The 56,148-nt window shown below is 37.6% G+C and carries 61 protein-coding genes and 3 tRNA genes (2 of these 64 only partly in view); 31 read left to right on the forward strand and 33 right to left on the reverse strand.

Annotated elements, in window-relative coordinates; translation table 11 throughout:
* Together mgtE and B9N66_RS03880 are read right to left on the reverse strand one after the other, a co-directional pair.
* Positions 1-762, reverse strand: partial view of a magnesium transporter gene (mgtE, locus tag B9N66_RS03875; protein ID WP_087579969.1) — the 5' portion only. Its footprint begins 606 nt before the window's first position; the window shows 762 of its 1,368 coding nt (coding positions 1-762); it begins with the start codon at positions 760-762; its stop codon lies beyond the left edge, outside the window.
* Positions 763-771: 9 nt separating this feature from the next.
* Entirely contained in the window at positions 772-1,941 is a 1,170-nt protein-coding gene (locus B9N66_RS03880) for a peptidoglycan DD-metalloendopeptidase family protein (RefSeq protein WP_087579970.1), read from the reverse strand.
* Positions 1,942-2,054: 113 nt separating this feature from the next.
* Here B9N66_RS03880 and B9N66_RS03885 point away from each other — a divergent pair, with 113 nt between their 5' ends.
* Positions 2,055-2,777, forward strand: a complete 723-nt coding sequence (locus B9N66_RS03885; RefSeq protein ID WP_021090557.1) for a plasminogen-binding N-terminal domain-containing protein — start codon at positions 2,055-2,057, stop codon at positions 2,775-2,777.
* Between the two features lie 3 nt (positions 2,778-2,780).
* Positions 2,781-3,602, forward strand: coding sequence for a YihY family inner membrane protein (locus tag B9N66_RS03890; RefSeq protein ID WP_087579971.1), 822 nt, complete (start codon positions 2,781-2,783; stop codon positions 3,600-3,602).
* A 90-nt stretch (positions 3,603-3,692) separates the two neighbouring features.
* Here B9N66_RS03890 and B9N66_RS03895 read toward each other — a convergent pair whose 3' ends face one another.
* From B9N66_RS03895 to B9N66_RS03945, 11 genes are all read right to left on the reverse strand, one after another.
* Positions 3,693-4,718, reverse strand: coding sequence for a hypothetical protein (locus B9N66_RS03895; RefSeq protein WP_087579972.1), 1,026 nt, complete (start codon positions 4,716-4,718; stop codon positions 3,693-3,695).
* A gap of 2 nt (positions 4,719-4,720) precedes the next feature.
* Complete coding sequence (locus B9N66_RS03900) at positions 4,721-5,422, reverse strand: metallophosphoesterase (RefSeq protein ID WP_087579973.1); 702 nt, start codon at positions 5,420-5,422, stop codon at positions 4,721-4,723.
* Between the two features lie 178 nt (positions 5,423-5,600).
* Positions 5,601-7,076 carry an aldehyde dehydrogenase family protein gene (locus B9N66_RS03905; RefSeq protein ID WP_087579974.1) on the reverse strand — a complete coding sequence of 492 codons (1,476 nt, stop codon included), beginning with the start codon at positions 7,074-7,076 and terminating at the stop codon, positions 5,601-5,603.
* Positions 7,077-7,203: 127 nt separating this feature from the next.
* Entirely contained in the window at positions 7,204-8,373 is a 1,170-nt protein-coding gene (locus B9N66_RS03910; RefSeq protein WP_087579975.1) for a sensor histidine kinase, read from the reverse strand.
* A complete protein-coding gene (locus B9N66_RS03915) occupies positions 8,366-9,028 on the reverse strand; it encodes a response regulator transcription factor (protein WP_084041439.1) in 663 nt (220 codons plus the stop codon). The genes B9N66_RS03910 and B9N66_RS03915 overlap by 8 nt, the downstream gene beginning before the upstream one ends.
* 9 nt (positions 9,029-9,037) lie before the next feature.
* The gene (locus tag B9N66_RS03920) at positions 9,038-9,292 is read right to left on the reverse strand and encodes a pyruvate kinase (RefSeq protein WP_054196512.1); all 255 of its coding nucleotides are present in this window, start codon (positions 9,290-9,292) and stop codon (positions 9,038-9,040) included.
* Between the two features lie 62 nt (positions 9,293-9,354).
* Positions 9,355-10,260, reverse strand: a complete 906-nt coding sequence (locus tag B9N66_RS03925; RefSeq protein WP_087579976.1) for an AEC family transporter — start codon at positions 10,258-10,260, stop codon at positions 9,355-9,357.
* 97 nt (positions 10,261-10,357) lie between these two features.
* On the reverse strand, positions 10,358-12,127 hold the full coding sequence (locus tag B9N66_RS03930) for a response regulator (protein WP_087579977.1): 1,770 nt from the start codon (positions 12,125-12,127) through the stop codon (positions 10,358-10,360).
* A 66-nt stretch (positions 12,128-12,193) separates the two neighbouring features.
* A tRNA-Leu gene (locus B9N66_RS03935) sits at positions 12,194-12,280 on the reverse strand.
* Positions 12,281-12,349: 69 nt separating this feature from the next.
* The gene (locus B9N66_RS03940) at positions 12,350-12,652 is read right to left on the reverse strand and encodes an HU family DNA-binding protein (RefSeq protein ID WP_012001719.1); all 303 of its coding nucleotides are present in this window, start codon (positions 12,650-12,652) and stop codon (positions 12,350-12,352) included.
* A gap of 123 nt (positions 12,653-12,775) precedes the next feature.
* Positions 12,776-13,522: a YaaA family protein gene (locus tag B9N66_RS03945; protein ID WP_087579978.1), complete on the reverse strand. Its 747-nt coding sequence runs from the start codon at positions 13,520-13,522 to the stop codon at positions 12,776-12,778.
* 140 nt (positions 13,523-13,662) lie between these two features.
* On the opposite strand from B9N66_RS03945, the gene flgL reads away from it, so the two are divergent.
* The 4 genes from flgL to B9N66_RS03965 all read left to right on the forward strand — a co-directional run bounded on the left by flgL (position 13,663) and on the right by B9N66_RS03965 (position 18,484).
* The gene (gene flgL, locus B9N66_RS03950; RefSeq protein ID WP_087579979.1) at positions 13,663-15,978 is read left to right on the forward strand and encodes a flagellar hook-associated protein FlgL; all 2,316 of its coding nucleotides are present in this window, start codon (positions 13,663-13,665) and stop codon (positions 15,976-15,978) included.
* Positions 15,979-16,122: 144 nt separating this feature from the next.
* Positions 16,123-18,201 carry an FtsK/SpoIIIE family DNA translocase gene (locus B9N66_RS03955; RefSeq protein ID WP_374057420.1) on the forward strand — a complete coding sequence of 693 codons (2,079 nt, stop codon included), beginning with the start codon at positions 16,123-16,125 and terminating at the stop codon, positions 18,199-18,201.
* A 107-nt stretch (positions 18,202-18,308) separates the two neighbouring features.
* Positions 18,309-18,383 (forward strand) — tRNA-Gln (locus tag B9N66_RS03960).
* Positions 18,384-18,409: 26 nt separating this feature from the next.
* Positions 18,410-18,484 (forward strand) — tRNA-Met (locus tag B9N66_RS03965).
* Between the two features lie 28 nt (positions 18,485-18,512).
* Here the strand turns inward: B9N66_RS03965 and B9N66_RS03970 are convergent.
* Both B9N66_RS03970 and B9N66_RS03975 read right to left on the reverse strand, forming a co-directional pair.
* A complete protein-coding gene (locus B9N66_RS03970) occupies positions 18,513-18,836 on the reverse strand; it encodes a tyrosine-type recombinase/integrase (RefSeq protein ID WP_141083431.1) in 324 nt (107 codons plus the stop codon).
* Positions 18,837-19,089: 253 nt separating this feature from the next.
* Complete coding sequence (locus B9N66_RS03975) at positions 19,090-19,392, reverse strand: c-type cytochrome (protein WP_072594134.1); 303 nt, start codon at positions 19,390-19,392, stop codon at positions 19,090-19,092.
* 91 nt (positions 19,393-19,483) lie between these two features.
* On the opposite strand from B9N66_RS03975, the gene gmhB reads away from it, so the two are divergent.
* From gmhB to B9N66_RS04045, 14 genes are all read left to right on the forward strand, one after another.
* The gene (gmhB, locus tag B9N66_RS03980; protein ID WP_087579982.1) at positions 19,484-19,999 is read left to right on the forward strand and encodes a D-glycero-beta-D-manno-heptose 1,7-bisphosphate 7-phosphatase; all 516 of its coding nucleotides are present in this window, start codon (positions 19,484-19,486) and stop codon (positions 19,997-19,999) included.
* A complete protein-coding gene (gene rfaD, locus B9N66_RS03985) occupies positions 19,996-20,985 on the forward strand; it encodes an ADP-glyceromanno-heptose 6-epimerase (RefSeq protein WP_087579983.1) in 990 nt (329 codons plus the stop codon). Before gmhB ends, rfaD begins: the two co-directional genes overlap by 4 nt.
* Positions 20,978-22,396 carry a D-glycero-beta-D-manno-heptose-7-phosphate kinase gene (rfaE1, locus tag B9N66_RS03990; RefSeq protein ID WP_087579984.1) on the forward strand — a complete coding sequence of 473 codons (1,419 nt, stop codon included), beginning with the start codon at positions 20,978-20,980 and terminating at the stop codon, positions 22,394-22,396. Before rfaD ends, rfaE1 begins: the two co-directional genes overlap by 8 nt.
* Positions 22,371-22,940, forward strand: coding sequence for a D-sedoheptulose 7-phosphate isomerase (gmhA, locus tag B9N66_RS03995; RefSeq protein WP_087579985.1), 570 nt, complete (start codon positions 22,371-22,373; stop codon positions 22,938-22,940). Before rfaE1 ends, gmhA begins: the two co-directional genes overlap by 26 nt.
* A gap of 1 nt (position 22,941) precedes the next feature.
* Positions 22,942-23,337, forward strand: coding sequence for an SseB family protein (locus B9N66_RS04000; RefSeq protein WP_087579986.1), 396 nt, complete (start codon positions 22,942-22,944; stop codon positions 23,335-23,337).
* A 98-nt stretch (positions 23,338-23,435) separates the two neighbouring features.
* A complete protein-coding gene (gene gyrA / locus B9N66_RS04005) occupies positions 23,436-26,057 on the forward strand; it encodes a DNA gyrase subunit A (protein ID WP_087579987.1) in 2,622 nt (873 codons plus the stop codon).
* Between the two features lie 44 nt (positions 26,058-26,101).
* Complete coding sequence (locus B9N66_RS04010; protein ID WP_087579988.1) at positions 26,102-26,602, forward strand: LPP20 family lipoprotein; 501 nt, start codon at positions 26,102-26,104, stop codon at positions 26,600-26,602.
* The gene (locus B9N66_RS04015; RefSeq protein ID WP_087579989.1) at positions 26,578-26,970 is read left to right on the forward strand and encodes a hypothetical protein; all 393 of its coding nucleotides are present in this window, start codon (positions 26,578-26,580) and stop codon (positions 26,968-26,970) included. Before B9N66_RS04010 ends, B9N66_RS04015 begins: the two co-directional genes overlap by 25 nt.
* Positions 26,971-26,981: 11 nt before the next feature.
* Positions 26,982-28,136 (forward strand): sigma-54-dependent transcriptional regulator, encoded by a 1,155-nt coding sequence (locus tag B9N66_RS04020; protein WP_087579990.1) that lies wholly within the window; start codon positions 26,982-26,984, stop codon positions 28,134-28,136.
* Positions 28,137-28,185: 49 nt separating this feature from the next.
* Positions 28,186-29,211 carry an aspartate-semialdehyde dehydrogenase gene (locus B9N66_RS04025; RefSeq protein ID WP_087579991.1) on the forward strand — a complete coding sequence of 342 codons (1,026 nt, stop codon included), beginning with the start codon at positions 28,186-28,188 and terminating at the stop codon, positions 29,209-29,211.
* Positions 29,190-29,735, forward strand: coding sequence for a YqhA family protein (locus tag B9N66_RS04030; RefSeq protein WP_257639765.1), 546 nt, complete (start codon positions 29,190-29,192; stop codon positions 29,733-29,735). Before B9N66_RS04025 ends, B9N66_RS04030 begins: the two co-directional genes overlap by 22 nt.
* Positions 29,736-29,827: 92 nt before the next feature.
* Positions 29,828-30,850: a uroporphyrinogen decarboxylase gene (gene hemE, locus B9N66_RS04035; protein WP_087579992.1), complete on the forward strand. Its 1,023-nt coding sequence runs from the start codon at positions 29,828-29,830 to the stop codon at positions 30,848-30,850.
* Positions 30,851-30,896: 46 nt separating this feature from the next.
* Positions 30,897-31,763, forward strand: coding sequence for a radical SAM protein (locus B9N66_RS04040; protein ID WP_087580188.1), 867 nt, complete (start codon positions 30,897-30,899; stop codon positions 31,761-31,763).
* Entirely contained in the window at positions 31,764-32,588 is an 825-nt protein-coding gene (locus tag B9N66_RS04045) for a pyridoxamine kinase (protein ID WP_087579993.1), read from the forward strand. It abuts the gene before it with no gap.
* A gap of 9 nt (positions 32,589-32,597) precedes the next feature.
* Here B9N66_RS04045 and B9N66_RS04050 read toward each other — a convergent pair whose 3' ends face one another.
* The gene (locus B9N66_RS04050; RefSeq protein WP_087579994.1) at positions 32,598-32,957 is read right to left on the reverse strand and encodes a DUF488 domain-containing protein; all 360 of its coding nucleotides are present in this window, start codon (positions 32,955-32,957) and stop codon (positions 32,598-32,600) included.
* A 140-nt stretch (positions 32,958-33,097) separates the two neighbouring features.
* On the opposite strand from B9N66_RS04050, the gene B9N66_RS04055 reads away from it, so the two are divergent.
* Entirely contained in the window at positions 33,098-33,505 is a 408-nt protein-coding gene (locus B9N66_RS04055) for a hypothetical protein (RefSeq protein WP_087579995.1), read from the forward strand.
* Positions 33,506-33,600: 95 nt separating this feature from the next.
* Positions 33,601-34,527, forward strand: a complete 927-nt coding sequence (locus B9N66_RS04060; RefSeq protein WP_072594149.1) for a ribose-phosphate pyrophosphokinase — start codon at positions 33,601-33,603, stop codon at positions 34,525-34,527.
* Between the two features lie 76 nt (positions 34,528-34,603).
* Here the strand turns inward: B9N66_RS04060 and tilS are convergent, their stop codons facing one another.
* Genes tilS through panC form a run of 3 tightly spaced genes read right to left on the reverse strand, consistent with a single transcriptional unit; the run spans position 34,604 to position 37,715 of the window.
* Positions 34,604-35,584, reverse strand: a complete 981-nt coding sequence (tilS, locus tag B9N66_RS04065) for a tRNA lysidine(34) synthetase TilS (protein ID WP_087579996.1) — start codon at positions 35,582-35,584, stop codon at positions 34,604-34,606.
* Positions 35,581-36,891 (reverse strand): 30S ribosomal protein S12 methylthiotransferase RimO, encoded by a 1,311-nt coding sequence (gene rimO, locus B9N66_RS04070; RefSeq protein WP_087579997.1) that lies wholly within the window; start codon positions 36,889-36,891, stop codon positions 35,581-35,583. The genes tilS and rimO overlap by 4 nt, the downstream gene beginning before the upstream one ends.
* A 2-nt stretch (positions 36,892-36,893) precedes the next feature.
* Entirely contained in the window at positions 36,894-37,715 is an 822-nt protein-coding gene (gene panC / locus B9N66_RS04075) for a pantoate--beta-alanine ligase (RefSeq protein WP_087579998.1), read from the reverse strand.
* 120 nt (positions 37,716-37,835) lie between these two features.
* Between panC and prfB the strand changes: the two genes are divergently transcribed.
* Positions 37,836-38,936 (forward strand): peptide chain release factor 2, encoded by a 1,101-nt coding sequence (prfB, locus tag B9N66_RS04080; protein ID WP_087579999.1) that lies wholly within the window; start codon positions 37,836-37,838, stop codon positions 38,934-38,936.
* Between the two features lie 24 nt (positions 38,937-38,960).
* Here prfB and B9N66_RS04085 read toward each other — a convergent pair whose 3' ends face one another.
* Positions 38,961-39,512 carry a tetratricopeptide repeat protein gene (locus B9N66_RS04085; RefSeq protein ID WP_087580000.1) on the reverse strand — a complete coding sequence of 184 codons (552 nt, stop codon included), beginning with the start codon at positions 39,510-39,512 and terminating at the stop codon, positions 38,961-38,963.
* A gap of 77 nt (positions 39,513-39,589) precedes the next feature.
* Here B9N66_RS04085 and B9N66_RS04095 point away from each other — a divergent pair, with 77 nt between their 5' ends.
* From B9N66_RS04095 to B9N66_RS04110, 4 genes are read left to right on the forward strand one after another with little or no spacing between them, the layout of a single operon-like run.
* A complete protein-coding gene (locus B9N66_RS04095) occupies positions 39,590-39,910 on the forward strand; it encodes a hypothetical protein (protein WP_021090811.1) in 321 nt (106 codons plus the stop codon).
* A gap of 2 nt (positions 39,911-39,912) precedes the next feature.
* Entirely contained in the window at positions 39,913-41,253 is a 1,341-nt protein-coding gene (locus B9N66_RS04100) for a dihydrolipoyl dehydrogenase family protein (protein ID WP_087580001.1), read from the forward strand.
* 10 nt (positions 41,254-41,263) lie between these two features.
* Complete coding sequence (locus B9N66_RS04105; protein ID WP_087580002.1) at positions 41,264-41,917, forward strand: tetratricopeptide repeat protein; 654 nt, start codon at positions 41,264-41,266, stop codon at positions 41,915-41,917.
* Complete coding sequence (locus B9N66_RS04110) at positions 41,918-42,541, forward strand: tetratricopeptide repeat protein (protein WP_087580003.1); 624 nt, start codon at positions 41,918-41,920, stop codon at positions 42,539-42,541.
* Between the two features lie 146 nt (positions 42,542-42,687).
* Here the strand turns inward: B9N66_RS04110 and B9N66_RS04115 are convergent, their stop codons facing one another.
* From B9N66_RS04115 to B9N66_RS04150, 8 genes are all read right to left on the reverse strand, one after another.
* Positions 42,688-42,927, reverse strand: coding sequence for a 2-hydroxyacyl-CoA dehydratase family protein (locus B9N66_RS04115; RefSeq protein WP_141083432.1), 240 nt, complete (start codon positions 42,925-42,927; stop codon positions 42,688-42,690).
* 347 nt (positions 42,928-43,274) lie between these two features.
* Positions 43,275-43,811, reverse strand: a complete 537-nt coding sequence (locus B9N66_RS04120; RefSeq protein ID WP_087580004.1) for a hypothetical protein — start codon at positions 43,809-43,811, stop codon at positions 43,275-43,277.
* A complete protein-coding gene (locus tag B9N66_RS04125; RefSeq protein WP_087580005.1) occupies positions 43,804-44,325 on the reverse strand; it encodes a hypothetical protein in 522 nt (173 codons plus the stop codon). The genes B9N66_RS04120 and B9N66_RS04125 overlap by 8 nt, the downstream gene beginning before the upstream one ends.
* Positions 44,322-45,326 carry a hypothetical protein gene (locus B9N66_RS04130; RefSeq protein WP_087580006.1) on the reverse strand — a complete coding sequence of 335 codons (1,005 nt, stop codon included), beginning with the start codon at positions 45,324-45,326 and terminating at the stop codon, positions 44,322-44,324. The genes B9N66_RS04125 and B9N66_RS04130 overlap by 4 nt, the downstream gene beginning before the upstream one ends.
* A gap of 60 nt (positions 45,327-45,386) precedes the next feature.
* A complete protein-coding gene (locus B9N66_RS04135) occupies positions 45,387-45,833 on the reverse strand; it encodes a hypothetical protein (RefSeq protein ID WP_087580007.1) in 447 nt (148 codons plus the stop codon).
* Positions 45,823-46,602, reverse strand: a complete 780-nt coding sequence (locus B9N66_RS04140; RefSeq protein ID WP_087580008.1) for a lysophospholipid acyltransferase family protein — start codon at positions 46,600-46,602, stop codon at positions 45,823-45,825. The genes B9N66_RS04135 and B9N66_RS04140 overlap by 11 nt, the downstream gene beginning before the upstream one ends.
* Positions 46,583-47,884: a tRNA (N6-isopentenyl adenosine(37)-C2)-methylthiotransferase MiaB gene (gene miaB / locus B9N66_RS04145; protein WP_087580009.1), complete on the reverse strand. Its 1,302-nt coding sequence runs from the start codon at positions 47,882-47,884 to the stop codon at positions 46,583-46,585. The genes B9N66_RS04140 and miaB overlap by 20 nt, the downstream gene beginning before the upstream one ends.
* Positions 47,884-48,126, reverse strand: coding sequence for an HP0268 family nuclease (locus B9N66_RS04150; RefSeq protein WP_002941786.1), 243 nt, complete (start codon positions 48,124-48,126; stop codon positions 47,884-47,886). The genes miaB and B9N66_RS04150 overlap by 1 nt, the downstream gene beginning before the upstream one ends.
* Positions 48,127-48,298: 172 nt before the next feature.
* Here B9N66_RS04150 and nusA point away from each other — a divergent pair, with 172 nt between their 5' ends.
* Together nusA and B9N66_RS04160 are read left to right on the forward strand one after the other, a co-directional pair.
* Positions 48,299-49,402 carry a transcription termination factor NusA gene (gene nusA, locus B9N66_RS04155; protein ID WP_087580010.1) on the forward strand — a complete coding sequence of 368 codons (1,104 nt, stop codon included), beginning with the start codon at positions 48,299-48,301 and terminating at the stop codon, positions 49,400-49,402.
* Positions 49,402-49,881, forward strand: a complete 480-nt coding sequence (locus B9N66_RS04160) for a GNAT family N-acetyltransferase (protein ID WP_087580011.1) — start codon at positions 49,402-49,404, stop codon at positions 49,879-49,881. Before nusA ends, B9N66_RS04160 begins: the two co-directional genes overlap by 1 nt.
* Before the next feature lie 54 nt (positions 49,882-49,935).
* Here the strand turns inward: B9N66_RS04160 and B9N66_RS09870 are convergent, their stop codons facing one another.
* The 4 genes from B9N66_RS09870 to rho all read right to left on the reverse strand — a co-directional run bounded on the left by B9N66_RS09870 (position 49,936) and on the right by rho (position 52,443).
* Complete coding sequence (locus tag B9N66_RS09870; protein WP_257639766.1) at positions 49,936-50,103, reverse strand: hypothetical protein; 168 nt, start codon at positions 50,101-50,103, stop codon at positions 49,936-49,938.
* Positions 50,097-50,390 (reverse strand): hypothetical protein, encoded by a 294-nt coding sequence (locus tag B9N66_RS09875; RefSeq protein WP_257639767.1) that lies wholly within the window; start codon positions 50,388-50,390, stop codon positions 50,097-50,099. The genes B9N66_RS09870 and B9N66_RS09875 overlap by 7 nt, the downstream gene beginning before the upstream one ends.
* 89 nt (positions 50,391-50,479) lie before the next feature.
* A complete protein-coding gene (locus B9N66_RS04170) occupies positions 50,480-50,662 on the reverse strand; it encodes a hypothetical protein (RefSeq protein ID WP_141083433.1) in 183 nt (60 codons plus the stop codon).
* Positions 50,663-51,102: 440 nt separating this feature from the next.
* A complete protein-coding gene (rho, locus tag B9N66_RS04175) occupies positions 51,103-52,443 on the reverse strand; it encodes a transcription termination factor Rho (RefSeq protein WP_021090510.1) in 1,341 nt (446 codons plus the stop codon).
* 301 nt (positions 52,444-52,744) lie between these two features.
* On the opposite strand from rho, the gene B9N66_RS04180 reads away from it, so the two are divergent.
* Positions 52,745-55,126 carry a heavy metal translocating P-type ATPase gene (locus B9N66_RS04180; RefSeq protein WP_087580013.1) on the forward strand — a complete coding sequence of 794 codons (2,382 nt, stop codon included), beginning with the start codon at positions 52,745-52,747 and terminating at the stop codon, positions 55,124-55,126.
* Complete coding sequence (ccoS, locus tag B9N66_RS04185; protein WP_087580014.1) at positions 55,126-55,356, forward strand: cbb3-type cytochrome oxidase assembly protein CcoS; 231 nt, start codon at positions 55,126-55,128, stop codon at positions 55,354-55,356. Before B9N66_RS04180 ends, ccoS begins: the two co-directional genes overlap by 1 nt.
* Here the strand turns inward: ccoS and B9N66_RS04190 are convergent.
* A protein-coding gene (locus B9N66_RS04190; RefSeq protein ID WP_087580015.1) for a DNA polymerase III subunit gamma/tau crosses the window boundary here: on the reverse strand, positions 55,353-56,148 show its 3' portion. It continues 842 nt past the right edge of the window; the window shows 796 of its 1,638 coding nt (coding positions 843-1,638); its start codon lies beyond the right edge, outside the window — the gene reads right to left on this strand; the stop codon is at positions 55,353-55,355. The genes ccoS and B9N66_RS04190 overlap by 4 nt on opposite strands.

Below are 56,148 nucleotides of genomic sequence, written 5' to 3' on the forward strand. Positions count from 1 at the left end.
ATCAGACGTGATACGACCAAGCAAAATTCCAGTGCTACTTGTAACTGCAATAACGTTTAAATCGTACTCTTGAAACATATCAGCGACATTTTGCATAAGGTCCATATCATTTGCAACATGTGGCTTGTAGTGATCGATCTGTGCTGACTCGATATTTTGCTTTAGCGTCTTTGTAAAATCAAAAAGTATAAGATCTTCAAGTGGGATAGCGTATTGTAAAACGCCATTTTTATCGATGATAAAAAGCTGTGAGATATTTTCTAGCTTGCCTTCTTGCTTTTCTCGTCTAAGTCTTGCTACTGCATTGCCAAGCTTTTCTTCAAGGTGAGCCGAAAAAAGCTCTGTTTGCATGTGAGCACCAGCTCTATCTTCTTCGTAGCTTCTAAGTCTTAAAATTTCATTTTGATTTTCTCTATCAAGCTCGTTAAAAAGCTCTCTAGCTTTATCCTCGTCAATGTCCTCGATGTATTGAAGCAAGTCAGTCGCATCATCACTCTCTAGCTCTTCAAGTGCCTCTACTATCTTTTCAGCTGGGAGTTGTTCGATCACATCTTTTAGCATGTGATCAGGTAACTCGATAGCAACATCACCTAAAATTTCAGGGTCTAGCTTTTCAAGATAGTGAGCAAAAAGCTCCTCGTCGTGCTTTTTAAGTGTTTTTAGGTGTTGGGCTAGCTCATAAGGTGAGAGTTCGTTATCTTCTAAATTTTCATCTAAATGCTGATCTATCAGCTCTTTTGCTTCTTCTAGTTCTTGGCTCAAGTTTTACCTTTAAAATTCTATTACATTAGGGAAAAATTCCACTTTGTGATACTCTTTTTCGTTGCTTAAAGCATTTTTTATTAGCTCGTCATTTTTGCTAACAACTGCCTTAAATTTAGCTGATTCTTTCTTATCCTCTAGGCTTTTAACGACTTTTATTGCACTTTCTGGATTTATAGGTTTATTGTCTCTATAAAGACCAAAATGAAGGTGTGGCCCTGTGCTCATACCGCTTGTACCAACGTAAGCTATAAGCGTACCTTGCTTGACTTTTATACCGCCTTTTATGCCTTTAGCAAAGCCATTTAGATGAGCATAAAGCGTTTCATAACCACCAGCATGAGAGATGATGACGGTTCTGCCATATCCGCTTTTTTGTCCGACAAATTTAACCGTACCATCGCCTGCAGCTTTAATCGGTGTACCTTTTGGAGCGCCGTAGTCAACGCCAAGGTGTGCTCTATATCTTTGAAGAATAGGGTGCCATCTTTTTAGGGTAAAAGCTGATGTGATTCTAGCGTTTGCAAGAGGGCGGACTAGTAAAAATTTATCATTTTTCTTGCCGTTTTTATCATAAAATTTATCTTCAAATTTATACATGACATATCGTTTATTTTTTGTTTCTATCATGGCAGCATAAATTTCTGGAGTGCCAAAAGAGCGGCCCATGCGTATTTTTTGATTATAAACGATAGCGATCGTATCGCCTTTGTTTATCTTTTTAAAATCAATGCCACTTCCTTTAAAAATTTCTTTAAAGCCAAGAGCTAGCGTACCAGAGCCAGTGTAGTCAAAAATGTCTTCAGAGACTGATTTATCGACCTTTAAAGCTAAAAATTTATCCTCGCTTTGATAAGAGATGGGAAGAAATTCTAATTTAAATTTATCATTGTCATCTCTAAAAATATGCATTTGAAGCTCGTCACTAACAGGGATTAGTACTTGTTTGGTGTTGCCGTTGTCGTCTTTATAAATTTGATACTTTGTGCCAGCGATGATCTCTTCTGTTAGTTCTTGATCTTCGGTTGCTAAGTTATAGTAAAGTGAAAGTGGGATTTTGTTTGTCTCTAAGAAATTTAAGAAGTTACTTCCATTTGGCCAGCTAAGCTCGTCGACACTTGGCTTTATAGCGTATAAATTTATAGATAATATTGCAAAAATTATAAAAATACGAGGCATTAATGTCCTTTTAAAAAGCTGGTGGGATTTTAACTAAAACTTGCTTTAATTTTGCAAAAGATAAAGCATTTTAGGCTATAATCGCTCTAAAAATTTAAACTTAGGAGATATTTTTGAAACGTATATTTGTGATTTTATCGCTAGTTTTTGGCTTTGCTTTTGGGGCTGATTTTTCTTTAAATGAGTATAGAACTCCTATAATTAGCGTCGATAGTGATGGCACAGCGACGATAGTTGATAGCCCAGAAATTTTAATCGGCTCAAGCGGTGTTGTGCTTCATAAATTTGACACTGATAGCTCTATCATCGCGAGAGTTAGCGTTATCTCAAAAAATTCTGGCTTTGCTAAGATTAGATTTGAGGTGTTTGATCTACTTGAACAAAAGGCGCTCCCGCTTCCAGGCATTGCACCTGCAAATGGTGATATGGTCGTGCTAAACTATCTTTATAACCGCTCATTAATCATCGTGCCAAATAAAGAAATTTATGAAGAGATCACATCTGCGTTTCCAAATATGATATTTATCCACCCAGATATTATAGGGGCGTATCTAAGCTACGAATACAAGCCAAATCCAAGCAGAGATGACTTTAGAAAAATGTGTGCTCAAAGTGCAGCTGGTCTAATTTTCGTAGCGATGGATGGCAGAAGCGTTTTTGCTGATTGCCAAAGCTTTAAAGTACTAAAAGAATTTAAAAGTGGCGAGGTTGAGTACTATCAGCTGCCATTTTATACAAGAGTTAGCGATATAGACACTGTGTTTTGGAAGCTAAATAGTGAGCACATCAACAACTACGATGCTCACTATGAAAAACTTTTTGAAGAAGACAACTGATAAATGAGCCGTTTGTCCTTAAGTAAGCAAAATTTAAAGGAGTTTTTAAATTTACTCCCAACGCTTAAGGACAAAGAGCTCTTTCACTATGCCTCAAGCCTTAGTTTTCATACGATTTTATCGATCATTCCAATACTTCTTATATCGTTTTCTATCTTTACAAAACTGCCTAGCTTTGAGGAATATTACGCCAAGATTCAAGATTTTATATTTTCAGCTCTTTTGCCAAGCAACCAAGAGATCATCTCAAACTACTTGCAAAATTTCTTACAAAATAGTGGAAATTTAGGTTTGGTAGGCTTTGTAGCGATGATATTTACATCGGCTATGTTTTTTAGTGACTACGAGTATGTAGTTTTGAAAGTGACACGTGCAAATAAGGCTAGAGGTTTTTGGTCGGCACTTAGCTCGTATTGGACGCTTATCACGCTTGCGCCACTTGGTCTTGCTGGTAGTTTTTATCTCTCAAGTCTCATTCAAGAGATGCTAAACTCAAACGTGATCACAAGCTCGATAAATTTCTTAAGTATCTTTCCATACCTCATCATCTGGGCGATATTTTGTGTCACATATCTCATCTCAGTAAATGACGAGATAAAATTTAAGAGCGCATTTTTTAGCTCATTTGCCGCTTCGCTTGTTTGGTATCTTGGCAAGTCAGCCTTTGTCTACTACGTCCTTTATAACAAAACCTATCTAAGCGTTTATGGCTCGTTTTCAGCAGTGCTTTTCTTCTTTGTCTGGATCTATATATCGTGGATCATCTTTTTATATGGGCTAAAGCTTTGTGCTTATCTCTCAAACAGCTCAAAATTTAAAGGATAAATTTAATAGTTGGTACCAGCTGACAATATATTTTTATAAATTTACCAGCTAGTGTGATTTGTATTATTTTATGTAAAATCTTATGTAAAATCAGCGTTTAAACTCGCAAATTTCTATCTTTATGCCAAGCTCTTTACTAAATTCTTTAGCTTTTTTCTCTAGCTCGTCTTTGTCAAAGCAGATAAGATCTATGTAAGATCGCATCTCACCATTTGCTTCACCTATGATCTCACAAATTTCACTCTCTTTTAGCGCATCTGAAATTTTGTTTTTACTATCAACGCCAAACTGTATGTCGCCACCGTGAGATATGGCTAAAAAGCAAAAATTTATGCCAAGCTCAAAAGCTTCGTTATAGGTATCGCTTGCACCGTCGTAGTACTCATTTAGTAACTCGCTAAGAGATGTAAATCCTGTGAAAACGTCGTCACGTAGCTTGTTTGAACGAGGCTCTAGCTCATAGACCATAAAATTCTTAAGCGGCTCTTTTGAGGCTTCTTTACCAAATTTATCATCTATAAGATCGGCAAAGTCGATCAGTGGTACGCCTTTTTCTCTTGGCTCGTCTATTATCTCAAACTCCCCAAGCATATTTATCATGATCATCTCGCCAACTACGTTGTCACAAAGTATAAGCGATAATGTATATGCCTTATTTTCATCTTCGCTTTTAAGTTTGCTTAGAGTCTCGTTATATAGGTACATATCTACGCTTTTGTCGTTGAAATTTGCATAGACCATGACCTCATTTGCATCAACGCTTACGCCATACATCTGTATAGTAGCGACGTTTCGCGGTGCACGTGGCTTGCCAAGTGTGCAAGTAAGCTTTGCTTCATACTCTTTTGGCATGCGCAATTTTATAAATTTAAGCCACAAAAGCCTATGTTTAAGTCCTTCTGGAGTGAGTACTAGATCGATCTTTCCATCAATAAGCCCTATCATAAAAGTTGGATCAACTAAACATAAATTTAGTGTCTCTTCGGTCATCTTGCTTGCAGCTTCAAAATTTTTATCTTCTAAATTTTGTTTGATGGCGTCTAAATTTTTGCCAAACTCGCTCCAAAATTTATCAACTCTGCTTGCAAAGCTAGAGCTCTTTTTAGAAAACCACATTTTTATCCTTGTTTGTTAAAATTTTCAACATTTTTTTGCGTATAAATTTTCATCGATGGAAATTCTAAGGCACTTAGTTTGTCATATTCTTCTTCATTAAAAACACATCCCGTATCGATATTGGCGCTGTTTGAGTAAAATTTAGCTTCATAAACTGGGGTATGACCGTATACATTAAAGATGCCCTCTACTTGCATCGTATCGCCTCTACCTGAGAGTATGTGTTTTTTAAATTCCTCTTTTAAACTATCATCGTTTCTCTTATCCCAAAACTTGCCAACTGCCGAGTGTGAAACGACCAAATGCTCGCCGTTTTGGTTTTTGTGGTCTTTAAACTCTAAATATACTGGAATACTCTCTAAAAATTCTATGTGTTTTTCTCTGAAGTTTATGCTTTGAATTAGATATGATCTGTATGTTTCTTCGCCACCATTATTGTAAAACCAACTTGTATCAAATGGTATTTTGTTTTTTAAAAAGAAATCTTTGTTGCTTAGCAGCCTTCGCTCATGATTTCCCATTACCATTTTATAGTTATTTTGTATGATAAGCTCGACTGTCTCGCAACTATAAGGCCCTCTATCTATCACGTCTCCTACAAAGCAAATTTGAGATTTTTCTTTGTTTGGAAACTGGTCAATAAGCTTTAAGAGTGTATTAAAACAGCCGTGCACATCGCCTATGATATAAATTTGCTCGCTCAATTTTTCTCCTTTGTGTCAAATTTTAGTCTATTAAGCTTAAAAATGTAGTGTTAAGAAAACACTTTTGTATAGCTGTACTATATTGGCGTAATGCTAGCGATATATAAAGTTAAAACCTAGTAAAAGATATTTAAAATTTAAGGAATTTAAAGTAGAAGGGAGCCTAAGCTCCCTAAAATCATTGTGCGTAAAAGCCGCTAACCTTACCGGTTAGGTCAATCATGATGTTTTTCATCTGAGTGTAGTGCTCAAGGATTATCTTGTGAGTTTCGCGGCCGATACCTGAGTTTTTATAACCGCCAAATGGGCTTCCTGCTGGGATTTGGTTATAGGTGTTGATCCAGACTCTACCAGTCTCCATAGACCTTGCCACGCGAAGTGCCTTTGTGATGTCTTGCGTGAAAATTCCGCCACCTAGGCCATATTCACTATCATTTACCATTTTGATAAGCTCGGCTTCATCTTTAAATTTGATGACAACGCCAACTGGTCCAAAAATTTCTTCTTGAGCCACTCTCATATCATTTGTCACATCAACTAGCAACGTTGGCTCTACAAATGCGCCCTTGTCGCAACCATTTGCGGTGTAGGCTTTACCACCAACTGCCACTTTTGCACCTTCTTTTTTGCCGATCTCGACGTAGTTTAGAATTTGCTCAGCTTGTTTTTTATTGATTTGTGAGCCCATTTGAGTACTAGGATCTAGCGGATCGCCAACTTTTATAGTGCTAAATTTCTTCACCGCAGCCTCTATAAATTTGTCGTAAAAGCTCTCTTCTACGAAAATTCTTGATCCTGCGCAGCAAACTTGACCTTGGTTAAACAAAATTCCAAGCTGAAGGCCGTCAAGCGCTTTGTCTAAATTTGCGTCGCTAAAGAAGATATTTGCGCTCTTGCCACCAAGCTCAAGTGTAGCTGGGATGATACGGCGAGCCGCTGCTATGGCGATATCTCGGCCGATCTCGGTTGAGCCAGTAAATGCTAGCTTGTCAAGGCCTGGGTGGTTTTTGATCCACTCGCCGCTCTTGCTACCTTTTCCAGTTATTATGTTGATAAGACCTTTTGGCAAAATTTTATCTATCAGCCTAAATAGCTCAAGCACGCTTAGACTTGTCTCGCTTGAAGGCTTAAACACGCTTGCATCGCCTGCTGCGATCACTGGAGCTAGCTTCCAAGCTGCCATTAAAAATGGAAAATTCCAAGGTACGATCTGACCCACAACACCTATTGGCTCGCGTAAAACGATAGAGAGTTGCTTCTCATCAAGTACATTTGCGCTGCCTTCTTCGCCCATGATAACGCCAGCAAAGTACCTAAAATGCTCTGCTGCAAAAGGAATATCAACATTTAGCGTCTCGCGGATCGGCTTGCCGTTATCCATGCTCTCGACTTTTGCCAAGTGCTCTTTGTGCTCATCGATGATATCAGCGATCTTATTTAAAAGCTTTGCACGCTCGCTAATTGTGGTGTGTTTAAATTTCTTAAAAGCCTCACGTGCAGCACGAACTGCGTCATTTACATCTTCTTCGGTAGCATCAGCGATCTTTGCAAGGTGCTCGCCGTTTGCTGGATTTTTTGCATCAAGTGTAGCGCCGTCTTTTGCGTCGCGCCACTCACCATTTATGAAAAGCCCATATTTTTCTAGTAGTTTCATACTTTTCTCCTTGATTAAGATTTTGTAAAAGGATTATAATATTAATAAAATTTATCAAAAATAAATTTTGGACATAAATTATCTTTTTTAATAAATTTTATTATTTAAAGTAGGATTATTTTAAAATTTAACTCTGCCAAGAGAGCAAAAACGTAGTCTCGCCATCAAGTTCGCTTTGGCATTTTACGACGATATCATTTTTCTTACAGCACTCTTTAACTAAATTTAGCCCTATGCCAAAGCCGCCTTGATCGTCGTTAAATCTCGTGTAACGATCAAAAATTTGAAGTTGCTGCTCTTTGCTGATGCCTCGACCGGTGTTACTTATGCTAAAGAAATTTGGCTCTAAAGTGATGCGTACTTTTGAATTTGGCGCTGCATATTTGGAGGCGTTGCTAAGAAGGTTGTCTAAAATTTTGCTCACATCCCCAAGATCTGCATTTATAAGGCTTTGCTTTAGGCTAGTATCTATCTCAAGTCCGCGTTTGGCAAAAAATGGCGAGAAATAGTTCAGTCTTTGTGTGGTTAGCAAATTTAGATCTATGAGCTCTTTTTTGCTAGGCTTGTCTAGGTTAAAGCTTAGATGAACGAGCGCGTCATAAATGTTATTTAGGCTCTTTGCGGCAAGGCTGATATTATTAAAACGCTTTAAATTTCGCTCATTTAGGTTGTCAAGATCGGCTGTTTCTATACTCATCGAGATGACGCTTAGAGGCGTGTTTATCTCGTGTGTTGAGTCTTTTATAAAGCGGTTTAGCGTATCTATCTTTTCATAAAGCGGTCTTAGGCTCAGTTTTGCGAGGTAAAAGGCGACAAAGAGTAGGGCAAAAAAGAAAAAGAGTGCCTTTAGTATGGTTGAAATTTGTAAAGATAAAATTTCAGCCTTGATATCTTTGCCAACTAGAAAAATATCTGCGTACGAGAGCTCGTCTGTAGTGTTGTCGTCCATGTACTGGATCTTTTCAAATATCGCGACCTTGCCGCTAATCAAATTTACATTTTTGCTTTTATCGATCTTTTGACAGTCAAAGTCTTTATAAATTTTCTCGCCATTTTTTAGCACGATGCAAGCATGCACGCCTTTTTCTTTTGTTAGACTTGAAATTGAGTCAAGTCCATTCATTCTAGCTTTCATGTAAATGCCCATCTTTATCTCTTTTAGCATTTTGACCTCGTTTAAGATGAGCGCATTTTTTTTATTTTTGTAGTCGTTTATGAAAAAATAGCCCAGAAAGAGCACGGAGCTAACAAGATAGAGGGATAAAATTTTAAATAAAATTTGCGTCTTTTCAGACATAGATGTAACCATCTCCACGCCTGTTTAAAATGGCATCTTTGCCTAAAATCTGGCGTAGATTTTTGATATAGACACGGAGGCTAAGCTCGCTTGGCTCCTCGTCAAATTTCCAAATTTTATTAAAAATTTCATCTTTGGTTAAAATTTTGCCTTTGTTTTGCAAAAATAGGGCGAGTAGGTCGCTCTCTTTACTAGAGATATTTACATTTTTACCATCTTTGCTTAGTGTTTTGCTCTGTGGATGAAAGCTAAATTCGCTTGAAATTTTGATCGCATCTCCACTGTGATGTGAGAAATTTCTCTTTAGAAGTGCTTGTATACGTATGAGTAGTTCTTTTAGCTCAAATGGCTTTTTTAGATAGTCGTCGCAGCCACTTTTGTAGCCTTTTTCAAGATCGTCTATGGTGTTTAGCGAGGTGGTAAAGATGCTAGGTGCGCTAACACCTAGCTCTCTTAAGGAAGAAAGAAGTGAAAAGCCATCTCCTTGTGGGAGTTTGACGTCAAGTATAAGCAGGTCGAAATTTTGCTCGTAGGCGAGATCAAGTGCTTCTTTGGCATTATCTGAAGTAGTTACCTCATAGCCATTTTCGCTTAGATACTCACTGATGAGATCAAGTAAAATTTCATCATCTTCAACGAGCAAAATTCTAACCATTAAGCACCTTTACATGCCTTTTTTCATTTCGTCTTTTTTCATACCCATGTCGTCTTTTTTCATTTCGTCTTTCATGCCCATGTCATCTTTTTTCATTTCATCTTTTTTTATCATGGGTTTTTTGCCCATGTCATCTTTCATCATCTGCTCTTTCTTCATCATCTCGTCTTTGCCCATGTCATCTTTTTTCATCATTTCAGTAGCATTTGCAAGACCACCAAGCATAAACATAGCACCAAGTGCAACTAGTAGTAATTTCTTCATAACGTCTCCTTTAAATGAAATATGATGAAATACTATCTCTTTAGTGTTAAGTGAGTGTGAATTTACGCAAATACAAAATATATAACTGGAAGCGTGATAAATGAAAAAAGCACGCCTATGGCCACTGATGAGATGGCTAGCGAGCTATCAAGCCCAGCTTTTATGACCATCGCACTTGCAAGAGCTGATGTTGGCATCGCACATTGAAAGAGACCAACGACCCAAGTTTTGCTCATCTGGATACCTGAAAATTTTAATATGATGAAAAATACGATAGCTGGCAAGATCATCTTACACAAAAGCACGACACTAACGCCTTTATATGAGCTTGTGATGCTGCTAAAGTTAAGACCAACACCAATCGCAAAGAGTGCCACCGGAGTAACGCTACCTTCAAACATCCTAAGTGGAGCAAAGATAAACTCAGGCAAAGGGACTTCTTTTAAGATAAGAGCCATAATAAGTGCGATAAATGGTGGAAATTTTAAAATTTTCATCGTATTTTGAAATAGAGAAACCTTCTCTGGCGCAGCAAAAGAGAGAATAAGTGGCCCAAGGATCGAAAGCGGGATACCAGTGGCTATTTGATCGTAAAAGATGACTTCATTTACCATCGCATCGCCAAAGAAGCCTTGAATGACAGGCATACCGACAAATAGGGTATTACCAAAAAGGCTTAGCATGACCATACTAACAGTTGTTACTTTGGTAAATTTAAAGATCTTACCAAGCACCAATGCCATGACAGCACTGATAGCTGTTGAGCCAAAACCAATTAAAATTGTATTTATAAGCGAAACATCGACGTTTACGTGGTAAATTTTGTCAAAGATTAGCGCAGGCATTGCAAAACAAAGGACAAAATCCACAAATGGGATCGAGTGCTTTTGCTCAACAATGCCGACTTTTTTAGCAAAAAAACCAGTTGCGATTATGAAAAAAATTGCAAAAAGTGGAGTGAAATTCATAGCATTCTCTTTTAAATCTAAATTTTTACGGAAAATTGATTATAGGACCCATAAGATTAAATTACAATAAACCTTTTTTAAAATTTGCTCTCAAAATTTATGCCTTAATATCAACCTTTTTATAAAATTTATCTCTCTCATCTATTTTTTCTTTGCTCTTTAAATCATTCTCAAGATAGCTGATATTATAAATTTCTCTTGTAGATATGCTTTTGCCATTATTTAGACTGATTAAAAATTTACTCTCAAATTTATTAGATAGATTGGCAATAGCGATCGCTCCAGCATCTTTTAGGCTTACGATTTTATCACCTTGCATGAAGCCAATATCTTTAAAATCCAAGCTATTTAGCTGCACATTATTCATCTCTTTTGCCTCTAAATTTATGCTAGTTTTTAACTCACTTGATGTATTTAGCTTGCCAGTATCGTTATAAAGCTCTTTTACGTCTATCTCTCTACCACTATCAAATTTTAGCCTTATGGTGCCATCTTTGTTTAGCTTCATAGCTATGACGCTATCGCTATCTTGCAAAGATGCGGCAGCTGTGGCTTCATTTGTTATAAAAGCCTTTTTTACTTTTTTTAAATTCGAGATACTAAACTCAAGTCCAGTTGCTTGTTTAAATTTATTTTCCATCGCGATCATTTTGGCTGATTTTGTCTTCTCAAGCTTTGATATATAAGCGTCTGCATTTTCTTCAAATTTCTTTAAATTATTGCCAAGATTTTCTATCATCTTGTTATATGCGTCAAACTCAGCGTTATAATCTTTGTAAAATTTCATAAAACTATCTTTTTGAAATTTTGTATATGAGAAATTTTCATCTTTTTTGTAATCTTTGCTCGGCTCAATGATCGGATTAAACTCACTTAGTCTTGCAGTATCATCAAAACCCACTTTAAGATAGGCAAAATTTTTAAAAGAGCTATCTTTGCCAAAGATATTATTGTGTCTTAGATCGACCCAGCCGTCATTTTGGGCATATTTTTTAAAGAAATTATTTATATCATTTTTCTCTATCTTTTCATATCTGTTTTCTGCAGCGAACAAAGTATTTGGATCTGAGGCATAGTAAGAGTGTCTATAATCAATATCTTTTGTATCCACATAAAGATTGGGATTATTTGTGATCGTTGCTTTACGATTTAGCTCTTCTCTTTCTATTTGATTGTGATTTATGATGTTTGTACTGATAAACTGCCTAAGATCAACCCTTGGCATCACATCGCTTAAATTTGCTATTTTTTCATTTCCGTCTTTGTCATAACCTCTTACTTTTAGCTTATCAAAGAGTATATCTTTTTGATCTAACACGCCGTCATTGTTGCTATCAAAGCTAAAAAGATAGCTATTATTTTCTAATTTTGTAGTGCCAAGTTCATCGTTATCGCCGTAAATATCTAAAAATACTTCTACTTCGCCATATTTTGTTTTTAGAGTGTTTGAATAAGCGTAATCGTTTAAATTTTTAAATTTTGTATTTTCTAAGTATCCACTTTTTAGTGTAGATAGCATGCTGCTACTATCTGAAGCTTTTATATTTTTAAAGTAGGCATTTTCACTAAAATGATAGCCTTTAGAAAGCTCATCGGAGTGGATTTTATTGTTACTGTAGATGAGATTTTTTGAGTAGTTATTTAAAATTTCTTCTACTTTTTGTAGGATTTTATGTCTATTTTGCTCTTTGATCTCGGAATCAGTGATATTTATAACTTTGCTTGCTTTTATACTTTCTTTTAAATTTGAAATTTGTTCGTTATTTATCTCTAAACCTTGTTTATCCTTAAAGGCATGGAGCATATCTGTAGGATTTTTTAAATCTTTTAAATTTATAAAGTTATGTTTTAACGATGTAATATTCATCTAAAATCCTTTTTAAAGATGTTGCAGATAATATCGGATAAATTTAGAAAGTATTTAGGTTTATAATGGTGCCCGAGGTCGGACTCGAACCGACACAAGGTTGCCCTTACCAGATTTTGAGTCTGGCGCGTCTACCAGTTTCACCACTCGGGCTAAAGTTAAGATTGAAAATTAATTTTTGTATGAGAGGAAAAAGGGGAGAGTTGCTCCCCAAAAAAGAAATTATTTCTTTTTACCTTTTTTAGCAGCACCAGCAGCAACTGCTTCTTTAAGTTTTTTGCCAACTTTGAATTTAACTGCTTTGCTAGCAGGAACGTCGATAACTTTTTTAGTTCCAGGAACTCTAGCTTTTCTTGCAGCTCTGTCAGCAGTACCGAAAGTACCAAAGCCTATAAAGCTAATTGTATCGCCTTTTTCAAGAACTGCTTGGATTGTCTCCAAAGTAGCATCAACAACTTTTAGAGTATCTTTTTTTGAAAGACCAGCCTTATCGGCAACAGCTTGAATAAATTCAGCTTTTTTCATGAACCATCCTTTTAAGAAGTTATATGACTATATTACACTCTTTTAAAAAAAAATACAATACTTTTTCCCCAAATTTAGCTCTTTTTTTATATTTTTTTAACAAAAAAGCTAATTTTTAAACCTTTACTCGCAAATTTCAAACATAAGCTCGGTCTTTAGCCCAATCTTTTTCATATCAATAAGCTTTAAATTTTTAAAATTTAAGCTCATTAGTTCATCTTTATTTTTTATAAGCTTATTTGCTATCTGGCGTAAGACTTCACCTCTATATGCTTTTGCGTGATGACTCACTATTTTTTTATTTTTTACAAAACAAAAAGTTATGTATTCTTTTTTTATAGTGTAAAATTTTTCATAAAATTTAGCCCTAAGATCCAAAATATCAGCATCTTTTAAAAACTCATCGATAGATTGACTAAAATTTTTTTCATAAAATTTTGAAATTTCAAAGCCATCTAGCTTTTCGCCTTGCTTTAGTTTGTATTCTGGTATCTCATCTTTTGCTAAGATAGGCCCAAATAAATTTGAAAATATTAAAACATTATTATCTATATATTTTTGCGCCTCATTGTCTAAACCACGATAGTTTAGATGTTTATAAGCTACGCCATCATATCTTAAGATGGCTTTTATGCTGCCTTTTTGAGATAGGCTTTCTCGCAACTGCTTGCTCTCTTCAAGCTCTTTTAGCCCAAAAAGCTTTTTTATATCGTCTAAATTTGCGTTTTTTAAAAACTCATCGTATCTGTTTAAAATTTCAACTCTTTTGTCAAAAAGTTCTGGAAATATCAAATCCCTACCATTAAATTTATTATTCGTATTTAGAGAAATTTTACTTTCGCTTGGAGAAAAGAGAATTTTTAATGCCATTGTTCTTACCTATTTTTATATGTAAATTTTTGTTGGATTATACAATAAACTTTTTATGCTAAAAAAAATCAAATTTCTACCGATATAAAAACAAGCGGAATCATTTTTGCTTAGAGTGAATAAAAATTTAGGAAAAAATTATGAGAATAACAAACCAACTACGTTTTAGTCAGACTTTGCATGACTACCAAAAAAATATGACCGGTGTAAATAAAAGCTATAAGCAGCTCTCAAATGGTTTGAAAATTCAAGATCCATACGATGGTGCTGCGACTTATAATGATGCGATGAGGCTTGATTATGAAGCGACTACTCTCACTCAAGTAGTTGATGCCACTGGTAAATCTGTAAATTTCTCAAAAAATACAGATAATGCATTGCAAGAGTTTGAAAAACAGCTTGAAAATTTTAAGACAAAAGTAGTCCAAGCAGCTAGCAGCGTGCATAGTAAGACATCGCTAGAGGCTTTAGCAAATGATCTTCAAGGTATAAAAAATCACCTTGTGAATATTGCAAACACTTCGGTTAATGGGCAGTTTTTGTTTTCTGGAAGCGCTGTTGATACAAAGCCAATAGATGGTGCAGGAAAGTATCAAGGTAACCGTGATTATATGAAAACATCAGCTGGCGCTCAGGTTGAGCTTCCTTACAATATCCCAGGATATGATCTATTTTTAGGAAAAGATGGTGATTACAGTAAAATTTTGACTACAAATGTTCGTTTGGCTGATCAAACTAGAACCGACATCTCTTATGCGCCAAAATTTCTAAACGATAACAGCAAGATAAAAAATATGATCGGGCTAAATTACGCTAGTGATTCAGTGGTTAGAAGTGATGGCTCTTACAATGGCACAATAAATCCAGATTATGATTTTTTAGATAATTCAAATGTAAATTTTCCGGACACGTATTTTTTTATGCAAGGCAAAAAGCCAGATGGCACGACATTTACTAGTAAATTTAAGATGAGTGCAAATACAACAATGGCTGGACTTATGGAAAAAATCGGTATGGAATTTGGCAATACAAAAACAACAAAGGTTGTTGATGTAAGCATAAATAACGATGGACAATTTAATATAAAAGATCTTACTAAAGGTAATCAAACTATTGACTTTCATATGGTTGCAGCCACATCAGTAGCACCAAATCGCGGTGCAATCGCTCAAAACAACGCGCTTGATGCAGTAAATTCCCTTGAAGATCTTGAAACAATGGCAAATAACGTTCCAAAAACGGTTCATATCACTGAGTTTGTAAAGAGCAAATATACAGATAAAGATGGAAATGCGACAAATGCATTTGACTATGATAAGGTTAGATTTGAGAGAAAAGATAATGAGCTAATCGCAAATTTACCTCAAGTAGCTAGAAGAACGGGCGAATATGCAACAGATCAGACAAAGCTAAGCGAAGTTTCTGGTACAAAAGAGAGCTACGATAGAAATTTATATCCAAAAGATGTTGATGCTAGAAAGAGAGAACTTTTTAATATCGACGACCAAGAGATAAATTTACAAGTAAAGTCAATCACCGGTACAAAATATGACATAAAGGTAAAAATGGGCACAGCAGGAGGCACAAATACTCCAGTGCAATTTGAAATAACATCTACACCACCAGGTGGCACGCCTTCTGCAACTAGAACTTTAACAGTCTATAACTCAGATGAGTTTGGAAGTTACAGAACTTATGCTAGCGATTTTACTTATAGGCAGCTCATGGATATCGTTGCTATGGCAGCAAGTGATAATATCCCAAACCCTCCACATGCAGAAAACGCAAATTTTGATACAGATATAGAAAAGGTAAAAAGAGATCAAAACTATAATGCCTATAAAGAGGCTTTATCAAAAACGAAGGGTGCGGTAGAGACAACTTTAGATGATAAAGGCAGAATGGTTTTAACTGATAAGACAAAATCAGTAACAAACATAGAAGTAACTATGCATGATGCAAAAAATAGCGATAAATTTGATGGCGATAGCACTGGTAGAGATACAGCTGGTAATGCTGGCCACCCTCAAGGAAAAGGTTCTGTCTTTAGCTTTAATGAAAATAATGCCTTAACTATTGATGAGCCAAGTACGAGCGTTTTTCAAGACCTTGATAATATGATCGAAGCTGTTAGAAAGGGATATTATAGAGCTGATGCAAATAGCAATGACCCACGAAATACCGGCATGCAAGGCGCATTACAAAGGCTTGATCATTTAATAGATCATGCAAATAAAGAGCTTACAAAGATCGGCTCTCAATCAAAACTTTTAACAGCCACAAAAGAGCGAGCCGAAGTAATGAAAGTGAATGTGCAAACTGTTAAAAATGATGTAATTGATGCGGACTATGCAGAGTCATATCTGAAATTTACGCAGCTTTCACTATCTTATCAAGCAACCCTACAAGCAAGTGCAAAGATAAATCAACTAAGCTTGCTAAATTATTTAAATTAAAATTTAAATCAGCAGGCCGCGCCTAGCTTGCTGATTTTTTAAAATTAAACTCAAGCGTGCTATAATAAGCCTTTTTATAAAGGATCTAAAATTTTACGACATATTTTATTTACAATTTTTGTTTGCATTTTTATATATTTTGGTATCGCTACAGCTGCTCCAACTGCTGATTTTGTTGGCTCGCTTGGACAAAGCCTTGGTATTTTAAATATCAAATATTTTGGACTTATTGCATATGTTTATCCATTTTTATTGATCATTTTGGGCTATTTTGTCTATAAAAATTTTAAGAAATTTGACTTTGATTTTGCTCAGTTTTTGGTAGGAATTTTTCTCTTTTTTATAGCTTTTTTGATGTTTCAAGCCTTGAGTGCTTCAAGTGTAAATGGCGGTATAATTGGAAATTTTATAGTTAGTGCCTTAAAAGAGGTGATCGGTTCTATCGGCACTGCGGTTGCTATACTTATGATGTTTATTATCTCACTTGGGCTTGCTTTTAGGGAAAATTTTATCATTGTTTTAAGAAAGGCGTTTGTGGATAAAGAGATAAAAGTCCATGAAGAGAGAAATTTAAAAGAGATAAAACAAAAACAACTTCCAAAAATCGAACGCAAAAGACAAAAGAATAATGATATAAAAGAAGAAGAGCTTATAGAAGCTCAGGTGCTAAATGATGATGAACAGAATTTAGATGAAGAGCTAGAGCCTGAGCCAGAAATAGAGAGTAGGGCCTCAACTATAAACGGAGTTGAAATTTTAAATGAAGTGGCTGAGAATAAGAAGCTGCTTGATCAAATAGAACGAGGCAATGTTGAAAAGCCAAAGAATTTTGTCTTACCACCGCTTAAATTTTTAAACGATCCGCCAAAACGCTCGCATAGTGTCAATGAAACGGAAATCGATCAGCAAATTTCTAATTTGCTTGATAAACTCCGTAAGTTTAAAATAGACGGCGATGTGGTTAGAACTTATACTGGGCCTATCGTCACGACATTTGAGTTTCGTCCAGCTCCACATATCAAGGTAAGTAAAATTTTGACCCTACAAGATGACCTAGCGATGGCATTAAAGGCTCAAACGATCCGTATCCAAGCACCAATCCCTGGCAAAGATGTCGTAGGCATTGAGGTGCCAAATCAAAATTTAGAAACTATATATCTAAAAGAAATTTTAGAGAGCGAGATATTTAAAAACGCTAGTAGCCCGCTAACCATGGCGCTTGGCAAGGATATCGTTGGTGCTCCTTTTGTGACAGACCTTAAAAAGCTCCCTCATTTGCTAATCGCCGGAACTACAGGATCTGGCAAAAGTGTGGGTATAAACGCGATGCTTTTAAGCTTGCTTTATAGAAATAGCCCGCAAACTTTGCGTCTAATGATGATCGATCCAAAAATGCTTGAATTTAGCATATATAACGATATTCCGCACCTTTTGACACCGGTCATTACAGAGGCTAAAAAAGCGATCACTGCACTTGCCAATATGGTCGCTGAGATGGAGCGAAGATATAAGATAATGAGCCAAACTCGTACTAAAAATATAGAGAGCTACAATGAAAAGATGAAAGAGGAGGGCGGCGAGCAGTTCCCATACATCGTTGTGATCATTGATGAGCTTGCTGATCTCATGATGACTAGTGGCAAGGATGTGGAGCTTTATATCGGCCGCCTAGCACAGATGGCAAGGGCTAGTGGCATACACTTGATAGTGGCAACCCAGCGCCCAAGTGTTGATGTCGTGACTGGCCTTATAAAGGCAAATTTACCAAGCAGGATAAGCTATAGAGTAGGGCAGAGGATCGATAGCAAGGTCATCCTTGATCAAATGGGAGCTGAGAGCTTGCTCGGACGCGGAGATATGTTATTTACACCTCCTGGAAGTCCTGGTGTGATCAGACTTCATGCACCATTTGCTAGCGAGAAAGAGATAGAAACGGTTGTAAATTTCTTAAAAGAGCAACAAGATGTAGTTTATGATGAGAAATTTTTAATAGAAGAAGGCACAAGCGGAAGTGTGGCCGCTGGTACTTTAGGAGAAGATGAGCTTGACGAGCTTTACGAAGAGGCTAAAGAGATCATTTTAAGTGAGCAAAAAACGTCAATAAGCTATCTGCAAAGACGTTTAAAAATAGGTTACAACAAAGCTGCAAACATAATAGAGCAAATGGAAAAAATGGGTGTTTTAAGTCCAGTGAATGCAAAAGGACAAAGAGAAATTTTATAGCTAAAGTCATAAATTATTTTAATTTTAGAATTTTAATTTTTATTAAAATTCTAAAAAGTCTTGACAAAGCACATTAAAATCTATATAATTACAACTCTTAAAAACATTGGGGTATCGCCAAGCGGTAAGGCAACTGGTTTTGGTCCAGTCATTCAGAGGTTCGAATCCTCTTACCCCATCCACTTTTTAAATCCAAAATAATACTTATCGCGGAGTAGAGCAGTGGTAGCTCGTCGGGCTCATAACCCGAAGGTCGGCGGTTCAAATCCGTCCTCCGCAACCAAATGCCCATTACTTTTACCGTCTTTTAACTAAGCACCAACTCCCACACCATCACGTATATCATCGACATTGAGATGAACGTAGTGTAAGCTACTCTTAATATCCGTATGACCCATAAAAGCCATCAGTTTATGAGCATTAAATCCCTTCAAACTCACTAACCTAGAAGCTACTGTATGGCGTAATACGTATAGTCCGTGAGTGTTATTTTCTCCCTTATATCCTAGATGGTTTCTTACAGCCCACCACATACGATTTGCTGTATCGTGATTTAGATGAGTTATGGGGCACTTGTTTAAGGGTAGGTCTTTGCAGTTATCATAAGCACCTTGAGATACCCAGTAGTAAGCCATACGAAGCACTTGGTCGTCTTTTGTTTTAGTAAAGAGTTTGCGTGCCTCTATTTTACTTACGCTTTTAGCTATTTCTAAGCGCTGTTTTATGACTTTGAAGACTAGAATAGTTTTGTTTTAATATGTAAAAAGAAAGATTAGTAAAAATAGGTTTCATAACTTTTAAATATAAAAAGAGAAATTCTCACCTAGTATTATTTTATGGATTATTAGTATAAATTTAAAATGTAGGAGGGGCTAATGCCCCTAATTATTATTTTAAAGTTTGGATGTATTCAGCTACTGCTTTTGCATCTTCGTCGCTCATTGGAGTAGCGATTGGTTTCATCATAGCGCCAAGACCAAATTTATTTGCTCCTGTTTTATAACCCTTTAGTGCCTCTTCGATAGCTGCTGCATCAAGAGATGTTAAAGCTGGAACTTTATTATTAAACATTTTTTCAGCTTTTGCACCATGACAGGCGATGCATTTTTTGTATATAGCAGCACCATCTGCAGCAAAGGCAGCAGTTGAAAGTAGAGCCGCAACGCTAGAAACAATTAGTAATTTTTTCATTTTTCATCCTTTGTAAAAAAGTTTGTGCATTATAGTACAAAAAGGTAAATTCGCAAGAAGCTAGTTAAATTATTTTGGCTATAATCACCAAATGAATAAAAATGAGCCTATTAAAGCACTTTTTCTAGATCGAGACGGCGTAATAAATGAAGATGCTGGATATGTTTACGAGATAAAAGATTTTAAATTTATCGATGGCATTTTTGATGCGTTAAGAGAATTTACTGGTGCTGGCTACAAGCTCTTTGTCGTGACAAATCAATCAGGTATCGGAAGAGGCTACTACACGCAGGAGCAGTTTGATGCTCTAAACAAATTTATGCTAGAAATTTTCAAAAAAGAGCAAATTCTTATCACCAAAGTCTATTTTTGCCCGCACGCTCCAGAGGTGGATTGCGCTTGTAGAAAACCAAATCCAAAAATGATACTTGATGCTTGCAAAGAGTTTAACATAGACCTTAAAAACTCGCTAATGATAGGAGATAAACCAAGCGATGTCGAAGCTGGCAAAAGAGCAGGTGTTGGTAGAAATTTCTTGCTTGATGGCATAAATTTTAAAGATGTAAAAGATGTTTTAAATAAGCTAAAAAAGGAAAAATCACTATGAATTTAAACGGAAAAAAGATAGTTATAACTGGCGGCGCTGGCTTTATCGGCTCAGCTTTGGCACATTATTTTGATGAAAATTACAAAGACGCTCATGTGCTTGTCGTGGATAAATTTAGAAACGACGAGACATTTAGTAATGGCAACTTAAAGAGCTTTGGCCATTTTAAAAATTTACTTGGATTTAAGGGTGAAATTTATGCTGGCGACATTAATGATGAGAGTACGCTTGAGAAGATAAAAAACTTTCGCCCAGACGTCATCTATCACGAAGCAGCGATCTCTGACACCACTGTAAAAGAGCAAGACGAGCTAATAAAAACAAATGTAAATGCCTTTGTAAATTTGCTTGATATCTGCGAGAGTTTGGGCGCAAAGATGATCTACGCTAGCTCAGGGGCGACTTATGGCAACGCAAAGAGCCCACAAACCGTTGGTGAGTGCGAGGCGCCAAATAACGTCTATGGCTTTAGCAAACTAAGCATGGATAATATCAATAAAATTTATGCAAAGCGCGGCGTGAGCGTGGTTGGACTGAGGTATTTTAACGTCTTTGGCAAGGGCGAGTTTTTCAAAAACAAAACCGCCTCGATGGTGCTTCAGTTTGGCCTACAAATTTTAGCTGGCAAGACCCCAAGACTCTTTGAGGGCAGCGATCAGATCAAAAGAGATTTCGTCTATATAAAAGATATCATTGACGCAAACATAAAAGCACTTGATGCACCAAGTGGCGTCTATAACGCAGCTACTGGCAAGGCAAGGAGCTTTCAAGATATCGCTGACATTTTGCAGCGCGAGATTGGCGTAAATTTAGGCAACGAATACATAAAAAACCCATTTATTGGCTCATATCAGTTTCACACAGAGGCCGATGTCGCCCCAGCTCGCGAGGCATTTGGCTTTAGCGCTACTTGGAGCTTGGAAGATGCGATAAAAGACTACTTACCAGAGATAAAGAGAATTTATAAGGAAGAGATAAATGGCTAAGAGAGTTAAAATTTTAGTCGTTGGCGATCTCATGTTGGACCACTATATCTGGGGTAGCTGCGACCGTATCTCGCCAGAAGCGCCAGTGCAAGTTGTAAAGATAAATAACGAAAGCTACACGCTTGGTGGCGCTGGCAACGTGGTAAGAAATTTACTCTCCCTTGGCGCAAATGTGAGCGTGGCTAGCGTCTTAGGCGATGATGAAGCTGGCAAAAAGATAAAAGAGAAGCTTGCTGAGCTAAATGTAAAAGATGAGCTGATCCTTACTGAAAAAGAACGTGAAAGCTCGATAAAAAGCCGTATCATGGCATCGCACCAGCAAGTTGTCAGGATTGATAAAGAGAGCGTTGTCAAGATAAATTTAGAAGATGATCTCGTCTCAAAAGTCAAAGAAAATCTTGCAAATTTCAAGGCTGTCTTGCTAAGTGACTACGGCAAGGGCGTGCTTAGCGAGAAGGTCTGCCAAGAGATCATAAACGAGTGCGTGAGGCTAAAGATCCCAGTGCTCATAGACCCAAAAGGCAGCGACTACTCAAAGTATAAAAACGCGACCCTTCTAACGCCAAATAAAAAAGAGGCGAGCGAGGCTACAAATTTAAAGATAAAAGACAAGGCTGAGCTTGAAAAGGCGATAAAACAGCTAAAAGACGAGCTAAATTTGACCTATTCGCTCATCACGATCTCGGAAGAGGGCATCGCGCTATATGATGACAGGTTGCATATCTTTGCTGCCAAAGCAAAAGAGGTATTTGATGTCACTGGTGCTGGAGATACGGTACTGGCTACACTTGGCTACATGCTAGCAAACGGGGCTGATATAAAAGAGGCGATAAAGATAGCAAACCTTGCAGCAGCCGTCGTCGTGGCAAAGATAGGCAGCGCAACAGCTAGTTTTAGCGAGATCGAGCAGCTACTAAATAGCTCATTTGGGGCAAATTTCGAGCACAAGCTTAAAAGCGTTGAGGAGCTAGAAGAAATTTTGAGCCAAAAGGGCAAGAAAAAGGTCGTTTTCACAAATGGCTGCTTTGATATCTTGCACGCTGGGCACGTAAAATACCTAGCCCGTGCAAGAGAGCTTGGCGATCTTTTGGTTGTCGGGCTAAATTCTGACGCTTCAGTTAAGAGGCTAAAAGGCGAGGCAAGACCTATAAACTCACAAGATGATAGAGCCTGCGTGCTAAGTGGGCTTGGGTTTGTCGATTATGTCGTGATATTTGACGAGGATACGCCATTAAATTTGATAACAAAGATAAAGCCTGACGTGCTTGTAAAAGGGGCTGATTACAAAGGCAAAGAGGTTGTTGGCAGCGAGATCGTAAAAGAGGTCAGGCTGATTGACTTTGTCGAGGGCAAAAGCACAACAGGGATAATAAAAAGGATAAAAGATGCTAAAAACAGTGATAAAAAATGAGCTCGAGGCTCACCAAAAGACCTTTAGCGAGCATGTAAATTTACTTGATAGCCTAGAGCGCGCTTGCCGGATGGTAGCTGATACGCTAAAAAATGGCAAAAAGGTGCTGATATGTGGCAATGGTGGCTCTGCGGCGGATGCTCAGCACTTTGCGGCTGAGCTAACTGGTAGATATAAAAGTGAGCGTCAAGCACTCCTAGGCATCGCGCTAACTACCGACACTTCGGCACTTACGGCCATTGGCAATGACTACGGCTTTGACTATGTCTTTTCACGTCAGTTTGAGGCCTTAGCTCAGTCTGGCGACTTACTGGTGGCGATCTCAACAAGCGGCAACAGCAAAAATGTCCTTGAAGCTATAAAAAGTGCCAAGAAAATGGGCGTATCAGTGCTTGGGCTTAGCGGCAAAGGAGGTGGCGCTATGAATGAGGATTGTGATCTAAATTTAGTCGTTAGCTCAAGCGATACCGCAAGAATCCAAGAGTCGCACATCTTTTTCATTCACACAATTTGCCAGGCTGTAGATGAGGCTTTTAGGGGCTAAAATGCAAGAAGCGATGGATAAATTTTTAAAAGAGCCTAACCAACAAAATGAGATAAATTTGATAGTGGCTTTAAAAAAGGCTAGCTTTTTTGCTCCGGTGCTTTTAAACCAAGCGCTAGCAAAGCCTGATGGCGGCGTTGTTTATGAAGAAGAAGGCTCAAATATCAAATTTATTCTGCTTGAAGATGAGGGTGAGAAGCTTAGCTATTTTCCAGCATTTACTAGCAAAGAGGCGATGAAGCTTTGGCGAAACGACAGCGAGCAAGAGAGCATTGAGATAGGCCTAAAAGAGTATCTTGCGATGCTAAAAGAGAGTAGCTACGCTGGTGTCGTGATAGATGCTTTTAGCTATGATTTTATTCTTAAAAAAGAGCAGATAGTAAGAATTTTAGACTAAAATTTTCATCGCACTATTGCCAAAGTCGCTGATTTGCTATTTAGCAAGTTTTTATTAATTTTAAGCTAAAATCAACCAAGCTAAATTTAAGGAAAAAAATGAAAGACAATCTACTTGAATTAACCCAAGATATCGCGTCTGTTGATATCGAAGAGTCTATAAAAACTAGCTATCTTGACTACTCCATGAGCGTCATCGTCGGACGTGCCTTACCTGACGCTAGAGACGGATTAAAGCCAGTACATAGAAGAATTTTATACGCTATGGATAATCTTGGCGTTGGTAGCAGAAGTGCCTATATGAAGTCAGCTCGTATCGTCGGTGAAGTCATCGGTAAGTACCACCCACACGGTGACACAGCGGTTTATGATGCACTTGTTCGTATGGCTCAGAAATTTTCTATGCGTTATCCAGTCGTTGATGGACAAGGAAACTTTGGCTCGATTGACGGCGACAGCGCAGCTGCGATGCGTTATACAGAAGCTAGAATGACCATGCTTACTGAAGAGCTTTTAAAAGATATTGACAAAGACACGGTTGATTTTGTGCCAAACTACGATGATAGAGAGGTTGAACCAGATGTACTTCCAAGCCGTGTGCCAAATTTATTATTAAACGGCTCAAGCGGTATCGCGGTTGGTATGGCGACAAATATCCCGCCACACAGCCTTGATGAGCTAATAGACGGTCTTTTACTACTTCTTGAAAACAAAGAGGCGACACTTGAAGAGGTAATGGAATTTATAAAAGGTCCAGACTTCCCAACTGGCGGTATCATCTTTGGTAAAAAAGGCATCATAGAGGCCTACCGCACAGGTCGTGGTAGGGTCAAACTAAGAGCCAAAACTCACATAGAAAAAAAGCCAAATAAAGATGTCATAGTAATCGACGAGCTACCATATCAAACAAATAAAGCAAGGCTTATTGAGCAAATCGCTGAGCTTGTAAAAGATAAGCAGATAGAGGGCATTAGCGAGGTTAGAGATGAGTCTGATAAAGACGGCATTCGCGTAGTTATCGAGCTAAAACGCGACGCTATGAGCGACATCGTGCTAAACAATCTCTTTAAATCAACCACGATGGAGAGCACTTTTGGCGTTATTATGCTTGCTATTAATAACAAAGAGCCAAAGGTATTTAATCTTATCGAGCTACTTAAGCTATTTTTAAATCACAGAAAAACAGTTATCATTAGAAGGACGATATTTGAGCTTGAAAAAGCGCGCGCAAGAGCCCACATCTTAGAGGGCCTAAAGATCGCACTTGATAACATCGATGAGGTGATCGAGCTTATTAGAAATAGTGCCGATACAGCCGTTGCTAGAGAAGGCTTGATGAGTAAATTTAACCTCTCAGAGCTTCAGGCAAACGCTATCCTTGATATGCGCCTAAGTAAGCTTACAGGCCTAGAGAGAGAAAAACTAGAGGCTGAGCTGGCTGAGCTTATGGCTGAGATCGCAAGACTTGATGAAATTTTAAAGAGCGAGACATTGCTTGAAAATTTGATCAAAGAAGAGCTTTTAGAGATCAAAAATAAATTTAAAGTACCAAGAGTTACTGAGATCGTTGATGACTACGATGATATCGATATCGAAGACCTCATACCAAATGAAAATATGGTAGTAACCATAACTCACCGTGGCTACATCAAGCGTGTGCCAAGCAAGCAGTACGAGAAGCAAAAACGCGGTGGCAAGGGTAAAGTAGCGGTCACGACATACGACGATGACTTTATAGAGAGCTTCTTTACTTCAAATACTCACGATACGCTTATGTTTGTGACAGATCGCGGACAGCTTTACTGGTTAAAGGTCTACAAAATCCCAGAGGGAAGCCGCACGGCAAAGGGCAAAGCAGTTGTAAATTTGATCCAGTTGCAGCCTGACGAGAAGATCAAAGCGATCATTCCAACGACTGACTTTGACGAGAGTAAATCGTTAGCGTTCTTTACTAAAAATGGCATCGTGAAACGCACAAATTTAAGCGAGTTTAAAAATATCCGCTCAGTTGGTGTAAGAGCGATCAGTCTTGATGAGAATGACGAGCTGGTAACTGCGCTCATCGCTCAAACATACGATGATATACCTGTTACTGACCCTGAAAATGAGCTAAGCGTTGAGACCGAAGTACTTGAGATAGAAGAGATACAAAACGAGATCGATGAAGATAATGTAAATGCCGAGGAGGACGCAAACTTAAGTGATGAGACAATGCTATTTGTCGTTACTAAAAAGGGTATGTGCCTTAAATTTAAGATCAGCAAGGTTCGTCAAATGGGAAGAACTGCACGCGGCGTAACTGGTATTAAATTTAAAGAGCTAGGCGATGAGGTCGTAGGCGCAGCAGTCATCGAAAGCAATGACCAAGAAATTTTAAGCATATCTCAAAAAGGTATCGGCAAGCGCACAACTGCTGATGAGTACCGCTTGACAAATCGTGGCGGCAAAGGCGTCATCTGCATGAAACTAACAAGCAGAACAGGCGATCTAGTGGGCGTTGTGATGGTTGATGAAGAGCAAGATCTAATGGCTCTAACATCAAGCGGCAAGATGATAAGAGTTGATATGCAAAGCATCCGCAAAGCAGGACGTAATACAAGCGGCGTGATCGTCGTAAACGTAGATGGCGATGATGTTGTAAGTATCGCAAGATGCCCTAAGGCAGATGATGGCGAGGACGAGGACGAAGCACCAAGCGAAGATATGGGGCTTTTGGAATAAATTTTGCTATTAGATTTTAAATAAAAGCATAAAAAAGGTTGTTTATGAAGGTTAAAATTTTATCTTTTGTTTTGATGATTGCTATTTTTGACGGTTGCTCATTTAACGGCTTTATGGGCGAGCCAACTAGCACATCAAACCGTAATGTAGTCATCCAAAAGGTCGATAAAGACGATCTTAGAGAGGTGATGAAAAAAGAGAAGATGATATATGATAGCGCTCCAAGAGAGACCACTTTTAGAGCCACAGGCGAGGGCATAGCTCCGCTAAATTCGCTCTCGTACGCTCAGTCGGTCACTCTTGCAAAAAGAGCGGCGATGGCTGATGCTTATTCTCAGCTTGCTGGTAAGCTTTATGGCGTAAAGATCAACGCTGAAGACACCGTAAGAGACGCGATGCTAAATGACTCATCTATCACTTCAAAGGTTCAAGGCCTTGTCAAAAACGCAAGGATCGTGAATGAAAATTTCAAAGATGGGCTTTATAAGGTAAATATGGAGCTTAAGATAGACGAAGATAAGTGGCGAGAAGTCTTTTCTTACTAACAATACTTTTAAATTTCGCCTTTTGCCTGGAGGAGTTTATCTTCTGGGCGAAGGTTGATACGAAAAATCAAATAGTTGCCTTTGAAGAAATTTCATTTTCTAAGGCGATGACTCTCTCGCCAAATCCAAAACCAAAATTTCTTTGCCAGATAGATGCTTTTAAAGATGAAAACACCACAACTCTTGGCTTTTTAAATTTACACAAAGATGAAATTTTTGACTGCTTTGCTTTAAAAAAAGTAATGATAAAAAATGAGCTAAATATCAAAAATGCACAGATCTCAAATACCTCAAATTTGAAAATTTTGCCAGTTAGATTTATGGTGGAATTTAAGCCAAAATCCGCTATCATCGGCACACTTCAATAAAAAGAGATCAAATGAATATCGTCATAGTAGAAGATGACATCAATATGCGAAAGTCGCTTGAGATCGCACTTGGCGAGTATGAAGAGCTAAACATCAAAAGCTATAAGAGCGCAGTTGAGGCTCTAAAAAAGCTAAGCGACGACACTGATCTAATCATCACCGACATAAACATGCCAAAGATGGATGGACTTGAGTTTATTAAAGAGCTAAACGGCAAATTTGACGTCATCATAATGACAGGAAATGCGACGCTTAATAAGGCGATCGAGAGCGTGAGGCTCGGCGTAAAAGACTTTTTAACCAAGCCATTTGACGTCTCAACGCTTTACGAGGCGATAAAAAGGGTCGAGCTTCTTAAGCAAAAAACTCCAAAAATCATAAAAAAAATAGAAACAAAAAGCGAAAATAACGGCTTTTTAGCCACTTCAAAGGCACTTGAAGCGACGCTAAATATCGCGCTAAAAGCCGCAAGGACTGACGCTTCAATAATGCTTAGTGGCGAAAGCGGCGTTGGTAAGGAGGTCTTTGCTAAATTTATCCATGCAAACTCACCTAGAAAAGATGCGGCATTTATCGCTTTAAATATGGCTGCGATCCCTGAAAATTTGATAGAAAGTGAGCTTTTTGGCTTTGAAAAGGGCGCCTTTACTGACGCTGCGACTACCAAAAAAGGGCAGTTTGAGCTGGCAAATGGCGGAACGCTATTTTTAGATGAGATCGGCGAGATGCCTATAAATTTACAACCAAAGCTGCTTCGTGCACTTCAAGAGCGCGAGATAACAAGACTTGGTGCTACAAAGAGCGAAAAGATAGATGTTCGCATCATCTGCGCTACAAACGCAAACTTAGAGCTTTCGATGAGGGAGGGCAGATTTAGAGAGGATCTTTTCTACCGCCTAAACACGATCCCGCTTTTCATCCCGCCACTTCGCGAGCGAAAAGACGAAATTTTACCTATCGCGCAGGATACTTTGGAAAAATGTTGCAAAGAGTATGGCTTTGAGGCTAAAAATTTCTCAAAAGCGGCAAAAGAGGAGCTTTTAAGCTATGACTATCCAGGCAACATAAGAGAGCTCATTTCAGTCGTGCAAAGAGCGGCGATACTAAGCGAGGGTGATGAAATTTTGCCAAATGATCTATTTTTACAAGCCAGAAGCAAAAAATAGCTATAAATTTAAGTAAAATTACGAAAATTAAAAAAGATAAGGAGAGCAGATGAGAAAATTTAACGTAGCTGTAGTTGGTGCTACTGGAGCGGTCGGCGAAGAGCTTTTTAGAGTGATGGAAGAGGTTGAGTTTCCAGTTGGAGAGCTTTTGCCGCTTGCTAGCGCAAAAAGTGCTGGTAGCGAGATCGAATTTAATGGCAAATATTACAAGGTAAAAGAGCTAACCGAAAAAGTTTTTAGCGAGCACGAGATTGATATCGCTTTTTTTAGTGCGGGCGGTTCAGTCTCAGAGAAATTTGCCAAATTTGCAGCTGATAGTGGCGCAGTAGTCATCGATAACACCAGCCATTTTAGGATGGATAAAGATATCCCGCTAGTTGTGCCGGAGTGTAATCCAAGCGACATTGCTATGTGGAAAAACCGCGGCATTATCGCAAATCCAAACTGCTCAACCATCCAAATGGTGCAAATTTTAAAACCACTAAACGACGCTTTTAGTATCAATAGAGTCGATGTTTCTACATACCAAGCGGCAAGCGGTGCTGGCAAAGAGGGCATGGAAGAGCTTGTTGTTCAGATGCAAAAATTCTTTGAGTTTAAGCTTGATGAGTGCGAGCCAAAGGTATTTGCGCACCGCCTAGCGCTAAATGTGATCCCACACATCGATGTCTTTTTGGACAATGACTACACAAAAGAAGAGATGAAAATGGTCAATGAAACGCAAAAAATTCTTCACAAAGATATAGAAGTTAGCGCTACCTGTGTGCGCGTACCAGTACTTAGAAGTCACTCAGAGGCTATCACTATCCACTTTGACAAAGATGTAAGTGCGGATGCAGCAAAAGAAATTTTAAGCAAAGCTCCAAGCGTCGTTGTAGTGGATAATCCAGCAAATAAAGAGTATCCGATGCCTATCATTTCAAGCGATACAAATGAGACTTATGTCGGTAGGATCAGAGTTGATAATTACAGACCTAATGTGCTTCATCTTTGGTGTAGTGCTGATCAGATCCGCGTAGGAGCTGCTACAAATGCTGTCAGGATCGCACAAAAATGGATCGCGATGCAAGAGTAAATAAAAAAGGATTTTTATTGCGTAAGATATTTGAAAAAATTTTGCTTGCTAGCAACAGCTTTACACTTTTTCCAGTAGTTTTTGGACTTTTAGGTGCGATCGTGCTTTTTATCATCGCAAGTTACGACGTCGGCAAGGTACTTTTAGAGGTTTATAAATATTTCTTTGCTGCGGATTTTCACGTTGAAAATTTCCACTCAGAGGTCGTTGGCGAGATAGTTGGAGCGATCGATCTTTACTTGATGGCGCTTGTTCTTTATATATTTAGCTTCGGAATTTACGAGCTTTTCATCTCAGAGATCACACAGCTAAAGCAGTCAAAGCAGAGCAAGGTGCTTGAAGTGCATTCGCTTGATGAGCTAAAAGACAAGCTTGGCAAAGTGATCGTCATGGTCTTGATCGTAAATTTCTTCCAAAGAGTGCTTCACGCAAACTTCACAACACCGCTTGAGATGGCTTATCTTGCAGCTTCTATCCTAGCGCTTTGCCTTGGACTTTACTTCCTTCACAAGGGAGATCACTAAAATTTTAAGCGTTTTTACGCTTAAAATTTCTCCTACATCTTTTCTTTAGCTATTTTTAGGTAATATCCCTTTAAAAATTTAAAGGAAATTTAATGATTTTTATAGACGCTTGTCTTAAAAAACCTACCCCTTATACGCCTGTTTGGATGATGCGCCAAGCTGGTAGATATTTGCCAGAGTATATGCGAGTACGCGCGCAAGCAGGAGATTTTTTATCGCTTTGCAAAGACTACAAAAAGGCTAGCGAAGTCACGCTTCAACCAGTTGAAATCCTAGGCGTTGATGCGGCGATTTTATTTAGCGACATCCTTGTTGTGCCTCTTGAAATGGGCATGGATCTACGTTTTGAAAAGGGCGAGGGTCCAGTTTTTACAGAGCCTTTGCGTGATAAAGCTGCACTTGACGTGCTAAGTATCGAAAAATCGACTAAAAATTTAGCATACGTCTATGACACGATCAAGCTCACAAGAGAAAATTTAGCCAAAGATAAGGCGCTCATTGGCTTTTGCGGCGCACCTTGGACGATAGCTACATACATGATCGAGGGTGGTGGCAGTAAAACTTATGCAGTTTGCAAAAAAATGCTCTATCAAAATCCAGAATTTTTACATCAAATTTTAGAAAAAGTGACGCAAGCTCTCATTTTTTACGTCAAAGAGCAAATAAGAGCAGGCGTAAATGCGGTGCAAATTTTTGACAGCTGGGCGGCTGCGCTTGAAGAGCAGGCTTATTTTGAGTTTGGATTTAACTACATAAACAAGATAGTTGATAGTGTTAAGGCTGAATTTCCAGAAATTCCGGTCATCGTTTTCCCAAAAGGAATAAGTGGCTATTTGGATAAAATTTCAGGCAAATTTGATGTTTTTGGTGTCGACTGGAGCACGCCAATCGAGCTAGCCAAAGAAAAACTTAGCCCAAGATATGTCCTTCAAGGAAACATGGAACCAACTAGACTTTATAGCAAAAAGGCGATAGATGAAGGTGTGGATAAAATTTTAAGCACGATGAAAGGCGTGCCACATATTTTCAACCTTGGGCATGGAATTTTGCCTGATGTGCCAGTTGAGAATGCAAAATATTTTATAAAACAGGTACAGACAAAAAGTGCAAGGTAACAAGCCTTGCATCGTCTTTGGACCGATAAATTCTCGCCGTTTTGGCATGAGCCTAGGCATAGATCTAAGCCCAAAGCAAAAATCATGTAATTTTGACTGTGTTTATTGTGAGTTAAGTGGCGCGAAGACTGTTGAAACAATAGAAAATCCGCCAAGTGTTGACGAGATCATAAGTGCTTTAAAAGAGGCTTTAAAAACTCATCAAAATATCGACGTCATCACGCTTACAGCAAATGGTGAACCAACTCTTTACCCGTACTTAAAAGAGCTGATAGCAAAAGTAAATGAGCTAAAAGGTAGCGCAAAAACACTTATTTTGAGTAATGGCTCAGGCGTGTGTGACCCAAAAATTTGTGAAGCCTTGCAAGGGTTTGATATAGTGAAATTTAGCCTTGATAGCGCGATGCAAAGCACTTTTAAAAAGATAGACCGCAATAAAAGTGGTATAGAAGTAAATGAACTTATAAAAGCAATGGCTAAATTTTGCAAGGAATTTAAAGGCGAACTTGTGCTTGAAATTTTGGTTGTGGCTGGATTTAACGACAAAGAAGAGGAATTTATAGCTCTAAATGCAGCGATAAATGAGATAGCTCCGCACCGAGTGGATATTGGCACGATAGATCGCCCACCAGCTTATAATGTAAAGGGTGTAGACGCCAAAAAACTAGAGGAGCTAGCCAAGCAGATAAGTGGCGTACCGGTTAATATAGCTAAAGCTCACAAAATAGAGCAAAAGTATAACTTTAGTGAAGATGAAATTCTAGAAATGCTAAGGCGTCGTCCGCAAACTATTGCAAATGTTGAAGAAAATTTCTCAGAGTACTCAAAGCAAATTTTAAACAAGCTCTTGCAACAAGATGTGGTTTATCTAGCCGATGTTGCTGGAGTAAAATTTTATAAACTAAGAGCATAAATGAAAAGAATCCTTACAATACAAGACATCTCGTGCGTTGGCAAATGCTCCCTTACTGTCGCACTTCCCATAATCAGCGCTCAAGGTATTGAGGCGTGCATATTGCCTACTGCGCTACTTTCGACTCATACTGGCTTTAAAAATTTCACATTTTGTGATCTGACTGATGAATTTGATGCAATAACACGAGTATGGCACAAAGAAAATATCGCATTTGATGGAATTTATACCGGATTTTTAGGTAGCTTTAGTCAGCTTGAGCTGATAGAGAAAATTTTTAATGAGTTTAATGACTCTACTTCACTAATACTTGTAGATCCTTGCATGGGTGACAATGGCAAGCTCTATCACGGATTTGATGAAAAATTTGTTATGAAAATGCGTGAACTTTGCACAAAGGCTCACGTCATCACGCCAAACATAACTGAAGCAAGCTTTATGTGTGGGATGCCGTTTTTAGGCAGTGACTATACGCAAGATTATATTTTAGAGTTGCTTGAAGGTTTGGCTAGCTTTGGAGCTAGAAAGATTGTGCTAAAGGGCATTAGATACAAGCAAAATGAATGTGGCATCATAGCTTACGATGCAAAGACAAAAGAGAAAGTGGAGTATTTTCACGAATTTTTGCCATTTCACACGAGTGGGACTGGAGATATATTTGCTTCTGTGCTTTTTGGTTCACTCATAAATGGCGAAAGCATGCAAAATTCTATCAAAAAGGCAGCAAAATTTGTGCTTAGTAGTATTAAAGTCACGCTAAAAGATAAGAGCCGCACATGGTATGGTGTGCAGTTTGAAAAGATGCTTGGCACTCTTGCGAAATAGGCGGGCAAACTACTTATTTAAAATTTTTAATAACACAACGATATGGCAAAGATTTATATCTTTACTAGCTGTTAGAAGTGCTATATCACCATGCTCTTTTTCTAGTTTTTTTAGCATTTTAAAGCAAGATTGCGCTTTTTCATTATCAAGCTCAAGCTCAAATTTTTCACAAAACTCATCAAATCTAGCTTCTCTATCTTCATGAAACCACTCTCTTAAAGCAGTGCTTGGTGTGATATCTTTTAACCAAAGAAAATTTGAAAATATCTCTTTTCTTATGCCTCTTGGATAGAGTCTATCAACAAAAGCCGCCTTCATATCCAAACTATCATCTTTGATAAAATCATAAATTCTATAAGCTTTAAACATGTTGTGATTGTAGTCCTATAATGTTTATAAATAAAAAAATATTCTTAGTTATCTTATATTTTTTATACTTATTTAATTTACCTTGCGTTTTCTTTAAATTTAAAATAGAATAATGCAAGAATTTATTTTAAGGAGGTTAAATGAAAATTTCAAATTTGATAGTTTTTTGCACTATCTTAGCTTTATTTTCTGGTTGCATGGCACCACAATTTACACCAAAGCCATTATCGCCAAACTCAAAAGGTATAGCTATGGTAAATTCTACACCTTATAGTTGCAAAGTTTTAGGCGAGGCAGAAGGAAGCGATGAGGTAAATGGTAGAATGAACCCAACTATTGAAGGACTTAGACAAGGTGCGATAAATGATCTAAAAAATGAAGCAGTTGAAATAGTAGGACTTCATAAAAGAGTTGTACTTTATATTATAAAAGAAGAGGCGCTTTGCTACTGGCTTTTTGAAGGTATTAAAACCTGCCCAGATGGAAGCTCGTCTGCACTTGGTTATAGAGTAAGAGCTCAAATTTTTGATTGCGGCGATAAGAATTAAACTAGGGCTAGAAAATAGTCCTAAAAAGAATAAATTTAAATTAAAGCTCGTTTTGATAAAATCCCAACATAAAAATCACTAAAAAGGTTATCATTATGAGAGGCTATAAAATTTTCTCAGGAACAGCTAATATTGAGCTTTCAAAGAAAATTTCGCAATATCTTTCACTTCCTCTTAGCGAGGCAAGTATAAAAAGATTTAGCGATGGAGAGATCAGCGTGCAAATCGGTGAGAGCGTGCGCGGAAAAGATGTTTTTGTCATTCAGCCAACATGTGCACCGACAAATACAAATTTAATGGAACTACTTATTTTAACTGACGCTTTAAGACGCAGTAGTGCAAGCTCTATAACAGCGATCGTGCCGTATTTTGGCTACGCTAGACAAGACAGAAAAGCAGCTCCTAGAGTGCCGATCACTGCAAAACTAGTGGCAAACATGATGCAAACAGCAGGTATCGATAGAGTCGTTACCATGGATCTTCACGCAGGGCAAATTCAAGGATTTTTTGATATTCCGGTTGATAACCTTTATGGAAGCATCATTTTTAATGACTATGTAAGAGCTAAAAATTTACCAAATCCAATCGTTGCAAGTCCTGATGTAGGCGGCGTAGCTCGTGCTAGAGCCTTGGCTAAAAATCTAAATCTTGACATGGTTATCGTAGATAAACGCCGCGAAAAAGCAAATGAAAGCGAAGTGATGAATATAATCGGTGACGTAAATGGTAAAGATGTGATTTTAGTCGATGATATGATTGATACCGCTGGTACGATCGTAAAGGCAGCTGAAATTTTTAAAGAGCGTGGTGCAACTAGCGTTATGGCATTTTGTACGCATCCAGTCCTTAGTGGACCAGCTTACGATAGGCTAAGACTAGGCTTTTTAGATGAGCTAGTGGTAACAGATACGATCCCTCTAGCTGAGGAGCTTCCTTGTATAAAAGTGCTAAGTGCAGCTTCTTTATTTGGCGAAGTGATACGCCGTGTATATCACAATGAAAGCGTAAATAGCTTATTTTAATTAATCTTGGCTTTTGTTTTGAGTGTTTCAGGCAAAAGCCAAATCTTCTTTATCTATTGTTTTTAGAATTACTTGATTAAAATTTTAACTCTGATAAATCAAAATTTATAGCAAAAAGATAGCCTCTATTTATAGCTGGAATTTTTAAAATTCTAGCCTTCTCCTTAAAAATTTTTGGCATTATGGTTTTACAAAATGGAGTTACTAGAAGGTAAGTATCTGCGTATCCGACAGCAATCTTGCCGCTTAGCACCACGCTTGTTTGCTTTGCTAAATTTGCACTTAGCTCATCTTTTTGAGCTTTGCTTAGAAGCACGTTTAGCTCTTTTGCCGCCATATCGACACCTCGTATCGCATTACTATCATTTTTTATGATAAAAATTTCATCACTTATTTTTGTGATATTTGGCATTAAAATTTGTCTATCGGCTTCTAAAAACTCAAAGCTCTTTTGTACGCCACTAAAATATCTATCCAAAAATGGCTCACTAAAATTTAGCCTCATGAAGCTTCTTTTAAACTCGCCTTTTAAATTTGTCTCATCGATAAAATAGTGTAAATTTCTCTCGTCAAGATAGCTTTGAAGCTCTTTTTTGCGTAAATTTAAAAGCGGCCTAACTAGCCAAAAGTACTTTCTCTTTTCAAGCTCGCTCATACCAAAGAGCTCTTTTAGTCCAGCACCCTTGCTAAGCTGCATCAAAAACCACTCAAATTTATCGTCAAATTGATGAGCTAAGATCAAATTTTTGTAGCTAAATTTTTGACAAATCTTGCCAAAAAACTCATATCTTACCTCGCGCGCATTTTTTTCAAAATTTGAATTATCTAAAAAAACGCTTTTTGTATAAATTTTTTTACCAAATTTATCTGCGAGCTCTTTTGCGCTTTTTATCTCGTTTTTACTTTGCTCTCGAACATTGTAATCAACCATCGCTAGATCAAATTTGATCCCAGACTCTTCTAAAATGTAAAAAAGTGCGGTGCTGTCTATGCCGTGCGAGAATGCAAGCAGGTTTGCACCTGAGCTTAGCTTTTCTCGCACATTTTGGCTTATCATTTTGCTTTTTTGATGATTTTAGCGATCAGTTTTTGATCGACCACATCGTTTACTTCACAAAGATAGAGTGAGCCGATCTCAAGCTCTTTTACATCGCTTTCATTTATTAGAATTTCGCCGTCTATATCTTTATCCCAGATATCTTTTTTGGCTGCGTAAAACATCTCGCCCTCGCTACTTTCGCCCTCAAGAGAAGCATAAATTTGCTTGCCAAGCTCTTTTTGAAGGCTCTCATTTATCGATTTTTTGGTGATCTTTTCTATCTTGTTTAGTCTTTTTGAGATGATCTTAGCTGGGATTTGCTCCATTTCAAAAGATGCCGTATCTTCTTCTTTTGAGTAGGCAAAGGCTGAAATTCTATCAAATTTAAATTCTTCTAAAAATTTACAAAGCTCATCAAAATCCTCCTCGCTCTCGCCTGGATGACCCACGATGACACCAGTTCGTAAGAATGAATTCTCGGCATTTCTCATCAAATTTAAAAGCTCTTTGATCTTTTTAGCGCCACTTCCACGCTTCATTATCTTTAGCATATCTTCGCTGATGTGTTGGATCGGCATGTCAAAGTAGTTGTGAAAGACAGGCGAGGCGATGATACGCTCAATTAGCTCCTTACTAGTCGTGCTTGGGTAGAGATAAAGTATCCTGGCACTCCTTACGCCCTTTATCTTTTCTATTTCGTCTATTAAATTTATTAGTCCGTCGCTAACGCCTTGATCGCGCATGTATGAGCTTGAGTCTTGAGATAAAAAGCTAAAGTCGTAGTAGCCTTTTTTGACCAGATTTTTGACCTCATTTACGATGTTTTCAAGTGAGCGTGATTTTAGTTTGCCTTTAAAAGTTGGAATGGCACAAAAACTGCATTTTTGGTTACAGCCTTCTGAAATTTTGATGTATGCGTGGTAGTTTGAGCCAGTTATCACACGCTCTTCATTTGCTTGCAGATAAGTTTGCGGGCTAAATAAATTTTGCTTTTTCAAGATGATCTCATCGATCTTGTCATAGTCAGCCACGCCGGTAAAGAGATCAACCTCTGGTAGCTCTTTCATGAGCTCGTCTTTGTAGCGCTGCATAAGACAGCCAGTCACTACCAGCAAAGAGCCATTTTTACGAGCTTCGTGCATCTCAAGTATGGTTTGGATGCTCTCTTCTTTGGCGGATTTGATAAAGCCACAGGTATTTACGATGATAACATCGGCATCGCTGATATCATCGGTAATATCGTAGTTTTGCAATCTACCAAGCATTATTTCTGAATCAACTAAATTTTTGTTACAGCCAAGTGAAATTAAGTGAAGTTTTGGCATTTTTATATCCAGATATTATCTATTAGCCTAGTTTTGCCAACATAAGCTGCCACTAAAATGATGGTGTTATTTTTTTCTATTTTGGAAATTTCATTTAAATTTCTATCCGTAATAGCGACATAATCAACCTTTAACGGCTCTAGCACCTCAAGCATCTTTGTTTTGATCTCACTTGCGTCTTCCTCGCCATTTTGGATCAAATTTTGTGCTTTGTTTAGCGATCTTGAAAGCCTTAGAGCATTACATTTATCTTCGTCGCAGATATAGACGTTTCTACTTGAAAGTGCAAGTCCATCTGGCTCTCTAACGATATCACAAGCCACTAGGCTGGCATTTATAAAAAATGTCTTTATCATGTTTTGTACTATGATTAGTTGTTGTGTGTCTTTTTTGCCCATGTAAACGCTATTTGCACGAGTTAGGCGAAATAGCTTGTTTAGCACCCTTAAGACGCCATCAAAGTGGCCTGGCCTAGTTTTGCCCTCTAAGATGGCTGAAAATTTCTTTGGAGCGACGATTAGAGGTTCATCTTCAAAGTAAAGCTCACCAGCATCTGGGATAAAAATAGCGCTAACGCCATTTTGCTCACAAATTTTCATGTCGTTTTGTTCGTTTCTTGGGTATTTGTCTAGATCTTCGCCTGGTAAAAATTGAGTTGGATTAACAAATGTTGAGACGATGCTTATCTCATTTTCGCTCACGCATTTTTTAATAAGGCTAACGTGTCCGTCATGAAGTGCGCCCATGGTCGGCACAAAACCGATCTTTGCGCTTGTGCTAGAGACGAAATTTTCAAGTTCTTTTATAGTTCTTATGATTTGCATTTTGACTCTTTTTGTTTGAAATTTTAACTTGGCATTGTAACAAAAAAGGATTAAAAGGGCGTAAATTTAAAAATGTAAGCAACTTTTGGCTAAAATCGGCAAAAATTTTTGGAGAAAAACTTGGATAGTTACGAATACAACGAGCTTTTAAAGAAGCTACAAACAAAAGTTGAAAACATAGGCTCTATCGTAAAGCCTGACGAGATAAAGGCTAGACTAAAAGAGATCGAGGCTATAGAGCAAGACCCTGATTTTTGGCAAGATATCGCTAAAGCAGGGGCGCTAAATAAAGAAAAGACAAAAATTTCAAATATGCTTGCAAAATTTAATGACGCCAATCAGGCAGTAAGCGATGCAAAGGAGCTCTTTGAGCTAGCAAATTCTGAAAATGACGAAGAGACTATAAATTCTCTCTTTGATGACGCTAAAAATTTAGATGAAAAGATTGTAAATCTTGAAATTTCTATGCTTTTAAGTGGCGAAGATGATGGCAAAAACGCGATCGTATCGATCCATCCTGGAGCTGGTGGCACTGAGAGTAACGACTGGGCGAGTATGCTTTATAGGATGTATCTTAGATTTTGCGAGCGTGAGGGCTTTAAGGTTGAGACCCTTGACTTTCAAGAGGGTGATGAGGCTGGGCTAAAGGATGTGAGCTTTATCGTAAAAGGCGAAAACGCCTATGGGTACTTCAAGGCAGAAAATGGCATCCATAGGCTCGTTCGCACAAGCCCATTTGATAGTGCAGGGCGCCGTCATACAAGCTTTTCTAGTGTCATGGTAAGCCCTGAGATAGATGATGACATAGAGATCGAGATCGAGGAAAAAGATCTAAAGATAGATACTTATAGAGCAAGCGGTGCAGGTGGTCAGCACGTAAACAAGACTGAATCTGCCATCCGCATCACGCATATACCAACTGGCATTGTCGTGCAGTGCCAAAATGACCGCAGCCAGCATAAAAATAGAGCCACAGCGATGAAAATGCTAAAATCTCGTCTTTACGAGCTTGAGCTGATGAAGCAGCAAGAGGCGAGCAACAGCGTCGAAAAGAGCGAGATCGGCTGGGGACATCAGATAAGATCATACGTGCTTTTCCCGTATCAGCAGGTAAAAGACAACCGCAGCGGCGAGGCATACTCACAGACTGATGCGATACTTGATGGTGACATCAAAAAGATGATAGAGGGCGTTTTGATCGCTCAAAAGGCTGAGGCGTAATAAATTTATAAAAAGAGATGAGAGCTAAAATTTTATCTCTTTTAGCTTTATGCACGCTTCTTCTTTACCTTTAAAGCAAGCCTCATCAAGATAAATTCTTGCTTTTTTATAGTCATTTTTGCCTAGATAGATAAGCCCTAGATCGTAGCTGGCCTCGCTTGAGCCAAGGCTTGTAGCTTTTTCGTAAAAATATATCGCTTTTTCTAAATTTTTATTGACCCCAAGGCCGTACTCGTAGATATATCCAGCGCTTCTTAGTCCGTCTATATTGCCATATCTGCCAGCTGTCTCAAACCAAAAAAGTGCTCTTAAGATATCCTTGCTAAAGCCTTTGCCATCACGAAAACAAATGCCAGTTTGCTGCATGGCAAGCACATTTCCATCTTTTGCGTAGTCGTAAAATCTCTTGCAAGCTTTTGGATAGTTGCCTTCATTGTATAGATAGATGGCGTCTGCTATTTGCTCGACCTCTGGATCAAGTGGTGGCTCGCTAAGGCCAAAATTTTGTGAAATTTGATCTAACGAACATCCCCAAAATAGCAAAACACTAAACACAAAAATGATAAATTTTTTCATATTTGTCCTTAAAAATTTAGGCGATTTTATCCAATTTTATCTTATAATGCCCGCAAATTTTAAGCAAAAGGAACGATATGGATCATAATGCACTTTTAATCCAGCTTGGCTATAACGTCAATGAAACGACCACTGCTCAAATGTGTAGAATTTTAAATAATACTGATGGTCTTTTGCCAAAGAGCATAATTGAACTAAACGATCATTTAAAGCCGCACCTTTGTTTTGTGGCGATGAGTGGAAGTGAAGATAGACTAAAGATAAAAAATGTAGCTACCGTTAATGAAATAAAAGAGCGAGTTGACGAGATTATAAAAAACTGGGCTAATAAATATAAAATGGAGCTAAAAAAGATAAATGAAACAACTTACTATGTAATGGGAAAGATAAGGGACTGAAAATGAAATATGATATTGTAATTATTGGTTTTGGAAAGGCTGGCAAAACGCTAGCGGTTAAGACTGCCGCACTTGGCAAAAAAGTGGCTCTTGTAGAGAGATCACCAAAGATGTATGGAGGCACTTGCATAAATGTTGGCTGCATACCAACCAAACGTCTAATAACAGCCGCTAAGGAGGCAAAATTTGTAAATAATAGTGTTGAAAGCGAATATTACACGCTTAGCGTTGAAAATAAAAATAAGCTAATCTCAGCTTTGAATGCTAAAAACTACGCAATGCTAAATGATAAAGAAAATATTGATGTGATCGATGGTGTTGGCTCATTTACTAGTGAAAATAGTGTCCTTGTGACAACGCCAAGCGGCGAGAAAAAGATAATAGAGGGCGACTTTATCATTATAAATAGCGGCTCAAAAGAGGCAGATGCTCCTTTTGAGGTTGCAAGCTCAAATGTATTTTCAAGCCAAACGCTGCTTGATCTAAAAAATTTACCAAAGCATTTTGTCATTATCGGTAGTGGTTTTATCGGTATAGAGTTTGCATCAATGTTTGCAAATTTTGGCTCAAAAGTAACTATCGTAGGACGTTCAAAACTACTTAAAAACGAAGATGATGATATAGCTAATAGCATAAAAGAGGCTCTTAGAGTCCAAGGCGTTGAAATTTTAGAGGGTTGCGAGATAGAGTGCATTAAAGAAAATGTATTAAATTTTAAGCAAAATGGTGAGCAAAGATGCCTTAGGGCTGATGCATTTTTGATCGCACTTGGCAGAGTGGCAAATGTGGATGATTTAAATTTAAAAGCTGCCGGAATTGAGCTTGACGAAAAAGGTTTTATAAAGACAAATGAAAACCTTCAAACAAATGTGCCAAACATCTATGCGGTAGGCGACGTGCGCGGCGGAGAGCTTTTTACTTACACTAGTTTAGATGATTTTAGGATAGTTTATTCACAAATTTTTGGTGATAAAAAGAGAAATACTAAAAATAGAAGTATTCACGCAAATGTGCTATTTACCGACACTCCACTTGCAAGAGTTGGAATGAGCGCCAAAGAAGCAAGTAAATTTGGGTTAAATTTTAAAGAGCTAAAGCTTAGCATGGCAACAGTACCAGGCGCAAAAGTACTAAATCACGATGTAGGCATGCTAAAAGCTATCGTTGATGCACAAAGCGGCGAAATTTTAGGAGCTAGCTTTCACTGCATCTATGCAAATGAGCTGATAAATGAAATTGCAATTGCGATGAATTTAAAAGCAAATGCAAATTTCTTTAAAAATCAAATTTTTACTCATCCAAGTATCAGTGAAGCACTAAATGACTTATTTGGACAATTTTAAAAGGAAAAGAATGAAAAAATATTTATTGCTTTTATCGGCTTTATTTTTCACTGGCTGCTTAAATGTGATTGGCATAGGACAAAAACAAGACGATTCGTGGCAGCAACCAAAGGATGAAAAAATAGTGCAAAATAAAGAGCAAATTTCAAGAAATGCGATCGAAATTTTAATACCAAAATGCGAAGAAGGCGATGCGGAAGCTTGCAACGATTTGGGCGTAAATTACGAGCTTTTAAAAGAATATGAAAATGCTTTAACAAATTATAAAAAAGCTTGTGATGCTAAGGTGCAAGTCGGTTGTGCAAATTTGGGCACTCTTTATGAGCTTGGACTCGGAGTCAAAAAAAATCCAAAAAAGGCAATTTCGATTTATAAAGAAAGTTGCAATGGCGGAGGCATGCAAGCTTGCTATCACTTAGGCAATGCTTATAGAAAGGGCGAGATCGTTAAGCGAGATTATTACTTAGCAATGCAAGCTTATACGAATGCATGCAATGCTGGCGATTTGCCAAGTTGTGCTAATATCGGTGCGATGTACGAGCTTGGGCTTGGTGTGAACAAAGATGAAAAAAGGGCTTATGGAATTTATAAAGTCGCTTGCTTTCGTGGGCTAAGCAAGGCATGCCCACAGATGAAAAGACTAGGCACAAAGCTAGGAATGTAAGTGAAAAAGGTCTTAAATTTTGGTCTTATTTTGGCTATGGGCTTTATGCTTAGTGGTTGCTGGTCTTGGCAAAAGATGGTAAGCTTTGGCTTTTGGCAAAGTGAAGAAGAGAGCAGGGCAGAGCGTCTTGAGCTTGAAAAAGAGAAGATGGAGCAAAGCTGCAATGCTGGAAATAGCATCGATTGCAATAATCTAGCTGTAAATTTTAGCAACGAAAAAGACTTTGTAAAGGCAAAAAGCTACTATGAAAAGGCTTGCAATGCTGGGCTTGCTACGGCTTGCTCAAATTTGGGTCAAATTTATGAGCAAGGGCTTGTTGATGAGCAAAAAGATATGGAAAAAGCTTTAAAACTTTATAAACTAGCTTGTGATAGTGGCGATGGCGTTGGCTGCTACAACGAGGCAATGGGTCTAAAGTCATACATCGAAAGCGAAAATTTAAAAACTCATAAGATAGATAGAACTAAGGCTGAGGCTAGAGTGCTAAGGCTTTTGGCTAAGAGCTGTGAGCTTGAGTATGCTCAGTCATGCTTTTTGCTTGCAAAGCTAAGCGGCGATGAAGCAAAGGCAGACGCACTTTATAAAAGAGCCTGCCAACTTGGCAAATGTGTGGATAAAAAGTAATACTAGTCAAAATACTGCTCTAAAAATTCGTAATAAATCAACAAAGGCTCTTCTTGAGTCTTTTAAAATTTGATGTTTTATTCGAGAAATTCTAAAAATGCCTTCAAATGTGTGCAAATCCGGACAACATCTTGTTTGGGGGGGGATCAGTCCTCAATGCTCATATAGCTTGCACCAGCTTCTTTGCTAGCTTCTTTTATCTTGTTTGTTTCTATTACGTAAGTGTGACAGCCACTTAAAACGATATCTATTGCACCATCTACTTTATATTCATCTACAAATTTTTTGATAGCATCAGATCTTGCGTCGTTTTTGTGCATTACAGAATAGGGTATCTTTAAGTAACGTTTAGCGATATTTTCTATAAGGTCGCCTTGTGTACTCATATTATTTTTAAATTTTTAGTTCCTATACAGTTTTCAAAAACTACTACATCCGCTTCTACACTTACTCTTCCATACCCAGTAGCTGTGATTGAGGCATACTGATAGCCTTTTTGTTCTAAAATTTCTTTTATATCGCGTACTATTTTTATGGCACTAAAACTACTTGATAACAAAATAGATTACAAAAATTATCTTGATCATCTAGTATCGCTACTTTTGTAGATGTTGAGCTTATATCAATACCGAAGAAATACATAAATTTATGTCTATAAAAATATAATTTCTATAACTAAGAACTTGAGAGAAATGTTATCTATTTGTAGCTTTTTTAAATAAAATCTAAAATTTTACTTCAACCCAAAGACTTTTATATTAAAAGTAGTATGGATTTTATCCTTTTCGCCTTTCATGACGATAGGAAATTCTGTCTTTACGATACTGTCATAGCTGCTAAGCGCATCTAAAAAGTCATAAAATTTTTGCGGTGTCCTTAGGGAGCTAGTTACATTTAGGCGAAATCTAAAAAATTTCTCACTAGCATTATTATCACTTTCTTCTATTTTACTAAGGCTTACTTCACTGAAAAATTTGGAGGCAAATTCTATAAATTTATCTTTATCAAATTTAGTCTCAAAAGCTGAAATGATAGCTCCATCTTTTTGTTTGGTTGCTTCAAGGGCTTTAAATTTAGCTTCAAATTCATTTTTTACTTTTGTATAAGATGAGGTTTGTGAATAATTTTGTCTAGTTAGGCTTTTAAATTCTTTTATATTTGGCACGATAAAACCAAATATCATAATGAAACAAACTACAATAAAAGCAAATATAAAAAGTAAAAGCTTGACAGGATCTATTTTTTCTAAGCTCGTATCTTTTTTACTCATTATATCCCTCAGAATTATCAATTTTATTTGTGCTTATAAAGCCATACCAGCCGTTTTTGCTTTGATAAAAGCTGGTATTTGAAGTCGTAAAAATAGATCTTAAAGGTGAAGCTAGAAGTTGATTAAATACATCTTTTGTCGGCGTTATACCACGAATGATGAGTGAGTTTTTATCCATAAAAACCTCTTCAAGCGTTATACTGTCAGGCACTAGATCAAAAAGATTGTGCAAGCTTTGCTTGAGAATAGAATTTGAAGTGAAAATATCATTTGCAGATTCTATTTGTACAGCTAGTTTAGATGAAATTTCATCTGTTGTGACTATTTTTTGACTAAGTTCTTTTTGCTCATTTGATAAAAAATTTATATTTTTTTCAATTGAATAGTTTTTGTAAAGTATAAAGAAATTTGTTGCCAAAAGAACTACAAACACAAAGCTTATAAGGCTTATCCAAATTTTGCTAAAGATAGATATAAGTGGTCTTGGTTCCGGAGCAATAAAGCTAAATCTCATAATATTATCTCTTCTTGCATGATTTCATTCATAATATGGTTTGTATTCACTGGATACACCGAAGTCTCCACTAAAAGCTCAGATTGTAGATATTGCAAAAAGGTTGCACTTGTTTTTGTGTTTTCAAAAACAATTATTTGTTCAATAAAATCGCCGCCGTAGAGAGGATTTTCGTAAAATTCTTTTACAGCCTTTACGATGTAATCAAACATCTTCATGTCATACCCAAAAATAGCAACCGATTTTTCTACATTTGTAGAAGCTGGCATATTTAGTTCATAATTTAGGTCTTCAAATTCTTTTGGCTTATCATCACTTAAAAAATCATCTAAACTTTTAAAATCATCAAGCGACGTTGCGTCATTTTCTTCTTTAATGATTAAGTTGTCAATATCTGTTATATCTTCTTCTTTTAGGCTTTCAGCTTCCTGGTTGGTTTCTTCAATACCAGACATATTTAAAAAAGTGGATAATTTCATTTGCTTATCTTTAAAGATCGCAAGTGTAAACGAATGTGCATGGATATAAAGATAAAGTGTAGTTTTTGGAGAAATTCCGCGTTTTAAAAGCTCGTGAAAGAGTAGGGCAATAGGTGAGTAGATGAGATCTACACTATCTTGTCCAAATAAATTTTTATATTTTTTTATAGCATTTAAATTTGCATAAATACTCCAGCTATCCTGCATGATAAGGCTTGTAAGATTTTTAGTATTTATATTAAATTTTTTGTATTCATCAAAGCTAACACTAGGAAGCGCGCCTTGCGAGTCGTCGTTAAAAAAAACTGAAACATATACACCAAAATATGCTTTTTCTTGCTCTTCTATGTATTTTATGATTTTTTCATCGATACTATCGATATTTATATCTGTAAATTTAGCGTTTATAGTTTTTAAAAGTTTGCCATTTCTAAAGACCTGACCGAAGAATATGCACTCATTGCCCTCCAACACGACGCTTAAAAAAAGGTTAGAAAAAAGCTTTTTAACGCTAAAAGACATAAATCTCCTAAATTTAGTGCATAATTTTCGTTATGGTAGCTAAAAAGGGATTAAATAAGTTTAAAACAGCTCGTTTTTAAGCTTAACGAAAATCTCTTTTGTATTTAAAGCTTCATTTTTTAGCTCATTATCAAGTAGGGCCGAGTTTTTAAGGTCGTCAAAATCCTCTATCATCACATCACACATCATCTTAATGCGCTCACTATCAGCCTTGCTGACGCCACTTTGGCTCATTTTTTTGATGCGCTCTAAATACTCTTTGCCGCTTTTTATGTATGAGCTAAATTTTATCGCTGCCTTGCTTTGATTAAGCGTGGTGGCGGCCATTTTGTTGTAGATGTCTAGATCAATGGCTTTTTGGCTTAAATTTAGAGCCTTTTCATACTCTCTGCTCTCGTAGTAAAATTTCGCTTCAAGGGCGAGCTTATAGGAGTTGTCGCTGTAAAAAAATAGCCCAAAGAAAGCTATTATAAAAATGGCTATAAAGATAGAAATTTTATTTTTCATAAATTTCGTCCAAAATTTCTCTTATCTCGTCATTTATTTGCGGATTTTTATGCGCATATTTTTTCCACCAAATTTTTAAATTTGACCTAAAGTCCTCTTTGTTTTGCAGAGCGCTCTTGCCGCCGTCATTTTGTGAGGCTTGCCAAAGCTCATTTTGTATCTTCTCTTTTGCCTCTTTTTGCTCTAAATTTGCCACGCTAAAAGGGGCTGAGAGGCTAAAATTTATAGTTGAAAATGGCTTTGGAAGTATCATCTTATCCCAGCTTTTAAACTCCCAAAACGAGTTTGCTTCGAAATTTAGAGCATAAATTTCACAAGATGACTTTTGCGCGATCACTGCAGCTCCGTCTGCTACGCTGTGTCTTGGTCCGCGTGGGCCATCTGGTGTGATGATGACGTCGTGGCCTTGCTTGATCTCTCTTAGAGCTTCTATGAGTGCCCTTGCACCGCCTTTTGAGCTGCTGCCTCTAATGGTGCCGATGCCAAAAAATTTGATTATTCTGGTGATTAGCTCGCCATCTTTGTGGTCGCTTATTATCACCTTGCCTTGTTTTCTGTTTTGGCTGCTCCACCAGCGTCTGTAAGCAAAGCTCATAAAGCTAAGTCTGCCGTGCCAAAAGACGACGACGCAGCCATTTTGTGGTAAGAGATTTGGAGTGTAGCTCTTTTTGCAGGTTAGAAAAATGAGCCACATCAAAATATAGATGAAAAAGACGCCAACATTTAGGGCGACCTTTTCAAGGGTGTTTTTAAATTTGCAGCTCGCCATACAAAACCATTCGTTTTGGATTTGTGATCTTTACCTTTTGCGTAGTGCCAAGAAGTTCTTCGCTGCCATCAACTTGAACTAAAAAGTTGTTAAAACTTCGCCCAGCAACGCCGCCATTTGCCCTTAGCTCTTCAAAATATACATCAAAAATTTTATCTTTTTGCGCTGCCACGATCTCGTCTAAAATTTCGCTGTGGCGATTTTGCAGGCGCGTTAGCCTTTCTGAAGCGGTCTTGTCATCTATTTGATTTGTAAAAGTAGCTGCCTTTGTGAGCGGACGAGGCGAATACTTAAAGCTAAAAATTTGCTCAAATCTAACTTGCTCAAGCACGTCCATCGTATCTTCAAATTCATTGTCGCTCTCGCCTGGAAATGCGACGATGATATCAGTTGAGATGCTAACATCTGGGCACATTTTTCTAAGTCTTAGCGCGCGGTCTAAAAACCACTCTTTTGTGTATCCGCGCTTCATCTCGCGCAAAACTTTGGTGTTTCCGCTTTGAAGTGGCATGTGCATAGACTTGCAAATTTTTGGGTTATTTGTAAAAATTTCAAGAAATTTATCATCCATGTGAAGTGGATGAGGGCTTGTAAATCTTATTCTCTCAACGCCATCTATCTCACTTATCTTTACTAAAAGGTCGCTAAAATCGATATTTTCTTGCATGCCTGAAAATCTTTTGCCATAGTTATTGACATTTTGCCCTAGTAAAAATATCTCTTTTGCACCGCTTTTTGCGGCCTTTTCTACCTCTTTTAAGATGAGACTTGAAGGGATAGAAATTTCATCGCCTCTAGTGTGCGGGACGATACAGTAGGTGCATTTTTTATCGCAGCCTATCGAGATGTTGATGTGGCTTTTGTATGGCGAGCCTCTAAATTCGCCAAATGCATATTCGCTCTCGTCGTGGTTGATGTCGGTTGAGATAAATTTAGGCGTATTTACAGCTTTTGTGATCTTGCTGACGTTTCTTGCACCAAGGACAAAATCAACATAAGGTGCGCGCTTGAAAATTTCACTACCCAAATGGCTTGCAGTGCAGCCGCAAACGCCTATCTTTGCCCCTCTTTTTTTGGCTTTTTCAAAGGCTCCGACCTCACTAAAGAGCTTATGGACTGGCTTTTCACGAACCGAGCAAGTATTTATAAGGATTAAATCAGCTTCTTCGATGTTTTGTGTTAAGGAGTAGTCTTCTTTTTGTGAGAGCTCGGCTATGATATGCTCGCTGTCACGAACATTCATAGCACAACCTAGAGTTTGGATAAAGAGTTTTTTACTCATTAAAGTATATGCACTTCATACATATAATCGCTATCATCAAGGCCGTATTTCACGGTTCTGTGATAAACGCTTAGCCCTTTTTCTTCAAAGTGCTCGACTAAGGCGATTAGTTGTTTGTGTGTGTTTTCTTTATCAAAATAGAAAATTTTCTGACCCTCTTTTTCGACAGCTGCCTCTATCTTTTCTAGTGAAATCGTTTTTGGTTTTGCGTCTAATTCGGCTCTTGCAAGTTTTAGCTCCATTTTTAATCCTTTCAAAAACTTAAATTTTAATCGGTCAATATACCCAAATCATCATAAAAAAAGGATTAAATAAAAGTTAATAACAAGCTTAAAGTTATTAAAAGTATGGCTTATGTATAATTTCAAAACTTCACGAAAAATCCCCGAAATTTATCGTCACAATGGAGAAAAAATGGAAAGAATATCAGACATTATAGAGTCAATTGCAAATGAGAAAAATTTAGAGATAGAAGATGTAAAAGAGCGCGTCATAAGAGCCTTGATAAACACTGCAAAAAGGGTTTATGGCGAAAATTATGAATATGATGTAAGCATCGATGCAAATAAAAATTTAAAGCTTTATCAAAAAATTTCAATCGTAGCAAACAACGATGAGAGGCTTGCTGAAGACAATGAGCACTTTTTAAGCTTAAAAGAGGCTAAAAAGATAGATAGTGGCGTAGAGATCGGAGATGAGCTCACTTACGAGCTAAGCCTTGATAACCTTGGCAGAACAGCCGCCCAAACACTTCACAAAGAGCTTGAGTATCACATCCAGCGCCTAGTCGAAGAGAAAATTTTACAAAAATATAATGAGATGAGCGGCCACATGGTATTTGGTCCTGTTGTTAGGGTTGATAACGACGAAAACACCTTTATCGAGATAGACGAGCTTCGTGCCATCTTGCCACGCAAAAACCGCATAAAAGGCGAGAAATTTAAAGTAGGCGATGTGGTAAAAGCGGTCATTAGAAAAGTTTTTACAGATAAAAATTTAGGCATAAAGGTCGAGCTTTCAAGGACTTCGCCAAAATTTCTTGAAGCTCTACTAACTTCAGAGGTGCCTGAGATAAAAGATGGCGGCATTATCATTCAAGGAAGTGCAAGGATCCCTGGTGAAAGGGCTAAAGTAGCGCTCATCTCAACTACTCCAAACATCGATCCAGTCGGTGCAACGGTCGGCACAAAGGGCGTTAGGATAAATGCCGTAAGCAAAGAGCTTCATGGTGAGAGCATCGACGCGATCGAATACACCACTGAGCCAGCGATCTTGGTGGCTCGCGCTATGGCACCTGCGATCATCACATCTGTAAAGATCGAAGAAAATAAGGCAATTGTAACGCTTGCAAGCGAACAAAAGAGCAAGGCGATCGGCAAAAACGGCATAAATATCCGCCTAGCAAGCATGCTAACTGGCTATGAGATCGAGCTAAACGAGCTTGGTTCGAAAACTAGTAGTGGCGATAGTGACGGCGGAATGGTCAAGGATCTAAAAGCACTCTTTGGTGACAACTAATGAAATTTCAAATAAGAAAAGCGAGTGAGGGCGATATAGACGTGATCTGTGAGCTTGTAAGAGAGCTTGCGGCTTACGAAAAAATGAGTGATCAAGTCACTTTTACAAATGAAATTTTTGCAGACTCTATCTTTAACAAAAACCATGCAAAAGCCCTTATCTGCGAGAGTGAGGGCAGGGTGATAGGATATGCTATCTATTTTTACACATTTTCTACATTTTTAGGGCTTGGTGGGATCTATCTTGAGGACATTTACGTCAAAAAAGAATTTAGAAATCAAGGTATCGGCAAGGCATTTTTTAAATTTTTAGCTCAAATTTGCAAGGATGAAAATTTAAAAAGGCTTGAATGGTGCTGCCTAAACGGGAATGAGCCAAGCATCAAATTTTATGAAAGCATGGGTGCTAAAAATCAATCTCTTGAGTGGAGAACCTACCGCTTAGACGGCGAAAATTTAGAAAAACTTTTAAATTTATAGTTCGTTTTTAAATAAAAAGCTCAAATTTACTCTTAAATTTGAGCTTGTGAGCGATTAAAATTTATATGTATATCCCATGTAAATACCAACGTTTGTCTCTTTTATTTTTGCATTATCATATTTTGCTATAGAGCAACATTTTGTTCTATCGGCTTTTAAACCAAATTCAACTGCATTGTTTTCGTTGATAGAGTATTCAGCACCAATTCTTGCACCTAGCATCCAGAGCCATTTGTATTAGCTTTTTCCGAGCCATCATGAGTGTCAAATACATCCATTTTAAGCTTTGAGTAGCCAGTGTAGCCACCAAGAATTAATTTAAGATCTTTTGCTACGCTTGGAGTGTAGTCTGCTCCAACTATAAATTTGTGTGTTTTCCATTTTACTACTGTGCCGCCTTCATCGCCAAGTGACTTTTTGGCTTGAAAGTCGTAAATGTAAGCTCCATAAACTCTAAAACTATCAAAATCATAGCCAGCTTTTAGTCCAAAATTTGATGAGCTTATCAAACAGAGTGAGATGCTTGTAGGCGGGATATGTTATATAAAATTTAAAGCGAGATGATATAAGTTTTTAAAAGGTGGTTAGCCACCTTTTGTTATTTTATTGCAATTATTTTTGTATCTTTTTGTTTAAGTTCTAGACTACCATCTACATTACATCTTGGATTTAAAGTTTCTAGAGTTGCCAAAACTTCTGTTTTATTACCTTCGCTTATGTCATCATATTTTTTTAAGATATACATATGTGGTATATTTTTAGGTATGCTACCTTTTGGCATACTAAAAGCCACGGCTTTTACGTTAAATTTTTCTAGATCGACCTTCGTATCTTTATCGACTATCAGATAACCTTTAATACCATCTTCTTTTAATTCATTTTTCTTAGTCTCTATATTATATTCCTAGTCAAAATTTACCCTTTTATAAAACCTTACTTCGCCTTTAAAATGTTTGATACTACCCATATCAGCTTTACAAATTTTAGCCAAAGTAGTTGGCTCACCACATCCAGTTAGAGCAAAAGTAAGTGTTGCTGTAATGACTGAAAAAAACGACTTTTGTTTTCATATTTTTCCTTTTTGTAAAAGTTAGAAATTCGGATTTTACAAAAAAATAAAACTGAAAAAATTAAACTAATAAATTTATGAAATATTTTTTGATAAATTTGGTGTAAAAAAGAAATTTGAGCTCAAGGCAAGTGCTTCAAGCTCATTTAAATTTACTCGTTTAGGATAGAGAGAAGCTCTTTGTTGTCTTTTGTTTTTAGCATTTTTGCGTATAAAAATTTAAGCGCTTCGACATCATCCATTGTGGCGATCGCAGAGCGGATAGCCCAAATTTTTTGAAGCTCATCAGGTTTTTGAAGTAGTTCTTCTTTTCTTGTGCCTGATTTTAGTACGTTGATAGCTGGGTAAATTCTGCGGTCTGAGATATTGCGGTCAAGCACGATCTCGCTGTTTCCAGTACCTTTAAACTCTTCAAATATCACTTCATCCATGCGTGAGCCAGTGTCGATAAGTGCGGTTGCGATGATGGTTAGCGAGCCACCATGCTCGATGTTTCTAGCTGCTCCAAAGAAGCGTTTTGGCTTGTGAAGAGCGTTTGCGTCCACGCCGCCTGTTAGCACCTTGCCACTTGGCGGGGTCACTGTGTTGTAGGCGCGTGCTAGACGGGTTATGCTATCAAGCAGGATAATGACGTCTTTGCCCATTTCAACTAGACGTTTTGCCTTTTCGATGACTAGCTCTGCTACGCGGACATGGTTAAGCGCTGGCAGGTCAAATGTCGAGCTAAATACCTCGCCTTTTACGCAGCGCTGCATATCGGTAACTTCTTCTGGTCTTTCATCTACTAGAAGTACCATTAGCTGGGCTTCTGGGTGATTTTTGGCAATGCCGTGAGCTAACTCTTTCATAAGCTCAGTTTTACCGCTTCTTGGAGGTGCGACGATTAGACCACGCTGACCTTTACCGATAGGCGTGAAAAGATCAAGCACACGGCCCGTTAGCTTCATCGGATCATACTCTAAATTTAGCTTTTCAGTTGGAAATAATGGGGTTAGGTTGTCAAAGAGTGGCCTCTCTTTTGCGTCTGCTAGAGGCATGTAATTTACCGCTTCTATCTTTAAAAGAGCGTAGTATTTTTCCTGATCTTTTGGCTCTCTTACTTGGCCAGTGATGATGTCGCCCACACGAAGTGCAAATTTACGGATCTGCGAGTTTGAAACGTAAGCGTCATTTGAGCTGTCACTTAAATTTGCATCAACAGCTCTTAAAAAGCCATAACCTTCATTTGTGATCTCCAAAATTCCAGTAAATAGTATAAAGCCGCCTTGTTTTGTCTGGGTTTTTAGTATCTCAAATATCAAATCCTGCCTACGAAATTCTCGTGGATTTTCAACACCAACGCTATTTGCGATCTGCACTAGCTCATCTAAACTAAGCGTTCTTAGCTCTTCGATCTTGTGTCCATCTACTGGTATGTGTGTTCTTGATGCTTGATGTTTTTTTGTAGTTTTTGTGTTTTGAGCAGCACTTTGCTCGGTTTGGTTATTTTCCATATTTCCTCTTTAAATGTGGGGATAATTTTGCAGAATTTCTAGGTTTCAAAAAGAAGTTTTTGAAAGTTTTGGCATTTTATAAAAATAAAACTTTGTTGTCAAGAAATGGCATAAAATAAAATTTTTGCTCAAAAATGGTTGATTTGCTATAATCTCGCCATTTTATAACGATAACAAAAGAAGAAATTTGTGCCTATTTTTGTAGTTTGTCTGCCATAAAATTTATGTATTTAAATTATGGTGTATAATAGGCATGTGATGCAATAATATTGGTAAAAATTTTAGATAAAAGAAAGTAAAAATGCCACAAAGTAGATGTGCTCATTGTAGATTAAAATTTGATGAAAGCGTGATGATCTCAAATGAAAGCGGACTTAAATTTTGCTGCGCTGGCTGCAAAGGCGTTTATGAAATTTTAAATGAAAATGGGCTTAGTGAGTTTTATGAGCGACTTGGTAAAAATACACTTACACCGGCAAGCAACGGTGCAAATATCAAAAATTTAGCGGCAAATTTTAGTGAGCTTGTGACAAAAGAGGGCGACTTTAGTCAAATTTTGTTTTTAATCGATGGTATCACCTGCTCAGCTTGCATCTGGCTGCTTGAAAAGGCACTTTTTAGCTTGCCGGGCGTCTTGGAGGTAAATATCAACTCGCTTAATCAAAAAGCGGTTATTGTTTTTGATGAGCAGGAGCTTTTGGTAGAGCAAATAATTGAAAAAATTTATGCCGTTGGTTATGTCCCAAAGCCCTATGCTACGAGTCAAAAAGAGGACGAGCTAGCTAAGAAAAGAAGAAAATTTTACACAAAAGCGCTAGTTGGTATCTTTGCTACGATGAACATTATGTGGCTAGCCATTGCTCAGTATAGTGGGTATTTTAGTGGCATAAGAGGCGACATAAAAGATATTTTAAGCTTTGCGCAGTTTGTATTAGCAACGCCTGTGCTTTTTTATACTGGTAGCGAGTTTTTCAAAGGGGCAAAGATAGCCATTAAAAACGCTTCGCCAAATATGGATTTGCTCGTTATCACGGGGGCTAGCGTAACCTATATCTACTCCATTTTTGCGATGTTTACGAGGAGTGGCGAGAGCTATTTTGACTCGGTTGCGATGATCATCACCTTTGTTTTTATCGGTAAATTTTTAGAAATTTTGGGCAAGAAAAAGGCGCTTGAGACTTCAAATTTCTTAAATGATATGCTGCTTGCAAAGGTGTGCGTTTTAGAAGATGGTAAGGATATTTTAAAAGAGCCAAGAGATGTAAATTTGGGCGAAAAGATCGTGCTTAGATCTGGCGAGAGGGCGCTACTTGATGGAGTAGTGCTTAGTGGCGAGGCAAGCGTGGATAGCTCAAGTCTAACTGGAGAGAGCCTGCCTGTAACCTTGGAAGTGGGACAAGAGGTGAAAAGTGGCGTCATTTGTCAAAATGGACAAATCATCTACGAGGCAAAGGAAATTTTTAAAAATTCTTATCTAAACCAGCTCATAAATTTACTCCAAAACGCAGAGCTAAAAAAGCCAAATATCGAGCTAATGGTTAATAAAATCGCTTCTAAATTCTCTTTTAGCGTGCTAACTCTAGCATTTTTTACATTTTGGTTTTGGTACTTTAAATTTGGCTTTTCAGAAGCGATCGTCACGGCTGTAAGCGTCATCGTGATTGCTTGCCCTTGTGCGCTTGCTCTTGCCACGCCAGTTAGTAGCGTCTGTGCCCTTGGTGTGGCCTTTAAAAACAAGGTACTTTTTAAGGAGGCTAAATTTTTTGAAAGCCTTGCAAAGTGCGACGTGGCAGTTTTTGACAAAACTGGCACGCTCACAAAGGCGGAATTTGAAGTTGGTGAATTTTTTATAAAAGAGAGCATAAGTTTAGATGAAATTTATTCGCTAGCTCTTATATCAAATCATCAAATAAGCGTGGCAGTGGCTAAATTTCTAAAGCAAAAAGGCGCAAGGAAAATAGAGCTTAAAAATACAAATTTAAGCGTGGCAAAGGGTGTTGAGGCTGAAATTTCGGATAAAAAATTTTATGCAGGAAGCAAGCGATTTTTAGTTGAAAATGGTATTAGTTTTGATGAAGCTGAAGAAAATGTGAGCTTTTTTGTGGGGCTTAATGGTGAGCTAGTGGCGAAATTTTACCTAAAAGATAGCGTAAAACCTGAAGCAAAGGCCTTGATAGACGAGCTAAAGAATGCTGACATGAAAGTGTGTATCTTAAGTGGCGACGTACAAAAAGTAGTAAAAAACGTAGCAGATGAGCTTGGCGTGAGCGAGTTTAGAGCGGAGATGCTACCTGAAACGAAAGCTAAATTTATAAGCGAATTAAAAGGGTACGGTAAAAAGGTGCTAATGGTAGGAGATGGCATAAACGACGCAGCAGCGCTTAGCCTTGCTCATGTTGCTATTTGTATGGGAAGCGGGGCGGTAATAAGCTTAGAAAGAAGCGATGTGGTACTACTTGATGATAGTTTAAAAAGTCTAGCGAAGGCCATAAAAATCTCAAAATTTACTTACAAAACGATAAAGCAAAATTTGCTCTTTTGTCTTCTTTATAATGTTCTTGCTCTGCCATTTGCCGTATGTGGCTACGTCATTCCGCTATTTGCTGCGCTTTTTATGTCGCTTAGCTCGCTAAGTGTTATATTAAACTCGCTTTATATTGCTATAAAATTTAAGGAAAAATAATGGATAGCGCGACACTTGCAATGCTAGTTTTTATTTCGGTTTTGATGGGAGCATTTTTGCTTTTTGGTGTGCTTTGGGGGATAAAAAATAAACAATTTGAGGACTACCGAAAATTTTTAGACGGAGCAAATTTGGACGATGAAGATGCGCTAAATGAAGCTTATGAGTTAGAGCTTCGCAAAAAAGAAGCTCTAAAAAAAAGAACAAAATCTAATAAAGATAAAATTTAGCTTTCAATCGTTGGCTCGCCAAAAAGTCTATTGGCCTCTTTTAGAACCCCTTGTTCTCTTTGTCTTTGAAGCTCTTCTGGCGTTTTTGGCTCTTTATTTAGCATCAAAGCAAAGTTATTTTTCTCGTTTTGCAGCTCGCTTTTTATCTCGGTTTTTAGCTCATTTTTAGTTTCAACGTTATTTGCATTTAGTCTTGAAATTTCCTCATCAAGCTCGTCTAATTCGCTTTTTTCATTATTTTCTAAAGAGGCTTTAGGCATCTTAGTTTGTGCTTTTTGCTCATCGCTCTTTGCATTTACTATCTTCGCATTTTGTCCAAAAAGTGTACGCAATATCTCATTTAAAATTTTCCAGTTTTTCTTAAAATACTCTAGATTTTCATCCTTTGCATTTACTATTAGTCCAAGTTCATTATTGTTAAAAAAGCTAAATTCCACAAATTCTTTAAAAAACTCACCAAGATCGTAGTTTCTATCATAAATTTTTGTTAAGAAGAGTTCGTATGGACCTTGCATTTTAGCAGGAGCTGCTTGGCTTTTTTGAGTGATGACTTCTGTGATTTGAGTGGAATTTTCGCTATTTTTTGAGATCACTTCATTTATAGCGTCATCGATATCTTGTAAATTTAACGCTTCTATCATCATAAAAAGCATTAGCATTAGCACAAAGCCATTGTCGCTACTTACATTTAGCATACCTTTAGCTTGTGCCAAAATTCTAAAAAATCTCTCATAAACAAGTAGTGAAATTTTTGAGTCGTTTTCTATAAATTTTTGCTTTAAATTTGCCAAA

The organism is Campylobacter concisus (assembly GCF_002165775.1).
Classification (GTDB): domain Bacteria; phylum Campylobacterota; class Campylobacteria; order Campylobacterales; family Campylobacteraceae; genus Campylobacter_A; species Campylobacter_A concisus_E.

Bases quoted from the DNA above. Each gene is read 5' to 3' on its own strand.
- B9N66_RS03880 (WP_087579970.1), bottom strand. From the start codon at position 1,941: ATGCCTCGTATTTTTATAATTTTTGCAATATTATCTATAAATTTATAC.
- B9N66_RS03890 (WP_087579971.1), top strand. From the start codon at position 2,781: ATGAGCCGTTTGTCCTTAAGTAAGCAAAATTTAAAGGAGTTTTTAAAT.
- B9N66_RS03895 (WP_087579972.1), bottom strand. From the start codon at position 4,718: ATGTGGTTTTCTAAAAAGAGCTCTAGCTTTGCAAGCAGAGTTGATAAA.
- B9N66_RS03905 (WP_087579974.1), bottom strand. From the start codon at position 7,076: ATGAAACTACTAGAAAAATATGGGCTTTTCATAAATGGTGAGTGGCGC.
- B9N66_RS03910 (WP_087579975.1), bottom strand. From the start codon at position 8,373: ATGTCTGAAAAGACGCAAATTTTATTTAAAATTTTATCCCTCTATCTT.
- B9N66_RS03915 (WP_084041439.1), bottom strand. From the start codon at position 9,028: ATGGTTAGAATTTTGCTCGTTGAAGATGATGAAATTTTACTTGATCTC.
- B9N66_RS03920 (WP_054196512.1), bottom strand. From the start codon at position 9,292: ATGAAGAAATTACTACTAGTTGCACTTGGTGCTATGTTTATGCTTGGT.
- B9N66_RS03925 (WP_087579976.1), bottom strand. From the start codon at position 10,260: ATGAATTTCACTCCACTTTTTGCAATTTTTTTCATAATCGCAACTGGT.
- B9N66_RS03930 (WP_087579977.1), bottom strand. From the start codon at position 12,127: ATGAATATTACATCGTTAAAACATAACTTTATAAATTTAAAAGATTTA.
- B9N66_RS03940 (WP_012001719.1), bottom strand. From the start codon at position 12,652: ATGAAAAAAGCTGAATTTATTCAAGCTGTTGCCGATAAGGCTGGTCTT.
- B9N66_RS03945 (WP_087579978.1), bottom strand. From the start codon at position 13,522: ATGGCATTAAAAATTCTCTTTTCTCCAAGCGAAAGTAAAATTTCTCTA.
- flgL (WP_087579979.1), top strand. From the start codon at position 13,663: ATGAGAATAACAAACCAACTACGTTTTAGTCAGACTTTGCATGACTAC.
- B9N66_RS03970 (WP_141083431.1), bottom strand. From the start codon at position 18,836: ATGGCTTACTACTGGGTATCTCAAGGTGCTTATGATAACTGCAAAGAC.
- B9N66_RS03975 (WP_072594134.1), bottom strand. From the start codon at position 19,392: ATGAAAAAATTACTAATTGTTTCTAGCGTTGCGGCTCTACTTTCAACT.
- gmhB (WP_087579982.1), top strand. From the start codon at position 19,484: ATGAATAAAAATGAGCCTATTAAAGCACTTTTTCTAGATCGAGACGGC.
- rfaD (WP_087579983.1), top strand. From the start codon at position 19,996: ATGAATTTAAACGGAAAAAAGATAGTTATAACTGGCGGCGCTGGCTTT.
- rfaE1 (WP_087579984.1), top strand. From the start codon at position 20,978: ATGGCTAAGAGAGTTAAAATTTTAGTCGTTGGCGATCTCATGTTGGAC.
- gmhA (WP_087579985.1), top strand. From the start codon at position 22,371: ATGCTAAAAACAGTGATAAAAAATGAGCTCGAGGCTCACCAAAAGACC.
- B9N66_RS04000 (WP_087579986.1), top strand. From the start codon at position 22,942: ATGCAAGAAGCGATGGATAAATTTTTAAAAGAGCCTAACCAACAAAAT.
- gyrA (WP_087579987.1), top strand. From the start codon at position 23,436: ATGAAAGACAATCTACTTGAATTAACCCAAGATATCGCGTCTGTTGAT.
- B9N66_RS04010 (WP_087579988.1), top strand. From the start codon at position 26,102: ATGAAGGTTAAAATTTTATCTTTTGTTTTGATGATTGCTATTTTTGAC.
- B9N66_RS04020 (WP_087579990.1), top strand. From the start codon at position 26,982: ATGAATATCGTCATAGTAGAAGATGACATCAATATGCGAAAGTCGCTT.
- B9N66_RS04025 (WP_087579991.1), top strand. From the start codon at position 28,186: ATGAGAAAATTTAACGTAGCTGTAGTTGGTGCTACTGGAGCGGTCGGC.
- B9N66_RS04030 (WP_257639765.1), top strand. From the start codon at position 29,190: ATGGATCGCGATGCAAGAGTAAATAAAAAAGGATTTTTATTGCGTAAG.
- hemE (WP_087579992.1), top strand. From the start codon at position 29,828: ATGATTTTTATAGACGCTTGTCTTAAAAAACCTACCCCTTATACGCCT.
- B9N66_RS04040 (WP_087580188.1), top strand. From the start codon at position 30,897: ATGAGCCTAGGCATAGATCTAAGCCCAAAGCAAAAATCATGTAATTTT.
- B9N66_RS04045 (WP_087579993.1), top strand. From the start codon at position 31,764: ATGAAAAGAATCCTTACAATACAAGACATCTCGTGCGTTGGCAAATGC.
- B9N66_RS04050 (WP_087579994.1), bottom strand. From the start codon at position 32,957: ATGTTTAAAGCTTATAGAATTTATGATTTTATCAAAGATGATAGTTTG.
- B9N66_RS04055 (WP_087579995.1), top strand. From the start codon at position 33,098: ATGAAAATTTCAAATTTGATAGTTTTTTGCACTATCTTAGCTTTATTT.
- B9N66_RS04060 (WP_072594149.1), top strand. From the start codon at position 33,601: ATGAGAGGCTATAAAATTTTCTCAGGAACAGCTAATATTGAGCTTTCA.
- tilS (WP_087579996.1), bottom strand. From the start codon at position 35,584: ATGATAAGCCAAAATGTGCGAGAAAAGCTAAGCTCAGGTGCAAACCTG.
- rimO (WP_087579997.1), bottom strand. From the start codon at position 36,891: ATGCCAAAACTTCACTTAATTTCACTTGGCTGTAACAAAAATTTAGTT.
- panC (WP_087579998.1), bottom strand. From the start codon at position 37,715: ATGCAAATCATAAGAACTATAAAAGAACTTGAAAATTTCGTCTCTAGC.
- B9N66_RS04085 (WP_087580000.1), bottom strand. From the start codon at position 39,512: ATGAAAAAATTTATCATTTTTGTGTTTAGTGTTTTGCTATTTTGGGGA.
- B9N66_RS04095 (WP_021090811.1), top strand. From the start codon at position 39,590: ATGGATCATAATGCACTTTTAATCCAGCTTGGCTATAACGTCAATGAA.
- B9N66_RS04100 (WP_087580001.1), top strand. From the start codon at position 39,913: ATGAAATATGATATTGTAATTATTGGTTTTGGAAAGGCTGGCAAAACG.
- B9N66_RS04105 (WP_087580002.1), top strand. From the start codon at position 41,264: ATGAAAAAATATTTATTGCTTTTATCGGCTTTATTTTTCACTGGCTGC.
- B9N66_RS04115 (WP_141083432.1), bottom strand. From the start codon at position 42,927: ATGAGTACACAAGGCGACCTTATAGAAAATATCGCTAAACGTTACTTA.
- B9N66_RS04120 (WP_087580004.1), bottom strand. From the start codon at position 43,811: ATGAGTAAAAAAGATACGAGCTTAGAAAAAATAGATCCTGTCAAGCTT.
- B9N66_RS04125 (WP_087580005.1), bottom strand. From the start codon at position 44,325: ATGAGATTTAGCTTTATTGCTCCGGAACCAAGACCACTTATATCTATC.
- B9N66_RS04130 (WP_087580006.1), bottom strand. From the start codon at position 45,326: ATGTCTTTTAGCGTTAAAAAGCTTTTTTCTAACCTTTTTTTAAGCGTC.
- B9N66_RS04135 (WP_087580007.1), bottom strand. From the start codon at position 45,833: ATGAAAAATAAAATTTCTATCTTTATAGCCATTTTTATAATAGCTTTC.
- B9N66_RS04140 (WP_087580008.1), bottom strand. From the start codon at position 46,602: ATGGCGAGCTGCAAATTTAAAAACACCCTTGAAAAGGTCGCCCTAAAT.
- miaB (WP_087580009.1), bottom strand. From the start codon at position 47,884: ATGAGTAAAAAACTCTTTATCCAAACTCTAGGTTGTGCTATGAATGTT.
- B9N66_RS04150 (WP_002941786.1), bottom strand. From the start codon at position 48,126: ATGGAGCTAAAACTTGCAAGAGCCGAATTAGACGCAAAACCAAAAACG.
- nusA (WP_087580010.1), top strand. From the start codon at position 48,299: ATGGAAAGAATATCAGACATTATAGAGTCAATTGCAAATGAGAAAAAT.
- B9N66_RS04160 (WP_087580011.1), top strand. From the start codon at position 49,402: ATGAAATTTCAAATAAGAAAAGCGAGTGAGGGCGATATAGACGTGATC.
- B9N66_RS09870 (WP_257639766.1), bottom strand. From the start codon at position 50,103: ATGCTAGGTGCAAGAATTGGTGCTGAATACTCTATCAACGAAAACAAT.
- B9N66_RS04170 (WP_141083433.1), bottom strand. From the start codon at position 50,662: ATGCCAAAAGGTAGCATACCTAAAAATATACCACATATGTATATCTTA.
- rho (WP_021090510.1), bottom strand. From the start codon at position 52,443: ATGGAAAATAACCAAACCGAGCAAAGTGCTGCTCAAAACACAAAAACT.
- B9N66_RS04180 (WP_087580013.1), top strand. From the start codon at position 52,745: ATGCCACAAAGTAGATGTGCTCATTGTAGATTAAAATTTGATGAAAGC.
- ccoS (WP_087580014.1), top strand. From the start codon at position 55,126: ATGGATAGCGCGACACTTGCAATGCTAGTTTTTATTTCGGTTTTGATG.